Annotated in this window: 42 protein-coding genes and 4 pseudogenes; 29 read left to right on the top strand and 17 right to left on the bottom strand. The window is 56.1% G+C overall.

All coding sequences use genetic code 11. The features are described 5' to 3' along the window. Positions 1-1,296: exodeoxyribonuclease VII large subunit (gene xseA, locus ACW4DH_RS18495; RefSeq protein WP_459637876.1), on the bottom strand; the 1,296-nt coding region annotated here is incomplete at its 3' end. Positions 1,297-1,529: 233 nt separating this feature from the next. Here xseA and ACW4DH_RS18490 point away from each other — a divergent pair. The 7 genes from ACW4DH_RS18490 to ACW4DH_RS18460 all read left to right on the top strand — a co-directional run bounded on the left by ACW4DH_RS18490 (position 1,530) and on the right by ACW4DH_RS18460 (position 13,155). Further along, on the top strand, positions 1,530-3,032 hold the full coding sequence (locus tag ACW4DH_RS18490) for a flavin-containing monooxygenase (protein ID WP_459637875.1): 1,503 nt from the start codon (positions 1,530-1,532) through the stop codon (positions 3,030-3,032). Next, positions 3,029-3,913 (top strand): alpha/beta fold hydrolase, encoded by an 885-nt coding sequence (locus tag ACW4DH_RS18485; protein ID WP_459637874.1) that lies wholly within the window; start codon positions 3,029-3,031, stop codon positions 3,911-3,913. Before ACW4DH_RS18490 ends, ACW4DH_RS18485 begins: the two co-directional genes overlap by 4 nt. Before the next feature lie 207 nt (positions 3,914-4,120). Next, positions 4,121-5,284 (top strand): PucR family transcriptional regulator, encoded by a 1,164-nt coding sequence (locus ACW4DH_RS18480; protein ID WP_459637873.1) that lies wholly within the window; start codon positions 4,121-4,123, stop codon positions 5,282-5,284. A 368-nt stretch (positions 5,285-5,652) separates the two neighbouring features. Next, the gene (locus ACW4DH_RS18475; RefSeq protein WP_459637877.1) at positions 5,653-7,791 is read left to right on the top strand and encodes a TonB-dependent siderophore receptor; all 2,139 of its coding nucleotides are present in this window, start codon (positions 5,653-5,655) and stop codon (positions 7,789-7,791) included. 253 nt (positions 7,792-8,044) lie between these two features. Next, positions 8,045-9,514: an IMP dehydrogenase gene (gene guaB, locus ACW4DH_RS18470; RefSeq protein WP_459637872.1), complete on the top strand. Its 1,470-nt coding sequence runs from the start codon at positions 8,045-8,047 to the stop codon at positions 9,512-9,514. A gap of 189 nt (positions 9,515-9,703) precedes the next feature. After that, complete coding sequence (gene guaA, locus ACW4DH_RS18465; protein ID WP_459637871.1) at positions 9,704-11,278, top strand: glutamine-hydrolyzing GMP synthase; 1,575 nt, start codon at positions 9,704-9,706, stop codon at positions 11,276-11,278. 419 nt (positions 11,279-11,697) lie between these two features. Beyond that, on the top strand, positions 11,698-13,155 hold the full coding sequence (locus ACW4DH_RS18460; RefSeq protein WP_459637870.1) for an ATP-dependent nuclease: 1,458 nt from the start codon (positions 11,698-11,700) through the stop codon (positions 13,153-13,155). A gap of 445 nt (positions 13,156-13,600) precedes the next feature. Here the strand turns inward: ACW4DH_RS18460 and ACW4DH_RS18455 are convergent, their stop codons facing one another. Both ACW4DH_RS18455 and ACW4DH_RS18450 read right to left on the bottom strand, forming a co-directional pair. Then, on the bottom strand, positions 13,601-14,698 hold the full coding sequence (locus ACW4DH_RS18455; protein WP_459637869.1) for a type I restriction endonuclease: 1,098 nt from the start codon (positions 14,696-14,698) through the stop codon (positions 13,601-13,603). Between the two features lie 301 nt (positions 14,699-14,999). After that, positions 15,000-15,800 (bottom strand): AraC family transcriptional regulator, encoded by an 801-nt coding sequence (locus ACW4DH_RS18450; protein WP_459637868.1) that lies wholly within the window; start codon positions 15,798-15,800, stop codon positions 15,000-15,002. Between the two features lie 109 nt (positions 15,801-15,909). Between ACW4DH_RS18450 and ACW4DH_RS18445 the strand changes: the two genes are divergently transcribed. Continuing rightward, positions 15,910-16,719, top strand: coding sequence for a sulfite exporter TauE/SafE family protein (locus ACW4DH_RS18445; RefSeq protein WP_459637867.1), 810 nt, complete (start codon positions 15,910-15,912; stop codon positions 16,717-16,719). A 174-nt stretch (positions 16,720-16,893) separates the two neighbouring features. Further along, positions 16,894-17,913: a RhuM family protein gene (rhuM, locus tag ACW4DH_RS18440; protein ID WP_459637866.1), complete on the top strand. Its 1,020-nt coding sequence runs from the start codon at positions 16,894-16,896 to the stop codon at positions 17,911-17,913. 39 nt (positions 17,914-17,952) lie between these two features. On the opposite strand, the gene map is transcribed toward rhuM, so the two are convergent. Further along, positions 17,953-18,702 carry a type I methionyl aminopeptidase gene (gene map / locus ACW4DH_RS18435; RefSeq protein ID WP_459637865.1) on the bottom strand — a complete coding sequence of 250 codons (750 nt, stop codon included), beginning with the start codon at positions 18,700-18,702 and terminating at the stop codon, positions 17,953-17,955. A 460-nt stretch (positions 18,703-19,162) separates the two neighbouring features. On the opposite strand from map, the gene ACW4DH_RS18430 reads away from it, so the two are divergent. Next, positions 19,163-20,026 carry an isocitrate lyase/PEP mutase family protein gene (locus tag ACW4DH_RS18430; protein ID WP_459637864.1) on the top strand — a complete coding sequence of 288 codons (864 nt, stop codon included), beginning with the start codon at positions 19,163-19,165 and terminating at the stop codon, positions 20,024-20,026. 47 nt (positions 20,027-20,073) lie between these two features. Here the strand turns inward: ACW4DH_RS18430 and ACW4DH_RS18425 are convergent, their stop codons facing one another. The 3 genes from ACW4DH_RS18425 to ACW4DH_RS18415 all read right to left on the bottom strand — a co-directional run bounded on the left by ACW4DH_RS18425 (position 20,074) and on the right by ACW4DH_RS18415 (position 22,585). After that, positions 20,074-20,760, bottom strand: a complete 687-nt coding sequence (locus ACW4DH_RS18425) for a glutathione S-transferase family protein (RefSeq protein WP_459637863.1) — start codon at positions 20,758-20,760, stop codon at positions 20,074-20,076. Positions 20,761-20,780: 20 nt separating this feature from the next. Next, on the bottom strand, positions 20,781-20,957 hold the full coding sequence (locus ACW4DH_RS18420; protein ID WP_459637862.1) for a DUF1289 domain-containing protein: 177 nt from the start codon (positions 20,955-20,957) through the stop codon (positions 20,781-20,783). 689 nt (positions 20,958-21,646) lie between these two features. After that, positions 21,647-22,585: a LysR substrate-binding domain-containing protein gene (locus tag ACW4DH_RS18415; protein WP_459637861.1), complete on the bottom strand. Its 939-nt coding sequence runs from the start codon at positions 22,583-22,585 to the stop codon at positions 21,647-21,649. Positions 22,586-22,706: 121 nt separating this feature from the next. Here ACW4DH_RS18415 and ACW4DH_RS18410 point away from each other — a divergent pair. From ACW4DH_RS18410 to ACW4DH_RS18390, 5 genes and pseudogenes are all read left to right on the top strand, one after another. Then, positions 22,707-23,467: pseudogene (locus ACW4DH_RS18410) on the top strand (YqcI/YcgG family protein). 22 nt (positions 23,468-23,489) lie between these two features. Continuing rightward, on the top strand, positions 23,490-24,128 hold the full coding sequence (locus tag ACW4DH_RS18405) for a LysE family translocator (RefSeq protein ID WP_459637860.1): 639 nt from the start codon (positions 23,490-23,492) through the stop codon (positions 24,126-24,128). Between the two features lie 137 nt (positions 24,129-24,265). Continuing rightward, complete coding sequence (locus ACW4DH_RS18400) at positions 24,266-25,171, top strand: diiron oxygenase (RefSeq protein ID WP_459637859.1); 906 nt, start codon at positions 24,266-24,268, stop codon at positions 25,169-25,171. A gap of 1 nt (position 25,172) precedes the next feature. Further along, positions 25,173-25,961, top strand: coding sequence for a TSUP family transporter (locus ACW4DH_RS18395; RefSeq protein ID WP_459637858.1), 789 nt, complete (start codon positions 25,173-25,175; stop codon positions 25,959-25,961). After that, entirely contained in the window at positions 25,962-26,978 is a 1,017-nt protein-coding gene (locus tag ACW4DH_RS18390; RefSeq protein ID WP_459637857.1) for a flavin reductase family protein, read from the top strand. It begins immediately after the preceding gene. A gap of 424 nt (positions 26,979-27,402) precedes the next feature. Here the strand turns inward: ACW4DH_RS18390 and ACW4DH_RS18385 are convergent, their stop codons facing one another. Continuing rightward, the gene (locus ACW4DH_RS18385; RefSeq protein ID WP_459637856.1) at positions 27,403-29,094 is read right to left on the bottom strand and encodes a hypothetical protein; all 1,692 of its coding nucleotides are present in this window, start codon (positions 29,092-29,094) and stop codon (positions 27,403-27,405) included. A 152-nt stretch (positions 29,095-29,246) separates the two neighbouring features. Between ACW4DH_RS18385 and ACW4DH_RS18380 the strand changes: the two genes are divergently transcribed. Both ACW4DH_RS18380 and ACW4DH_RS18375 read left to right on the top strand, forming a co-directional pair. Then, positions 29,247-29,396, top strand: a complete 150-nt coding sequence (locus tag ACW4DH_RS18380) for a hypothetical protein (protein WP_459637855.1) — start codon at positions 29,247-29,249, stop codon at positions 29,394-29,396. A gap of 568 nt (positions 29,397-29,964) precedes the next feature. Further along, positions 29,965-30,564: a hypothetical protein gene (locus ACW4DH_RS18375; RefSeq protein ID WP_459637854.1), complete on the top strand. Its 600-nt coding sequence runs from the start codon at positions 29,965-29,967 to the stop codon at positions 30,562-30,564. Between the two features lie 298 nt (positions 30,565-30,862). On the opposite strand, the gene ACW4DH_RS18370 is transcribed toward ACW4DH_RS18375, so the two are convergent. Further along, positions 30,863-31,588 carry a cytochrome c biogenesis CcdA family protein gene (locus ACW4DH_RS18370; RefSeq protein WP_459637853.1) on the bottom strand — a complete coding sequence of 242 codons (726 nt, stop codon included), beginning with the start codon at positions 31,586-31,588 and terminating at the stop codon, positions 30,863-30,865. 230 nt (positions 31,589-31,818) lie between these two features. On the opposite strand from ACW4DH_RS18370, the gene ACW4DH_RS18365 reads away from it, so the two are divergent. From ACW4DH_RS18365 to ACW4DH_RS18345, 5 genes are all read left to right on the top strand, one after another. After that, a complete protein-coding gene (locus ACW4DH_RS18365; RefSeq protein ID WP_459637852.1) occupies positions 31,819-32,451 on the top strand; it encodes a peroxiredoxin in 633 nt (210 codons plus the stop codon). Between the two features lie 66 nt (positions 32,452-32,517). After that, positions 32,518-32,922, top strand: coding sequence for a heavy metal-responsive transcriptional regulator (locus ACW4DH_RS18360; protein ID WP_459637851.1), 405 nt, complete (start codon positions 32,518-32,520; stop codon positions 32,920-32,922). A gap of 88 nt (positions 32,923-33,010) precedes the next feature. Beyond that, positions 33,011-35,500 (top strand): heavy metal translocating P-type ATPase, encoded by a 2,490-nt coding sequence (locus tag ACW4DH_RS18355; RefSeq protein WP_459637850.1) that lies wholly within the window; start codon positions 33,011-33,013, stop codon positions 35,498-35,500. A 282-nt stretch (positions 35,501-35,782) separates the two neighbouring features. Then, a complete protein-coding gene (gene lgt, locus ACW4DH_RS18350) occupies positions 35,783-36,595 on the top strand; it encodes a prolipoprotein diacylglyceryl transferase (RefSeq protein ID WP_459637849.1) in 813 nt (270 codons plus the stop codon). Then, entirely contained in the window at positions 36,592-37,128 is a 537-nt protein-coding gene (locus tag ACW4DH_RS18345; RefSeq protein ID WP_459637848.1) for a protein-disulfide reductase DsbD N-terminal domain-containing protein, read from the top strand. Before lgt ends, ACW4DH_RS18345 begins: the two co-directional genes overlap by 4 nt. On the opposite strand, the gene ACW4DH_RS18340 is transcribed toward ACW4DH_RS18345, so the two are convergent. Together ACW4DH_RS18340 and ACW4DH_RS18335 are read right to left on the bottom strand one after the other, a co-directional pair. Beyond that, positions 37,108-37,797, bottom strand: a complete 690-nt coding sequence (locus tag ACW4DH_RS18340) for a class I SAM-dependent methyltransferase (protein ID WP_459637847.1) — start codon at positions 37,795-37,797, stop codon at positions 37,108-37,110. The two genes, ACW4DH_RS18345 and ACW4DH_RS18340, sit on opposite strands and share 21 nt — an antisense overlap. Before the next feature lie 120 nt (positions 37,798-37,917). After that, on the bottom strand, positions 37,918-38,334 hold the full coding sequence (locus ACW4DH_RS18335) for a MerR family transcriptional regulator (protein ID WP_459637846.1): 417 nt from the start codon (positions 38,332-38,334) through the stop codon (positions 37,918-37,920). A 239-nt stretch (positions 38,335-38,573) separates the two neighbouring features. On the opposite strand from ACW4DH_RS18335, the gene ACW4DH_RS18330 reads away from it, so the two are divergent. The 6 genes from ACW4DH_RS18330 (at position 38,574) to ACW4DH_RS18305 (ending at position 42,338) form a co-directional block, all read left to right on the top strand. Beyond that, positions 38,574-38,804 (top strand): hypothetical protein, encoded by a 231-nt coding sequence (locus ACW4DH_RS18330; protein WP_459637845.1) that lies wholly within the window; start codon positions 38,574-38,576, stop codon positions 38,802-38,804. 57 nt (positions 38,805-38,861) lie between these two features. Continuing rightward, on the top strand, positions 38,862-39,332 hold the full coding sequence (locus ACW4DH_RS18325) for a DUF411 domain-containing protein (protein WP_459637844.1): 471 nt from the start codon (positions 38,862-38,864) through the stop codon (positions 39,330-39,332). A gap of 18 nt (positions 39,333-39,350) precedes the next feature. Then, a complete protein-coding gene (locus ACW4DH_RS18320; protein WP_459637843.1) occupies positions 39,351-39,914 on the top strand; it encodes a TlpA family protein disulfide reductase in 564 nt (187 codons plus the stop codon). A 331-nt stretch (positions 39,915-40,245) separates the two neighbouring features. Beyond that, positions 40,246-40,989 (top strand): cytochrome c biogenesis CcdA family protein, encoded by a 744-nt coding sequence (locus ACW4DH_RS18315; protein ID WP_459637842.1) that lies wholly within the window; start codon positions 40,246-40,248, stop codon positions 40,987-40,989. A 19-nt stretch (positions 40,990-41,008) separates the two neighbouring features. After that, complete coding sequence (locus ACW4DH_RS18310; protein WP_459637841.1) at positions 41,009-41,881, top strand: WD40/YVTN/BNR-like repeat-containing protein; 873 nt, start codon at positions 41,009-41,011, stop codon at positions 41,879-41,881. Beyond that, a complete protein-coding gene (locus ACW4DH_RS18305; RefSeq protein ID WP_459637840.1) occupies positions 41,874-42,338 on the top strand; it encodes a c-type cytochrome in 465 nt (154 codons plus the stop codon). Before ACW4DH_RS18310 ends, ACW4DH_RS18305 begins: the two co-directional genes overlap by 8 nt. 218 nt (positions 42,339-42,556) lie before the next feature. Here ACW4DH_RS18305 and ACW4DH_RS18300 read toward each other — a convergent pair. Then, positions 42,557-42,988: pseudogene (locus tag ACW4DH_RS18300) on the bottom strand (SMP-30/gluconolactonase/LRE family protein); the annotation flags it as partial. A 601-nt stretch (positions 42,989-43,589) separates the two neighbouring features. Between ACW4DH_RS18300 and ACW4DH_RS18295 the strand changes: the two are divergent. Next, the gene (locus ACW4DH_RS18295) at positions 43,590-43,793 is read left to right on the top strand and encodes a cold-shock protein (protein ID WP_459637839.1); all 204 of its coding nucleotides are present in this window, start codon (positions 43,590-43,592) and stop codon (positions 43,791-43,793) included. Between the two features lie 164 nt (positions 43,794-43,957). On the opposite strand, the pseudogene ACW4DH_RS18290 reads toward ACW4DH_RS18295, so the two are convergent. The 5 genes and pseudogenes from ACW4DH_RS18290 to ACW4DH_RS18270 form a co-directional block, all read right to left on the bottom strand. Further along, a pseudogene (locus tag ACW4DH_RS18290) lies at positions 43,958-44,122 on the bottom strand (transposase); the annotation flags it as partial. Continuing rightward, positions 44,059-44,418, bottom strand: a complete 360-nt coding sequence (locus tag ACW4DH_RS18285; protein ID WP_459637838.1) for a hypothetical protein — start codon at positions 44,416-44,418, stop codon at positions 44,059-44,061. The gene ACW4DH_RS18285 and the pseudogene ACW4DH_RS18290, both read right to left, overlap by 64 nt. Positions 44,419-45,039: 621 nt before the next feature. Beyond that, positions 45,040-45,303: a transposase gene (locus tag ACW4DH_RS18280; protein ID WP_459637837.1), complete on the bottom strand. Its 264-nt coding sequence runs from the start codon at positions 45,301-45,303 to the stop codon at positions 45,040-45,042. Between the two features lie 30 nt (positions 45,304-45,333). Further along, positions 45,334-45,558, bottom strand: coding sequence for a winged helix-turn-helix domain-containing protein (locus ACW4DH_RS18275; RefSeq protein ID WP_459637836.1), 225 nt, complete (start codon positions 45,556-45,558; stop codon positions 45,334-45,336). A 65-nt stretch (positions 45,559-45,623) separates the two neighbouring features. After that, positions 45,624-45,902 (bottom strand): annotated as a pseudogene (locus tag ACW4DH_RS18270) (aldehyde dehydrogenase family protein); the annotation flags it as partial. Positions 45,903-46,016: the final 114 nt, after the last annotated feature.

Raw genomic sequence — 46,016 nt, 5'->3', positions numbered from 1 at the left:
TCCCTCTCCCAACCGGGCTGTCAGCAACTGGCCCGGTTGCGTCTCGTGTGACCCACGCACGACCTGTCCCTTGTCGTCTTCGAGAATCGCGTAGCCGCGGCCGAGTACCGCCAGCGGGCTCACCGCGTTGAGCTCGCGTGCCAGGGCCTCGAGGCGCTGGCGGTCGTTCGCCAGTCGTCGGGGCAGGGCGTTCGCCAGGGCGTTTTCCAGTTGCGCGAGCCGCTGACGCGAGGCGTCGATCTGCCGGCCCGGATCGCAGGCGCGCAGATGCGCTGCTGTGGCCCTGTGGCGCTGGCGCTCGCTGGCCAGACGCTGACGCATCGCCAGTTGCAGGCGTGCCTGTAGCGTGTCGAGCCGGCGGCGCTGCTCCGCGAGGCGCTCGCCGGGGTGACGCAGCCGGGCACGGGCATGATCGAGGCGCTGCGCCTCGCTATCCAGGCGCGTGCGCAGCGCACGCGCCAGACAAGCATGCTGGGTCTGCAGCCGGTCAAGCAGATCGCGGCGATCCGGCACCAGACGCTCGGCCGCCGCCGACGGCGTGGGGGCGCGCACGTCGGCGGCGAAGTCGGCAAGAGTGAAGTCCACCTCATGACCCACCGCCGACATCACCGGAACCCGCGAATGGAAGATGGCGCGGGCCAAGTGCTCGTCGTTGAACGCCCAGAGATCCTCCAGGCTACCGCCGCCACGGGTGATCAGCAGCGCGTCGAACTGCCCGTGCCGGTTGGCCAGGGCCAGGGCGCGGATCAGCGCCGGTGGCGCCTCGCGACCCTGTACCGGCACTGGCAGGATACTGACCGCAAGCGCCGGCCAGCGGTGACGTAGCACCGCCAATACGTCGCGGATCGCTGCGCCGCTCGGCGAGGTGATGATCCCCAGGTGCCGGGGCGGGCAGGGCAGCGGTCGGGCATTGGCGAACATGCCCTCGGCCTCGAGCTGGCGTTTCAGACGTTCGAATGCCGCAAGCAGCTCGCCAACGCCGGTGGGCTGCACGGCATCGACAATCATCTGATAGTCGCCGCGCGGCTCGAACACCGACACCCGCCCGCGCAGGCGGACCCGATCGCCCTCCTTGAGGGGCGTGCGCGACAGGCCGGCACGATTGCGGAAGAAGGCGCAGCGCAGTTGGGCGCGCGCGTCCTTCAGGGTGAAGTAGATATGCCCCGAGGCCGGACGTGCCAGCCCTGAAATCTCGCCCTCCACCCAGCAGTCACCGAAGCCGCGCTCCAGCATCAGCCGGGCCTGGCGATTGAGCTCGCTGACCGTGAGCGCCTGGGGGGCGGAAGTGTCGAACATGGTGGAATCCGTCTCGAGTCGGAAAGAAAAGCGCAGTGTAGCATTCGGGGCGGCGTCCACAGCAGGACGAACGGCAGGTCGGCAAGGGCCGCACAGGATAGACAGGTGGCTGCAGCGCCGGGGTCTTGGATTAGGCAATATGCCTCTATAATTCTGGATTTCAGGGCATTGTGCCCCTGACATTCTCTCCTCGAGGTCCGGCATCATGATCTGGTTGACGGGGAGGGGACCCAATGCCGTTTGACCTTTCACAAGATGACGTTGTCTTCGACGTACTGATTCTGGGGGCGGGGCTTTCCGGAATCGGCTGCGCCGCCTACCTGCGACGGGAACTGCCGGAAAAGCGCTTTCGTCTGCTCGAGATGCGCGACGACCTGGGGGGCACCTGGGACCTGTTCCGCTATCCGGGCATCCGCTCGGACTCGGATCTCTACACCTTCGCCTACGAGTTCAAGCCGTGGGAAAGCCGCAACGCCATCGCGCAGGCCGCCGAGATAAAATCCTACATTGCCGAGACTGCGGACGACTACGGCATCCGCGAGCGGATCAGTTTCGGGCGCAAGGTGCTGACCTGCGACTGGTCGTCGGCCGAGGCATTGTGGACCGTGACCACCGAGCGGACCGGAAGCGGCGAACGCGAGACCTGGCGGGCGCGCTGGATCTTCTCGGCGACCGGCTATTACGACTATGAGCAGGGCTACCGGCCCGACTTCCCGGAGGAAGGTGCCTTCGGCGGACGTATCGTCCATCCGCAGGCCTGGCCCGAGGATCTCGACCATGCCGGCAAGCGGATCGCCGTGATCGGATCGGGGGCGACCGCCGTCACCCTGCTGCCCGCGTTGGCCGAGAGCGCCGCGCATGTCACCCAGATCCAGCGCACGCCGACCTATGTCATGCCGCTGCCGCAGGAGGATCCGCTGCTGAAGCATCTCCGGCCATTCTTTTCGAAAGGCCGCACCCACCGCATTCTGCGGCGCAAGAACATCTGGCGGCAGGCCATCTTCTATACGCTTTGCCAGCGCTTCCCCGGCACCATGCGCAAGCTCATCCGCAAGGCGAACGTCAAGAGTCTGCCCGAGGGCTTTGCGGTCGACACCCATTTCAACCCGCCCTACGCGCCGTGGGATCAGCGCCTGTGCGCCGTGCCCGGGGGCGATCTGTTTCGCTGCCTCCGCGAGGGCACATGTTCGATCGTGACGGGACACATGGCGCGCTTCACCGAGACCGGCATCGAGATGCAGGACGGCACGCACGTGGCGGCCGATATCATCGTCGCCGCCACGGGACTGAACCTCAAGCTCGCGGGCGGGGCACGCTACAGTCTCGACGGCGAGGCGGTGGCGTGGTCCGATCACATCATCTTCAAGGGCATGATGCTGGACGGCATTCCCAATTTCGCCATGTCGATCGGCTACACCAACTCCTCCTGGACGCTGAAGGTGGGCCTGCTCTGCCGGCATTTCTGCCGTCTGTTGAACGAAATGGACGAACGCGGCATGGCGGTCTGCGTGCCGGAACGCCCCGAGCGCGACATGGCGCTGCGTCCGCTGCTGGACTTCAAGGCCGGCTACGTGCAGCGTTCGGTCGACACGCTGCCGCGGCAGGGGGATACCTTCCCGTGGCAGATGACGTTCAGCTACCGCGAGGACGAGAAGATGATGACGCGCGGCCGGGTCGTCGAGCCCGAACTGCATCTGTCTCCCGCGCCCGTACGACACGCCGAGGCCGTGAAATGAGCGAAGACAGGTTCATGGAGTTGCCCAGTGGAATCCGGCTCTGCTATCGCGACGAGGGCGAGGGCGATCCGATCGTTCTGATTATCGGGCTGGGCTATCAGCTGATCCACTGGCCCGAGGCCCTGATCGCGGCGCTGCGCGAGAGCGGCCGCCGCGTGATCCGCTTCGACAACCGCGATTCCGGCCGGTCGTCGCGGATCGGCGGGCCCGAGCCGTCGTTCTGGCAGAAGCTGCGTGGCAAGGCCCCCGAGGGCGGCTACGACCTGGGCGACATGGCGACCGACACGGCGGGGCTTATGGACCATCTCGGTATCGACCGGGCGCATGTCGCCGGCATGTCGATGGGCGGGATGATCGGCCAGGTGCTGGCGGCGCGGCATCCGAAAAGGATCAAGAGCCTGACCTCGATCTTTTCCACCACCGGCGCGCGCAATGTCGGCCAGCCGAGCCTGCGGGTGATGCTGCAGTTCGCCAAGTCGGCGCCGAAGACCCGCGAAGAATATATCGAACGCAACCTGCAGATGCTTGGCCTCATCGGCGGGCCCGGTTTTCCTTCGGACCCGGCGGTTAACCGTGAGATTTTCGGGATGGCCTGGGATCGCGGTGCGCCCGATCTGCATCACGCCACGTCGCGGCAGATCGGCGCCATCTACGGCAGCGGGGATCGCACGGCCGAGGTGAAGACGATCTCGGCGCCCACGCTGGTGATCCACGGCGACAGCGATCCCTTGGTGAAGCCCTCGGGCGGCGAAGCCACCGCACAGGCCATCCCCGGCGCACGTCACGTGGTCGTTCCAGGCATGGGCCACGAGATCTCGCCCGCGCTGTCGCCGCACCTCGCCGAGCTCATCCTCGAACACACGCAAGGCCACCCGGCATGAGCTATATCTTCCAGGATCGTGCGGCCGCCGCACCGGGGCGGCCCGGAGGGAGATGAGGGACGATCGCCCTGGAAAACCGGCGTCAGGAAAATACGCGAGCTGTTCGATTGAGCGCTTGCCAGCGCGTCCGTGAAGCCGCATGTTGCACCCAGTCTGTTCCGAAAAGCACGCACCATGCCCATATCTCCCGGCCGGCTGAGCCAACTGATGCGCGAGGCCGCGACGCGCGCCACACAGGCGGATGACGTCTTCCAAGACATCGACAAGGCGGTTTTGAGCGCCATCGGCCTCGCGGATGATCCGGTGCTCGCAGCGCGGGTCCGGCGCGGCAACCGCCTGAACCTCGAGCAGTGGCTCACCTGCACCATTCTCGAGCCGGGCCGCATGCCGGCCTACGAGCCGTCCCCCGAAATTCTGCATGCCTTCCGCGAGAATGCCCGCACCGGCTGGGGCGAGGTCGCGCTGGAGGCGTTTCGGGCAGGCGAGACTGCCGCCTGGGCGAGCTGGATGCGGATCGTCTTCGACCTGACCGGCGATGCCGAGGAGATCCGGGCCGTTCTCGAGTATTCGCACCGCTCGATCTCGATCTTCGTCGAGGCTGCGGCGCGCACCATCCGTGAGGAAAATGCCCGCGGGCTGGCCGACTTTGCCGAAGGGTCGCCGGCGAAGCGCCGGGCGCTCGTCGAACACCTCCTGAAAGGCGAGGCGGTCAACCCGATGCAGGTCGGTCGCAGGCTGGGCTATCGCCTGGACCGACAGCACCAGGCGCTGATCCTGTGGGGCGCATCGCAGGATGTGGAGCCGGCCGAGATGGACGTGTGGGTCGAGCGCATCGCCGAACGCTCCGGGAGCGCTGCGGCGATGCTTGCCATCGTCGAGGATCGGCTCCGGCGCTGGGTCTGGTTACAGCACCCCATCTCCGCTGCCGAGGCCGAGGCGGTATGTCCCGAACACGCCAGGCTGGCATCGGGGCCCGTATTGCGCGGGCTCGACGGTTTCCGGCGCAGCCACGAGGGCGCGCAGATCGCGCAGCGGATGCTCGCCAGGGCCCCGGAAAGCCGACGTGTCGCGTATTACGAGGACATCCGCCTTGCCGCCATCCTCGGCCAGGACCCGGCATGGGCACGCGCTTTCGTCTCCGAGGTTCTGGGCGATCTGAGCAGCGCGCCAGCGACGCTGCGCGACACGCTGCGGCACTATCTCGCGCAGGGCGGCAACGTCAGTCGCACGGCGCAGGCGCTGTCGATGCACCGCAATACCGTCATGCGCCACCTCGCACTGGCCGAGGACCTGCTGCCCCGGCCCCTGGCGGACGCGCGTATCGAGGTGGCGGCGGCTCTCGAAGCCCTGATGTGGTGGCCCAACGAGTGACAGCGCTTGGACGCCAGGTGCAAAGGCCGCATCGGCGAAAGCGCGGCTGACCCCTTCCACACCCAGCTTACCCGTCGCAACGCCGCTCACCCCATTTCACAACTATTGGCCCCAGCCAGGGGCCGACCCTGCCCGACGACAAGTCCGTGCACCGTCGGCCGACCCGCGCGCGGGTCGACAACCGTCCTCGTCAGGGCTGACGGCAGGGCCGTTGACAACATGGATAGGTAAAAAAGAAATCAAATGATAAATATTATCAGTAACATTCGCATTGACTCTTTAAAGTTACCCTTACAGAATATGACGTGCTCTTAACTAAAAACATAAGGCGATCCATGAAGATTGCCGAACCATCAAGGGGTTCGAGCATGGCTGACAGCAAGAAAGAACCGAATGCGGTAGGGATAGGGTGGCAGGGGAGCACTATCGCTCTGCTCTGCTGCGCGCCACTGATTGCTTTTCCCGTAAGCGGGAACGCACAAGAGGCAAGCGGCATCCAGGAGGACAAGCAGGAGGCGTACCGCCTCGCGCCGGTTATCGTCAACGCGCAGGCAGTTGCCGATGACAACGCGAATACGGTCGTGGCCCGGGAGCTCTGGATGGGCGGCAAGGTCGCGACCAGCATCCAAGACACCCCCGCCTCCGTCTCGGTGATTACCGAAAAGGAAATCGAGCAGCGCGACGCCAACACCACCGAGGAAGTCCTGCAATACACGCCAGGGATCGTCACCGACTACTACGGCACCGATGACCGTAACGACTACTTCAAGATCCGTGGGTTTCAGGCCACCACCTACCGCGACGGGCTGACGCTGGGTTCGATGCGCGGGGTTCGCGAGGAGCCCTACGCCTACGAGCGCGTCGAGGTCCTGCGGGGCGCCAACTCCACCCTGTTCGGCCCGGCGGACCCGGGTGGGTCGGTCAATTTCGTGAGCAAACGGCCCCGATTCGAGTCGTTTGGCGAAGGCTACGTGGGCTATGGTTCATTCGACCATAAAGAGGTCGGGCTCGATGTGGGCGACACACTGAACGCCAGCGAGACTCTGGCCTATCGTCTTACCGGCAAGGTCAAGGATAGCGATCGCGAATACGATCATTCCAAGGATGACGACGAATTCATCATGGGCGGCCTGACCTGGGAGCCGACGGATTACACCTCGGCGACGGTGATCTTCGATTATCTGAACCATGACAACACCCCCAACAGTGGCGGCTATCCATTCGACCGGGAATACGACCGCGACGAATTCTTCGGTGAGCCTGACTTCAACTATCAGGATGTCGAGCGAACCAGTATTACCGGGCTACTCACCCATGACTTCGATAACGGGCTGACCTTGCGGGGGAACCTGCGCTACAGCGACCTGACCGACGACTACGGTTACGTTTACATCACCGACTCCGCGGCACGAACCGGCACGGAGGTCGGCCGTAGCTATATCGGCGGAGACAATGAAGCCCAGGAGCTGATCGGCAACGCTATCCTGCAATACGATGCCAGCTTCGACTCTATCGACAGCAGTACGCTGGCGGGCGTCGAATATCGCGATGCATCGAGCGAAGGTACATCAGTCTACGCACCTGCGGAGTCGATCGATGTCTCAAACCCCGTTTACAGCGGCCCCCCAAGCAGCCTGGTTGCCTACGACGATACTGAACAGGACTACAAGACCCGGTCGCTCTTCCTGACGCAGAACCTGTCGTTCTACGACCGCTTTATCGTCACGGCGGGTGTGCGCAACGACGACCTGGACCTCTCCGAGAAAGACCTCCTCGCAAACACCGATACTTCCGACGACTTCTCGGAAACCTCGGTCCGCGGCGCGCTGACCTATAAGGTCACCGACGAGGTTTCGACCTATGTCAGCTATGTGGAATCGATCGCACCGCCATCGATCGGCACTGAGCCCGAGCGCGGCGAGCAGTACGAACTTGGTGTGAAATATGCGCCTTTCGGTATGAACGCGCTGTTCTCGGCGGCGGTCTATGACCTGACCAAGGACAATGTGTCCATCGCGGTCGCGCGGGACGATGGTACGGGTATCGATCGGGAAACCATCGGCGAATCCCGCGTGCGTGGCCTGGACCTGGAGGTCAAGGCCGAGCTGACCGACAACCTGAGCCTGGTTGGTGGCTATTCCTATATGGATTCGGATGTGGAGCGCGGCACGCTTCGGGATGGAACCTCAATCGAAGGCAACGAATTCACCGAAACTCCGAAACATACGGCGTCGCTCTGGACTTACTATACCCTGCCAGACATGGATATGAGCGTCGGTCTTGGCGCCCGCTATACCGGTTCCTATTACTTCGATGCCGAGAACTCGGCCAAGAGCGATGCGACAACGCTTTATGATGCGGCCTTCAGCTACCAGTTCATCCAGGACACCGATCTGACCGTCAACGTCAGCAACCTGCTCGACGAGCAGCACGTGGTCGGCTCCGGCACGGCAAACTACTACAACCAGGGCCGCGAAGTCGTGGCAAAAGTGAGCTATCGCTGGTAGGGCACCGTGCCAGCACTATTACCGGTTTCCACCACCACACGTACGTCAGCATGACGGGAGCAAAAATCGCTTGTTACCTTGGGCAGGATGGACTTGGTGAGAGGCCCGACCGGTTCCGGTTGCGTCACACGTCTCCATCAGCCCTGGTGCCGCATGCAGGACGGATTGAGTCGAGCTCGGGTGAGGGCTATAATGGTGGATTAATTTTCCCTCGCCCCGCTCCCTCACCATCGGCTCATTGGGTGTTTTCGTTATGCTACGTATGGCGCAAGAAGCTCTTACGTTCGACGACGTATTACTCGTCCCCGGTTATTCCGATGTCCTGCCCAAGGACGTCACCCTCAAGTCCCGCCTGACCCGCAACCTCACGCTCAACATTCCGCTGCTCTCCTCGGCGATGGATACCGTGACCGAAGCTCGCCTGGCGATTGCCATGGCCCAGGAAGGCGGTATCGGCATCATCCACAAGAACATGACCGTCACCCAGCAGGCCACCGAGGTGCGCAAGGTCAAGAAGCACGAGAGCGTGATCGTCAAGGACCCGGTGACGGTCAGCCCCCAGGCCAAGCTGGAAGACTTGTTGGCGATGGCCGACGAATACGGTTACTCCGGCTTCCCGGTGGTCGAAGGCGAAACGCTGGTGGGTATCGTCACCGGCCGCGACATGCGCTTCCAGCCGGACATCGGCGACAGCGTCGCAGCGATCATGACGCCCCGCGACAAGCTGGTCACCGTGCCCGAGGGCACCAAGCTCGATGCGATCAAGGCCAAGCTGCAGGAAAACCGCATCGAGAAGATTCTCATCGTCGATGACGCCTTCCGCCTGCGCGGGCTGGTCACGGTGCGCGACATCGAGAAGGCGCGCACCTATCCGTTCGCCGCCAAGGACGCCGATGGCCGCCTGCTGGTCGGCGCCGCGGTAGGCACCGGCGCCGAAACGCCGGAGCGCATCGCCGCCCTCGCCGAGGCCGGCGTCGACGTGATCGTGGTGGACACCGCCCACGGCCACTCCAAGGGCGTCATCGACCGGGTGCGCTGGGTGAAGGAGAACTTCCCCGAGGTGCAGGTCATCGGCGGCAACATCGCGACCGCCGAGGCCGCCAAGGCGCTGGCCGAGGCCGGCGCGGACGCGGTCAAGGTCGGCATTGGCCCCGGCTCGATCTGCACCACGCGCATCGTCGCCGGTGTCGGCGTGCCGCAGATCACCGCCGTGTCCAACGTCGCCGAAGCCCTCAAGCCGTATGACATTCCGCTGATCGCCGATGGCGGCATCCGCTTCTCGGGCGATCTGGCCAAGGCCATCGCCGCCGGCGCCAACTGCGTGATGATTGGCGGCCTGCTGGCGGGCACCGAGGAAGCGCCGGGCGAGGTCGAACTCTATCAGGGCCGCACCTACAAGGCTTACCGTGGCATGGGCTCGATGGGCGCCATGTCGCAGAGCCAGGGCTCCGCGGATCGCTACTTCCAGGACAAGGCCGAGGGCGCCGAGAAACTGGTGCCGGAAGGTATCGAAGGCCGCGTGCCCTACAAGGGCATGATGAGCGCCATCGTGCATCAGCTGATGGGCGGCCTGCGCGCCTCGATGGGGTACACCGGTTGCCGCAGCGTCGAGGAGATGCGCACCAAGCCGCAGTTCGTGCAGATCACCGGCGCCGGCTTCGCGGAGTCCCACGTGCACGATGTGCAGATCACCAAGGAAGCCCCCAACTACCGGGTAGGCTAAGAATCATCTGCGCTCGCTCAGGCTGTGTTGAACCGCGGCTCAACATGCTCGTTTACCGACATGCCAACGCCGCTGTCTCGCCTTGCCTGAGCATCGCTCGAAAGATTCCAGACCGGGTTCGGCCCGTTTGAAGGACACCGTTCGTCAGCGGCGCTAAAAGGCGCCGTTACTTATTTTAGAGAGCTCTCGATGACCGACATTCACGCCCACAAGATTCTGATCCTCGACTTCGGCTCCCAGTACACCCAACTGATCGCGCGCCGCGTGCGCGAGATCGGCGTCTACTCCGAAGTGCGCGCCTTCGATATCACCGAAGAGGAGATCCGCGAGTACAACCCCAACGGCATCATCCTCTCCGGCGGGCCGGAATCGACCGTCGCCGCAGGCTCGCCGCGCGCCCCGCAGTGCGTGTTCGAGCTGGGGCTGCCGGTGCTGGGCATCTGTTACGGCATGCAGACCATGGCCGAGCAGTTGGGCGGTCGCGTCGAGGGCTCCAACAAGCAGGAGTTCGGCTACGCCCAGGTTCGCATCGACAGCAGCGACAACCTGTTCAAGGACATCAAGGATCACGTCGACCATGATGGCCGCGCGCTGCTCGACGTGTGGATGAGCCACGGCGACAAGGTCGCGGTGGTGCCCGATACGTTTAGCATCACCGCCTCCACGCCGAGCTGCCCGATCGCCGCCATGTCGTGGGAGGAGAAGCAATTCTACGGCGTGCAGTTCCACCCCGAGGTGACCCACACCCTGCAGGGCCAGCGCATCCTCGAGCACTTCGTGCTGGGTGTCTGCCAGGCCGAACGCCTGTGGACCCCGGCGCAGATCATCGAGGACCAGATCGCCCGCGTGCGCGAGCAGGTCGGCAACCGCCACGTGCTGCTCGGCCTCTCCGGCGGCGTCGACTCCTCGGTGGTCGCCGCGCTGCTGCACAAGGCCATCGGCGACCAGCTGACCTGCGTGTTCGTCGACAACGGCCTGCTGCGCAAGAATGAAGGCGATCAGGTGATGGAGACCTTCGCCAACCACATGGGCGTCAAGGTGATCCGCGTCGATGCCGAGGCGCAGTTCCTGTCGCGCCTCGAAGGCGTCAACGACCCTGAAGCCAAGCGCAAGGTCATCGGCAACACCTTCATCGACATCTTCGATGACGAGTCCAGCAAGATCGACGACGTCGACTTCCTCGCCCAAGGCACCATCTACCCCGACGTGATCGAATCCGCCGCCAGCAAGACCGGCAAGGCTCATGTCATCAAGTCGCACCACAACGTCGGCGGCCTGCCCGAGACCATGAAGCTCAAGCTGGTCGAACCGCTGCGTGAGCTGTTCAAGGACGAGGTGCGCAAGCTCGGCCTGGAACTCGGCCTGCCCTACGACATGGTCTACCGCCACCCCTTCCCGGGGCCGGGCCTGGGCGTGCGTATCCTCGGCGAAGTGAAGAAGGAGTACGCCGACATCCTGCGCGAAGCCGACGCCATCTTCATCGAGGAACTGCGCAATGCCGACTGGTACCACAAGACCAGCCAGGCCTTCGCCGTGTTCCTGCCGGTGAAGTCCGTCGGCGTGGTCGGCGACGGCCGTCGCTACGAATGGGTGATCGCACTGCGCGCCGTGGAAACCATCGACTTCATGACCGCCCGCTGGGCGCACCTGCCGTATGAGCTGCTGGAAAAGGTCTCCAACCGCATCATCAACGAGATCAGCGGCGTATCGCGTGTGACGTACGATGTGAGCAGCAAGCCGCCCGCGACGATTGAGTGGGAATAAATGTCAGAGCTGGGCTGACAAACGCCTAGCCCGGCCGCCACACCGCCCGTCTCATACGAAGGCCTGCCTTTACCGGCAGGCTTTTTTGTTGCAAAACGTTATTAAGCTAAAGCTAGCTTGGGTTAAGATGCTGGGATAATGGCTGATAGGTAAACCAGGTTGGGGCAGTGTCTAAGCAGTCGTAGGGAAGTGACACCTTCCCAAATGGTAGCTTTTTTGTATGTAAACCTACCTAGCCTATATTCGCCCCGTCAGGTTTTCATGAATCACCATACTACATATCGCATTATAATATTGGATTAGCTGCTGGGGGAATAATGAAGTATCGAGAGAGTAATTTAGATAGGAATTTGCGCAAATGGTTTGTTAATGATAACTCTAAAGCCTTGCTAAGGTCTATTCGCCTAGTTGAAGGAAGAATGAGAGGTTTGACTGGTTTTAAAATCTCTCTTAATTACCCAATTACAGCTATAGCGGGAAAGAATGGGTCAGGAAAATCAACCTTATTAGCTCTTGCGTGTTGCGCCTACCATAATTCAAGAACGGGATATAAACTGCCAAGCAGGAGGCAGAATTATTATACATTTGCAGATTTTTTTATCCAGCATAACGAAGATATTCCCCCTGAAGGTATAATGATTTCCTATGGAATTGCATATGATAAATGGAGGAAAACAGAGAACATTCCTGATGGAGTCGGTATTGCCTTCCAGACTAGGAGAAAAAACAAGGGTGGAAAGTGGAATGACTACTCCAAGAGGGTGAGAAGGGAAGTTGTATTTCTAGGGATTGAGAGAATTGTACCTCATAATGAAAAAAGTCAATCGAAAAGCTATTCCCGGTATTTTTCTGCTAAAGGGGGAGAGGGGTGGGAGCATCAGGTAAAAGAACAAGTTGGGAAGATACTGGGGAAGAGGTATGATGATTTTAGATTTGTAACACACTCAAAGTACAGACTTCCTATAGTCTCTTGTAAAGGCGCTATTTATTCTGGGTTCAATATGGGGGCTGGTGAAAATGCTTTGTTCGAAGTGTTGTCAATAATGCATTCTGTTTCTGAGGGCTCTCTTGTTGTTATTGATGAGATTGAACTTGGATTGCACGCTGAAGCGCAAAGAAAATTCATCCTTTGCTTGAAAGACTTGTGTAAAGTTAGAAAGCTGCAAGTTATTTGTACCACTCATTCAAGACATATATTTGATGAGCTGCCTGACGATGCACGTTTTTTTGTTGATAACGTTAATGGGAAGACAATAATTACTGATTCAATTTCACCCGACTATGCTTTTTCAAAATTAATCTCGAAGAGTTCTAACGAGCTTACCGCTTTGGTTGAAGATAAGGTCGCTAAGGCTATGCTCATGGCTGCTTTACCAGGCAATCTTAGGTCAAGAGTGGCAGTTGAAATTATTGGTTCTGCACCAGCTCTATCTAGACAGCTGGCTGCTAACTATATGAGAGAGAAGCGAGACCATATCACTGTGGTTTACGACGGTGACCAAAGATTTTTGGAGAGAAAAAATATAGAGCATGCCCTTTCTATGGCCGAGCCGAAAGACAAGGAGGATTTCGAAGAATGGATGAGAGAGAAAATCCTCTACCTTCCGGGTGATACTTGGCCTGAATCATGGGTGGTTCAAAAGTGTTTGGAGGATATAAACGAAGTATCCACTCTTTTTGGTATTGAAGAAGATGAGATGTCGGATATTTTGGAGCGTGGCTTAGAAGCTGGTAAACACAAAGAGATAAATGATATTGGTGGATTGGTTGGCTTGGATGAGAAAGAAGTTCTTAGTCGCCTCTGCCTCTGTGTTGTGAAGAGCCATGAAGAGCAGTTTGAAAACTTGATCGATGAGTTTTCAGCCAGGGTTGGATGAAGTCTTATTAACAGTAAGGTAATGTTTGCTAATGGATGTAGTATTTTTAATTAATGCATGAGAAGTAGATATGGAGTAGCATTGCTAGGCTATTATTGACTAAATAATTAATCAAGGTAAACGCAGGTGCCGCGCGTGATTGGCGGCCTTGATGGTGAAATGCCGGACATCCCCGCCAATAGTGCGCCGGTAGTATCTGCCTCCTATTCTTAAGCGATTTTAATCCCTCCTGAACCGGGACAATGGCCGCCGCAGACAGTCCCTTTTGAGGGAGTCGACGGTGTGAACACCAAGCATTCGTTGGCCAGGCTCTGGGTTAGTCGCGATTGTCAACGTGTAGGGCGGCTTCGGTCCGTGTTTAGTCGATGATCTCACGCTGGGCATGTCTGCTGCCTACGGAGTGAGCGGCTAGCCTCGTACAGCTGAGGCTAGCTTCTATTGTTGATTACTTAGTAGCAAATTCCTCGGCGCTCTGCCCCAAGTACTCTTGGGCTGTTTCTACTAGCTTCAGTCGATGCTGGAAAAGATCGCTTACCGATTCAATATCTACGAGTTCTTGCTGTTTATCCTTGAAGAAGCCGACACGCTTGACGCTCTTTGTGTTGAAGTGAAGCCGACAGATAGGCTTGCGGTTATTGTCATTAAGGAGAATAGCGCAGTATGACTTTGCATCACGCATGGCAATGCGTGATACATCGACTACTTCTGCCAGAATCGAGCGAACGATATTGTATGCATCGATCTCCTCTTGAGTGGTCACGATATCATCTTGCTCGGGCTCTATCTGAGCCTGCACAGGGTCGGGCTGAGGAATGGTGTCATCCACATAATTGCGAGCTAAAGCACCTTTGAGGCGCTGGGCTACCTGCTCCTTGACATATAGGCTGCCTGCCTCCTTCACGATAGGCGTGAACTCGTCGATTACCTGCCTAGTCTGTCGTCCCTCGTAGAACTGAGAAACGATAAGCTTGACAAATTCTTCAGGCGTTTCTTTGATTGTTTCCTCAAGTGCTCGCTTGGCAAGGTTTGTATATTTTAGGCGGTTCGCTGTACTAAGAATTGCCTCTACATCAAAGTTAGGCTTTGTGAATTTCCGAAGCTCTTCTACATCGCCGTCGTTAAAATCCTCAAGGTCGAAAATAAAGAACGGGCGAGAGTCCAGCTTGTTTTGCGCATCCAAGTCGGAGTAGAAGCGATATTTTAAGCCATTGGTGAGAATGGCGAACTTGGCTTCAGTGCAGCCAAAGTAGCGGAATAACTGGGAGTACTGAGTGCTGGCGAGGTCGGTCCCTAAGGGCTTGCATTCGATCAGTATCGATAGCTCCTCGTCCTTCCGAATTGCGTAGTCGACTTTCTCGCCTTTCTTCGTTCCGACATCTGCAGTGAATTCAGGTACTACCTCCCGTGGATCGAATGGGTCGTAACCGAGCGCTGCAAGTAACGGCATGACGAGCGCTGTCTTCGTAGCTTCCTCGGTCTTGATATGATCCAGCTGATCGCGTCCGCGTTGTGCAATGTTGCTGAGCTTATCACCTAGTTCCATGTGTCCCTCGCGTACAAAATAGTTAGTATTGTTACGTTCTCTAACAGGTTAGTCCTAGGTCTAGATGAGGGCAAAGCTACTTTAGCGGGATATCAAAGTTTCATGCAGATCGTAAAACACCGAGCACTCCCAGCCGCTAGGACGCTGGGGAGTGTTCGCCTCTGCTTTTCATGCGATCTTCAGTTCCTCCTGCGCCGGGCCCCGGCTTCCGTTTCCGAATTGTCACCGAAGGCCTGATGGCGTTCATGACTGGTTCGATGTCGTAACCGGTCCAGTCGGATTCGCAGGGCTGATCCTTGCTCTAGCAACGGTCGGGCAGCTCCTCCCCTTGGTGAGTAGCCGCGCGGACAAAGGCGGTCGGGGCTTGGCCAAGCACTTTGCGAAACATGCTGGAGAAGGCGCCTGGGCTGTCGTAGCCGAGTTCCAGCGCGGTTCGGGTAACGGAGCTCCCGGATAGCAGTCTGGGAAGGGCGGCCATCAGGCAGGCCTGCTGGCGCCATACGGCGAAGGACATGCCGGTCTGCTGACGGAACAGGCGATTGAAGGTTCGTTGGCTGCGATGCAGTTGCCGGGCCCAGTCCTCGGGCAGGCTACGGATATGCGGCTGGCTGAGAAAATCTTTGCACAGGCTGGCCAATTGGGGATCCCGGGGCAGAGGCGCAAACAGCGGCAGCGACGGCGCCAGTTGCAGCTCGTACAGCAATAGCTGAGCGAGGGCACCATCGCGACCCCTCTCGTCATAGCGCGCGGGCATGTTGGCGGAGGCCAGCAGCAGATGATGCAGGAGTGGCGTCACGACCAGCACCTCGCAACTGCGGGAGGAGCGTGGAGCCGCGAGAGGCTCGATATACAGGCTGCGGGTACTGACGCCGTTCATCCGCACCCGGTGACGCTTGCCCGCTGGCAACCAGACACCGCTGTAGGGCGGTACCATCCAGGTGCCGTCATCGGTGTCGACTTCCATCAAGCCCGTCATGCCGTAGAGAAACTGGGCACGGCGATGGGTATGAAAGTCGAGTAAGGTGCCAGGGCTGTAGTCGGTGCCGATGGCCACGATGGGCCGGGCCACATGATCCACGTCCGCCAGAGGGATATTGAGCATTTGTTCTCAGCGTGGCCGAAATACAACGATTATTGGCCAACTGGCGAATGTCGGCCACCCCCTTATCGGAATATCGTTCCTGTCGTTGAGTTCCACCAGGAGAGTTCCGGTGTATAGCGTATTGCTTCTCTGCGGCGGGTTGGCCGGCGTCACCACCGTATTGTTCGGTTTCGGCGGTGGTTTCGTCGTCGTTCCCTTGATGTATACCTTGCTGATTGCTGTCCATGGGCCGGACAGCGCGGCTGGTCTGGCGGCCATGCATATCGCGGTGGCCACCTCTACCGCACTGATGATCTTCGCGGCCTCCCTGTCGACCTGGCGTCACCACCGGCGACGGACCGTGCAATGGCATCTGGTGCGTCCGCTGGTCGGTTATATCGCCGTCGGTGCCGTGCTCGGCGCGGCCGCGGCAGTGTCGTTGAGCGGTGACTGGGTGCGCTGGGTGTTCATCGGCTACCTGGGGATCACGATTGCGGACGCCATCCTGCGGCCCGGTTTCCTGCATCGGGCGAGTGGCGATGTGCGTCCCATGGGCCGCCTGGTGACGGCGATGACCGGTACCTTCATCGGCACGGTCGCCGCCTTTCTGGGGGTTGGCGGGAGCGTGATGACCGTGCCGCTCATGCGCCGCAGAGGGGCCAGCATGACGGCGGCCACGGCGATGGCCAATCCGTTGTCGCTGCCGATGGCGGTGAGTGGCACCGCGACTTATGTGTTGCTGTCGGCCAGCGATACCGCTCTGGGCGCCTGGTATGCGGGGTATGTGGACCTGCGTGCCTTGCTGGCGCTGACGGTGGGGTCATGGCTCGGTATCCGCCTAGCGTCGCGATGGATTGGGCGCATTCCCGACCGCATTCATGCCGGGGTGTACCTGTTATTGCTGACGGTGGTACTGGTGGTGATGGTCGTCATGCACTGAGTCGGTCCGGGCCTTCCCGGATGGTGGTAAATTCCACCATGTTCTCGGTAAACAGCGCTGATGGCCTGATGGTGTTCATGACTGGCGTTTCGATGTCGTAACCGATCCTGCCGGATTCGTCGGAGAGGGCGTGCTATGGTCGGTTGACGGTGAACTCACTCGAACAAGACCGACATGAGCGAACAGCTTCCAATCCTTATCTATCAAGATGCCGAGAAGGCGGTCGACGTGCGTCTGGACGAAGGCCAAGAGACCGTATGGCTGACGCAACGGCAGATGGCCGAGCTCTTTGATAAAGACGTTCGTACGGTTAATGAGCACGTGCTGAACGTTTACGACGAGGGCGAGCTGGAGAGAGAACCAACTATCCGGAAATTCCGGATAGTTCGCCAGGAGGGCTCGCGTCAGGTTGCGCGAACAATCGAGCACTACAATTTGGATGTGATCATTTCGGTTGGCTATCGCGTCAAGTCACAAGCAGGAACGCGCTTTCGCCAATGGGCAACTCGCGTCCTCCGGGATCATCTGACTCAGGGCTGGACGCTGCACCAGCAGCGCTTCGAAGCCAACGCGCGGGAGTTGGAAGCGGCGATGGCGTTGGTGCGCAAGGCGGCAAACATCCCTGCGCTGGATCTGCCGGGCGGCCGGGGGCTGGTGGATATCGTCGCGCGTTATGCGCAGACGTTTCTGTTGCTGCAACGTTATGACGAGGGCCTACTGAGCGAGCCGCAGGCGCAGCCGGGTGGTTGGTTGCCGTCGCTGGAAGAAGCCCGGGCTGCGTTGGAAAGCTTGAAGGCGGAGCTGATAGGGCGGGGCGAGGCGACCGAGCTATTTGCCCGTGATCGCCACGATGGCTTGGCTGCGTTGCTGGGGAATCTGGATCAGTCGGTGTTCGGCGAGCCGGCCTATCCCAGCATCGAGTCTAAAGCCGCGCATCTGCTCTATTTCGTTATCAAGAATCATCCGTTCGCCGACGGTAACAAGCGCAGCGCGGCATTTCTATTCGTCGACTTCCTGCATCGTAACGGGCGCTTGCTGGACACAGCGGGCGAGCCAGTGATCAACGATATCGGCTTGGCAGCGCTCACACTGCTGGTGGCGGAATCCGATCCGTCCAACAAGGAAACGATGATTCGGCTGATCATGAACATGCTGTCCGTCGAAAAACCCGAAACCGTACATCGGCAACGGTGAGCTAGTTCACAGGAAGAGCAGTCCTCCGCAAAGCCTTGGTCAACCCGGCAACGTAACGACGATAGCCCCGCGATCCGTGGCCACGACCGTATGCTCGTACTGCACGACAGGGGCGCGGGGCTCGCTGTAGAGCGTCCATCCGTCGTCTCCCTCGGTGGCCCAGTGTCCGCCCTTGGACAGGAAGGGCTCGATAGTCAGCACGAGTCCTTTATTGATACGCCGTTTGTCGCCGCGTGTGGGCCAAGTAGCGATTTCCTCGGGATATTCGTGCAGCGATCGGCCGACGCCATGGCTGGCGAGATTGCGGATCAGCGTATAACCCCGATCCGAAGCAAAACGCCCAATGGCCTTGCCGATGCCTGCCAGCGGCTTCTGGTTGCCTACCTTGGAAATGCCGATCTGCATGGCGCGCTTTCCGTCATGACAGAGGCGATCCAGTGCGGGGGCGATAGGGTCAAGATGAAAGGTTGCCCCGGTATCTGCAAAGTAGCCGTTCTTCGATGCCGACACGTCGATGTTGACCAGATCCCCTGGCATGATTACTCGCTCGCCCGGGATTCCGTGGGCGATTTCCTCATTGACACTGATGCAGGTGATCCCCGGGAAGTCGTAACTGGATTGCGGCGCAGACACCGCACCTTCACGCTCCAGCAGCGCTTTACCGATCTCATCCAGCTCCCGCGTCGTCATGCCGGGCTCCATCGACCTCGCCATGGCGTGCATTGTATTGGCGACAATGCGGCCGATCTCTCTCAGCCCGTCCAGTTCATCCTGTTTGGTAATCGTCATTCTTTGTCTCGTTCAAAATATGCGTTAACGCCAGGCTGACGCTCTGCGTTCAGGCTTGACGTAAATCGACCAGGACGCGGCGCCCGCGCAGGCAGTCCTGCTCGTCATCGCGCCAGGTTGCCTGCATGCCTTGGCCCACCGAAGCGGACAATACCATCCGCCCACAGCGCCATCAGTCGAGTCAGACACTTTGTCCCGCTTGGCAATCATCTAGCCTCCAAAACGTGCTGTTTGCCACAGGATGGCGTCCTGAGAGTCTTTATCGGTGTGACAGCCCTAGCTCGGTGCGCAACGGTAACTGACACAACGTGGCGGGCGACGGTTCGTATTCGTGACCCCGCCGACCCCGAGCCAGCCGTATACGAGATATTGGTGCCGCCCACGACGAAAGTATAAAGTAGCGTCATCATTTTAATTCAGCGGGGCCCGCAGGATGCGGCCCGGGCGATTCGGAGTTGTCATGGCTACCCCCTCACAGCACGATCTGCGTCTTCAGTTTCGCGAGCTGCTCGAACGCGGCGAGTGCTTTTTCACCGCGTCTACCTTCGATCCCATGTCGGCGCGCATTGCCGCCGATCTGGGCTTCGAGGTCGGCATCCTGGGCGGCTCGGTGGCCTCGCTGCAGGTGCTGGCCGCCCCCGATTTTGCCCTGATTACGCTGAGTGAGTTCGTCGAACAGGCCACCCGCATCGGTCGTGTGGCGCGACTGCCGATCATTGCCGACGCCGACCACGGCTATGGCAATGCGCTCAATGTGATGCGCACCATCGTCGAGCTGGAGCGCGCCGGTGTGGCGGCGCTGACCATCGAGGACACCCTGCTGCCCGCCAAATACGGGCGCAAGTCCACCGACCTGGTACCGCTGGAAGAGGGTATCGGCAAGATCGAGGCGGCGCTGGAGGCGCGTATCGACCCCGCCATGGCCATCTTTGCCCGCACCAATGCGGGCGTGTTGAGTACGGAGGATGCCATTACGCGTGCCAAGTCCTATGAACGGGCCGGCGCCGACGGCATCTGCATGGTGGGCATTCGTGATTTCGAGCATCTGGAAAGTATTGCCGAGCACTTGAACGTGCCGTTGATGCTGGTCACCTACGACAATCCCGAGCTGCGTGACCGTAAACGGCTGGCCCGAGCGGGGGTACGCGTAGTGGTCAACGGCCACGCTGCCTACTTTGCCGCCATCAAGGCGACCTACGACTGCTTGCGCGAACAGCGCGGTATCGCCGAAGGCAATCTCAACGCCTCGGAGCTTTCCACCCGCTACTCGACGCTGGACGAAAATCGCGAGTGGGCGCGGCGCTATATGGATGTCAACGAATAAAGAGGCACCCCTGTACCCGCCAGTCCCGATTGATGGGGCTGTGCGTTTCAGGCCTGACGTAAATCGGCCAGGACGCGACGCCCGCGCAGGCAATCCTGCTCATGCGCGTCATCGCGCCAGGTTTCCTGTATGCCTTGTTCCACCCATGCGCCAACCGCCGGATGGGCGAGCAAGCGCTCCGCATAGGCCTCGGCCTGTGCCGATAGGGTCAGCCCATAGGTGCGGTAGCGAACTGCCACGGGTGCGTAGAACGCATCGACCGCGCCAAATGCCTCGCCTGCCAGCCAGGGCCCGCCGAAGCGCTCTAGGCCATCCGCCCATAGCGCCATCAGTCGAGTCAGATCCTTCTCCAGCGCCGGGCTTGGTGTCCCGAGCTCGATCCGCAGGCCACAGTTCATCGAGCACTCGTCGCGCAGGGCCATGAAGCCCGAGTGCATTTCCGCGCATGCCGAGCGTGCCCAGGCACGAGCTGTTCTATCCGCTGGCCACACGTCCGGGTGGGCTTCTGCCAGATACTCGACGATGGCCAGGGAATCCCAGACCAGCACATCGGCGTCCTTGAGGCAGGGCACCTTGCCGGTGGGCGAGAATTCCTTGAAGGCATGCTGGACGGCGGTGCCAGCGAAGGGCGTCATTATCTCCTCGAAGGGGATGTTACACGCTTTCATCAACACCCAAGGGCGCATGGACCAGGAGGAGTAATTCTTGTTGGCGATATAGAGTTGATAATCCATGGGATGCTCCTGGACTGACGTTAAAGGGATGTTAATTTCTTCAAGCGTTCATCGGCACGCTTCACCGCTTTCATCTTTTCGGGTCGCTTCATGGTTTTCCAGGTGCGTATTTCGTCCATGGTACGACCGCAGCCGACGCATAGGTCTCCCTTGAGTTGGCAGATCGATACACACGGGCTTTCGACCTTCTTGGCCATTCAATGCCTCACTGGCTTGGCACGCAGCCGGGATTGCAATTGCCACTCCATCCTGCCGCGTTTCCGCTTGGCAAACATCTGAACTCTAAAAGCGAACAGTTTGCCACGAGGCTCCATCTTGTGAACCCCTTTTCAATACCCAGGCCAACCCTGGCATTTCTTCACCGCATGCATAATGGACCCGCTTTGCGCGGGTACTGATGTCGCGCTGGGCATGGCTGTTGCCGAAAGCGTTGGCATTTCTTACAACTTCCGTTCTCATTCGGATAGGCACCTGCGGATGCTAGGCTTTGGCGCGCCAGTGGTAGAGTTGGTTGGCCTGAAGGCCGGCTTCTAGAGCGACGGCATTGACGTCGACATAGTTCGCGAATGCTATGGCCTTATCATCGAAGGCTTGGATATAGTGGGAGCGGGAATTTTATTTAAAAAGCTGCCTTGCCATGGGGTGCCTTCTGAGAGAAGGCGGAGCTCAATCATCTCGAAACCGAAGAGGGCGGGCTGAGCACGGCTTGGCGCATGGCCGAGGATGGTTCGATCGCCGTCGATCTCGACATGACTATCCATGGCCGCGTTTTTGCGGGTGGATGAGGTATCCGGACACGTTCCCGGATTCACCACCCTACATCTGTCCACGGGACAAGTCCGAGCGGTGGGATAGTGACATCCCACACAATTCCTTATAAAGTCATTCATGTTTTTTTACGCAAAAAAGATACACTTGGAATATCTATATCAGGTGCGTTCGTCTTGAGGAAATCGCCTAATTTACGAATGTAAGGCTCTTTAGGACTCCCTTTGGGCCAGACTAGATAATAACTGTCACCTGTATGTACAGCCTTCTTGAAAGGCAACTCAAGGACACCACTTTGCACTTCAGCTGCGACCATGCTTAGATCGCCAATTGATATTCCGTGTCCTTGCATAGCTGCTAATACTCCTTGATCCAATGTGTCAAAAACCAAACCTCCTTTCGCTTCAATCATTCTAGGTAGATTCAGTCTTGCTAACCATCTTTTCCAATCACGTCGATCAGGAGAGGGATGAATTATAGTGGAATTTAGAAAAACCTCTTCTACATCACATAGAGAATTAATTTCATTAATTACATTTGGTGAACAAATAGGAATGAGCCACTCATCAAGAAGCTTAATTGAGGTAATATTATCACTAAAATGACCATTATCAAGTAGAATGGCACAGTCGAAAGGCTCTGAATAGAAATCAACTACATCGACGTCCATCCAAACACTGTTTAATTGAACATCCTCGTCCGGATACGTTTTCTTATAATTTCTTAGGCTATCAAGAAGCCATCTTGCGGTTAAAGAAGTGGGAGCCTTCAGGCGTACTCCGGTACGAGAATCTTTAAATAGATAACATGCGTTTTCTATGATTCTGAACCCTTCGCTTAGCTCACGAGCAAGCACCTTTCCCTGCTCCGTGAGGCTGATTTTAGGTCCTTTTCTTTCAAACAAATGACATCCAAAAATCGCTTCAAGGTTTTTTATATGCCGACTTATAGCACCTTGCGTCAAAGATAATTCTTCAGCTGCTAGCGTAAACGAACTTGACCTAGCAGCCACTTCGAAGGCCCGTAGGGCATAGAGAGGCGGTATGCGGCCTGACATATCCAGCTCCTTTCATGAGTTTGACTCATAGTATCCCTCCTATTTATCCGTTTTTCAAACATTAGCTTTTCCAGGATCATTCATCTCGGGCTGAGTTATACACTAACCCTCCGAGGCGACTATGCTGCTAGAAGCAGGTAAAACATTATTATATGAAAATGTTGACTTATGCCGAGAAGCAGGGCCCATTGGCTCCAATGATTGGAAGCTTGGGGCCGTTGAAGGGCTGGAAAGTCGACTGATGAACAAGGAGTTTCCATGCTTGTTTACAAGAAAGGCTTACAAAAATAGGTCGATTAGGCTCCTTTTCGTAAGGTCGCATTTAGTCGAGCAGGATCTAATGAGCGGCTTTAATCAATATATCGATTATATAAATGAAACGCCACTGGAAGATAGGCTCTACTCTCCACTTGCGATATTTTTCGAAGATAGTTCTAAAGATGATTTGAAATCTGAACATGTTTATTCTTGGAATGTGCTTCAGACCTTGCACGACAATGATCCAGTAGCATGGCCCAGTAATATACCAACTTCACCGGACTCTTGCGGTTTTACATACTGTTATAAGGGAGTGCAGCTTTTTATTAATATAAGTTGTCCGAGCCACAAAAAATGAGAAGTAGAAATTTAGGCTCTTGTATCACTTTTATTGTTAATCCTCGGGAAAACTTCGACTTCGTTGCAAGTTCTAAAAGCTTAAGTGGAACCAAAATTCGTGAGAGGATTCGCTCAAGGATTAGTCAATACAACGGTGGCTATACCCCAACCACGCTGGGCTTTTTTGGAGATGAAGATAGTCTAGAGTGGCGCCAGTACCAATTAGAAGAGCCTAGAGGGCTGTCTCCAATTATATGTCCGCTAAATATTAAGTCTGAAAAATAGTAAAACAAAGAGGCTAAGTAATATGGAGTCTTCCATTCTTGCTGCGTATATTATATCAGTTTTTCTTCTAGTTGCTACGCCTGGCCCTGTTGTTGCTCTAGTTATTAACACTAGCTTAAATAGAGGAGTGAAACAGGCGTTTCTGACAGTCCTTGGAACCAACGGAGCTTCACTTATACTTATAGCCACTGCTGTTTGTGTTATAACTGGCGTTATGACAATCAACCAAGATCTGATTTCCTGGCTGAGCCTGCTAGGCTGTCTTTTTATTGCTTATATTGCTACTGACTCGCTAAGGGACGTTGCCCAATCCTCAAAAGAGAAGGTTGATCAAGGCAGGACTAGAGAGGTAAGCGAAAGAAATTTTAGTGCTCGATGTTTTACAAAAGGATTTGCTGTAGGTATATCTAATCCTAAAGATATTATTTTCTTTGTAGCTTTTTTTCCTCAATTTATATCCATTACAAACTCTTTCAGCAGTAGCGTAACAGTGTTAACCATATTGTGGGTGACAATTGATCTTTCCATATTAAGTTTATATATATTTTTTATGCAGCACCGTCTTGTAAGGAATTATCAGCAAGCGATTGCTTTCTTGTCGAGCATAGCTCTATTGGCTATTGCTGCCATTGGATTTATATACACCATATCTGAGTGGTGAGGCAGGTTGCCACTTAGTAATAGAGCTCTGTGTGGGCCTAGCCCGGGAGCTTAGTTCGTTAATTTATCAAATCTTCACTTGGCATTCTCTTGAAGTAGCTACGAGAAAATGTTTCGACGAAGGCACTAGGAGGCGTCATGATATTAAATCATCCTGAAAGTGATAACGTGCGTAAAATGCTCACCAAGCTCTCTGAGCTTTGGGACACTAGATCTGCAGTAAATAAGTATGGCGGCGTCGATAAATATAGCGATCTGGAGTTTGATCCAGACCTGAACGACTATAGTGAAACTTTATTACCGTTTAAGGATCATGACGCTTGGCGTGAGGCCCCGTTGGGCTCCAAGTCAAAGGCTATGTCATACGCATGGGCGCTTTATAACCTTAAGACAATATATATTGAATGCGATATTGTGACTTCTTCATGCGAGGATCTTTTGAAGATTCCGCTTCCTAATTCGGCTAATGGCGAGCTCATTCAAGATGTCATTTCTGAGGCGTTACTTGACGAGGCCTTGCATACGCGCATGTCGGTGATGGCAAGCAATTATATCTGTAACAAAAGGTCTTTAGAACCCCTGGCGTTCACAGATTTCAACTTAGTAAGTTGGAATCGTGAGCTCATAAAAAATTGCCAGTCTGATGGCGAAAGAAGATTGGCAAGGTTCAGTGTTGCCTGTGCAAGCGAAACTCTAATCACAGATTACCTACAGGTAATGTCTGAAGATAGCTCAATCCAAAAAATATGCCACGAAGTTACACGCGCCCATGCTATGGACGAGTGGAGTCACTCCAGCGTGTTTAGTTACGTGGCAACGGATATAGTGAATAATCTTTCTGGAAGTGAAAAAAGATTTATGCGCAAAACCATACCAAAAACGGTAGAGATGTTCGCAGACAATGAAATGGGCGCTTGGGAGTATGTCTTTAGAAAGATTAACTTTCCTTACTGGAAAGACATCGTCGCTGATAGCAAGAGCATGAGCCCAATTGATGTATACATGGAGTCAGTGGATAAACTCATTGACCGCATAGGACTTTAATATGATTGTCTTCTCGTTCGGGCCGGATTTATTTGGATTAAGTTTAGGTGTGATCCTGTTCTTGGTCATTGGAGCTATGGTTGCGGGATTTATTGACTCTATCTGTGGCGGAGGGGGGTTGATTTCGATTCCAGTTTTAATGCTTGGCGGACTCAATCCTGCTCAAGCCATAGCTGCGAATAAGTTACAGGGTGCATTTGGCGCATTAGCTTCTACACATTATTTTTATAATAAGAAGATCCTAGATTGGCACACAATGAAAAGCATGTTCCTCGGGGCTATGGCTGGCGGCGCCTTGGGCACGTTGACACTCAATTTCCTCGGGAATGCTTTGTTGGAAAAAATACTACCATTTCTGCTGATAGCGATGGCCATTTACTTCATGATATCTCGCGATGTTAATGATATTTCGCAAAAGGCAAAAATTAGCCTTCCCATGCTCGGATGCTTCGTGGTTCCATTCGTTGGTTTCTATGACGGTTTTTTCGGACCGGGAGCCGGTTCGTTTTATATGATGGCTCTGATTGCACTTGCAGGCATGTCTGTGACAAAGGCTTTGGCATACTCACGCGCGCTCAACCTGACTAGCAATATGGTTTCACTCATCATTTTTATAGCTCTAGGCAAAATGGTTTGGGTCGCAGGTGTTGCAATGTCGATAGGTGAGGTTGTTGGAGTTTATATGGGTTCAAGTCTGGTGCACAGAAAGGGGGTGCGACTAGTAAAGCCACTGTTAGTAACAGCATGCGTGTGCATGGCATTTACTACCTACTTACAAGGAGTTAAGTAAGTGTTAGCACAATGCGTATCTGTCCAAGAAATTGCAAACGAAGTGAAGCTTTTCGTAATAAAGTTTCTCGATAAAAATCCTCTTGAAGACGTGCCTGAGCCAGGCCAATACGTGACAGTTGCCTACCCCGATCTCAATGGCATAGTTAAGCGTCGTAACTACTCAATATTATCATATGATAGTTGCGCACAGACTATCTCGATAGCTGTAAAAAAGCTTTCAGTTTACGGTGTATCGGCTTCACTACACGAGTCGCTGTTCAGCAAAGGGGTGGTGAATATTGATGGTGTAGGCGGAGATGTAACCTACAATCGGATCAAAGGGAAACAATCTGTATTATTGCTATCAGCAGGCATTGGGGCAACCTTGCCAATGGCGATTATAAGAAGTTTAAGTGAGGAGTATTCACTGCTTTCGCCGAATGAAGTACGATATATCACCTGTGTCAGAAAGTTCGAAGACATAGTTTTTCTACACGAGCTTTTGCGCTTGAATGTATTACATGAATGGCTTCACTTGGAGATATATTTAACTAACGAGGATATCCTGATCGACCATCCAATATTCAAAGGAGGGCGGCCGATTATCGCTACCTACGGTCAAGAGACACATCCAGATGTGTCCATCCTCTGCGGCTCAAATCAATTTTTGCAGGATATGGAAGCGATGCTCAGGGCAGCCTACCCGAGCAGCGAGATTCTATCCGAGTCATTCGGTAGTGACTCTGCTCCCGCGCCGACAATACAGAGCACGCGCATAAGCGTGATCAATGGCCCCACTTTTGAAAGTAAGACTGGTTCTTCCTTACTGGACATCCTAGAGGAGAACAATGTCCATATAGCAAGCAAGTGCCGCATGGGTATTTGTGGCACATGCAAAGTCAGGGTCTGCTCTGGCACCGTACGTACCGACGATCAACCTGGGTTATCTGATGGGGAGGGTGAAAATGGCTATGTTTTAGCGTGTTGCAGCTACTTATCAGAAAGTCCCCTAGAGTTGGAGCTGTTTAGCCGGTAAGCTTTCACTTCAGAACTTGGATAATTATCAGATGCGAGTAATGGAAATACATTTCGTGTATTGCTAGTGTTTTAAGCTTGCCAGAGGATGAGCTTGCTAAGCATATTTTTCAATATGCGACTGTAGCTGTGCCTAATGCTAAAAAAATCGAAACTAGCCATAGTCGATCGCTAAATCTTCGCCTCGTCAAATAAGAAAGCATGGAGTTCGGAGCAGTTTTTCCTATAGCCTACCATTTCTAAAATGGTGGGTTTTGTTTACATTATGATTATTTTTTAAAATTAACTGCTCATGCCTGTGGCATGCCCGATGACGGGGTACGGCCCGGAAGCCGCCTTCAGCAAGGCGTTCAAGTGCGCATCTAGATGCCGTCACGCGTCGGCCCGCATTGCCACTGTGGTACTGCGTAAGCAGTAATTCGAAGCTACATACCTAGCTCCGGCCCATCGTGAGTATGCTGTTTTCTGTTCCTGGTCTTCTGGTGCTTCTTTTCCGGCATGCTGCGATAGTGCTCGCGTAGCCTTTTCTTCAATTCAAGCACGTAGGGCTCATCCTCGATGGCCACTACATGGATATATTGAGGAAGCTGCCCCAGTGAGCCACTACCGAGAATGCCTAATGCATCCTCGATAGTATCGAACTTCTCGCCTATGTCGGACTGGGTGTTACATAAGCCAAAGCTGACGAAGCTGGCCCAATCCCAGCCACTCGTCCTCACATCGAGTGGCAGGTAGCGGGCCTCGGGGTCCTTTTGCATATCGAGTAGACGTTGCTGCAGAAGCTCCGCCGAGCTGACGGTCGGCACTGGGGGAAACGGAGTGGACGGTGACTCATGATAGAACAGGTAGTAGCCCGCGCGGGGCAGTCTGGAAAGCTTAGGGAGCTGGCCCTTGGTGCTGCCCACATCAGCTATACCCCGTTTCGCTCGCTTGGCCTGCAAGAGCACTGCCTTTCGGCATCTCAACCCACCCACGTTCAGTGCAATGATCACACCAAGGTCGGCGCCGGTACGGGCTTCTTCGGGCGTGTTCGCGAGCTGCAGGGTACCCAGGTAAGAGGAGGAGGACGGATAACCGAAAGCCGGAATCCGCCTGGCGGCCCATCCTGTCAGCCAGTTTTCAAAACAGGCACTGAATCGTCCGTTCAGTATGTCCTCATGCGCTGTAGTATCCGCAAGGAACTCTGCCATCTGCTGTTCACACTGCAGCATGGCCCAGTAGATAGTCCAGAGCACATCGACGGTGAAGTGCTGAGGCGATGCCGCCAGAAAGGGAAGCAATTGCCACTGATCGGCCGGGTGGGAGCAGGACGCCATTTTCCTGGCGGGGGCGTCACGCATGCTGGCAACGGCAAGTTCGGACGACGCCTGAGCAATGTCGGTTAAGGCGCCGGTGACGGGGACGCCGATGGAACCACGATATATGTCAGCAAGTATATCTTTCGCCTCCTGCTGCCAGCCTGCATAGGCTGCCGCGGAGGGGCGAGCCTGGAAGACAAGCCTTGGTAGAAGCTTGGAGGCTTCCGAGACACGGCCATCTTGTACCAATGCCGCGATGTTCGCGAAATGCCCAGCGAAGTCGTCGGCCAGCCAGCCTTCGTCTCGTGCGGCGGCCATCGGTGCTGCGGCGGCTTTCTGAAATTTGATGAGGGCCGCATGTCGGGAACGGCAGGCCTCCAACGTCGCTTTCAGTTTGGGTTGTCTGCGGCGTTGCGCCTCCACCGCTTGGCTATGTGCATCAATCTCGGTGGCCCGCTGCGCTTGGGCTGCAGAAGCGTCGAAGTTGCTTGCGGCCTGCGCATGCTGCTCTTGAGCCTGCTGCCAAACGCGCCATGTGCGTAAAGTCTGCCTAGGGGTGAGGAACCAACCTAACCCATTTTTGCGTTTGGCGTGAAGGAAGCGCCTTCTGCATGCTTTTACTTGAGAATACGTCGGCTCGAGAGCCTTTTCGCGCTCTTGAGCCTCACTGCGTAAATCCAGCTTATTGATAGTGTGAATGTCTCGCTCGGTCGCCCGTATCCTTTTCTCGAAGGTCTGGATGGCATCGGTAAGGAACGATTCGAGTCTAAGGCTGATAGTCGCAAGTCCGTGTCGATCAGGGGCTTTGTTCGATGGCATGTTCTGCTTCTTGTCCGATGGTTTAACTCGCGGGACAGGTAACAAAGGTTAGCGGCAGCATTCGCCTTTCAAGCCAAAGTACCTGTCGCACAGGATACAGAAAGTCTCCTCGTTGATGGGGCGCTTAAGGCACACGTGAGGTTAGGCCGGCCATGGCCTACGAGGTGGAGCAGTACTTTACTTTGACGATCTCTGGCCAACCAGACGATGAACTGACCTGCCGAGTGGCCTCGGAGCTTACCCAACTGACCGCATTGCTACTCAACAAGCCACTCGATGCCACCATGCTCACGGTTGACTAGTCCCCCGGAAAAGCTGGTTCATCTCTGGGGATCTCTGCGGGACCGAGTATTTGTGCTGGTATACCCGGACGGGGGGAAGTGGCCGTCGCTACGGCTCGGTCCCCGCCCTGCGCGACGAGCGGCTAGAAATGAACGGGTTGATGAGGCCGCCTAGATTTGCTGACTTCCCGAAGCCTGCCGCTATTGGCCGCTATCATTGCAAAACGTTGCCGGGCTAGGGCTAAGTAGGGTTAAAGCCTCTGAGGTGGCGGTCGATAGGAAGTACAAAGAGAGAACTATGCGTAGCGATTCGCAGGGAAATGATGCCATTCCCGGACGGTGATGTGTCTGGGTATGTAATCGCAGCAGGTGCCCGCGGGAGCTGTTGCGTTGAGGTATCCATGAGGCCTGACGTGCATGCCAGATGGTAAATAATCAATGGTATTTGAAGCTTGGCAGGTAAGGGTAAAAGTCCGCTTTCGACCCGAAGCGGACGTGCCAAAAAAAGGCAGCATGCGCATTAAAGTGGAATATCGAGCACGCAGTCTAATACCTGTAAGGCGCCAATATAAAATTAGAGGGGGGTGCCGTGTCTTTACTAGCCCAAATCATCGCGTACGTCGTCAGCCCGCTCGCAACTCTTCTCGCTGTGTGGGTAGCCTATTTGGCTGTTCTAAGGAGCTCTCAGCCTCAGCTGCTAGCCTACTACCAGCCAAATCCCGATGTGCCTTCGATCATTGACCTCGTCGTTGAAAACATCGGTGGTGGCAGTGCTTTCGATGTGACATTCTCAGAACCACTGCCTATCAACTGCTTTGGTATCGAGAAGCCGGATGGAGATGGAGCACTCGTTACAAAATCAGGGTTACCATCGGTATCTGCCGGGCAGCGCTACGTTTTCAATGGCGGCCAGTATGCCGGCCTTGAAAGTAAGATAGGAGTTGGGCTGCCCGTAAAGGTTTCATACAAGTTCCGAAGCCCTGTTGGCTTTCTCAGAAAGAACAGCGAATCATTTGTGCTCGGGATAAAACATCTCAAGGGTATGCCTACGCGCATAAGTGCTGATCAAGCGATCATCGATGCGCTTAAGGGCCCGAATACTACAACCGCTCAAGAGATACGCAACGAGCTTCGAGCCATTAATAGGCAGCTTCAATTAATGGTCAAGCAGCGAGAGAAGCAGGATTAAGATATTGGCGCCTAACAAGCGCATGTTGCCGGACTGGTTTCGCAGCGCCCCAAATCAGCTGCAAATACTGGCATTATTAGAATATACTGAAGATCCGCTTCTGGCCGGAATCTGACGTCCGCGAAGGGCAGTCACGGCCAAAAGCGGGCTTTTTTGAAACCGAGAATACTCTTAGGCAATGCTTAGCCTTATTATCTATGCTCATCTAATTTACAGTTGTTTTTTAATTTCGTGGGCAACTTCGCTGCGATAAAGTTGTTATCGAATAGACTCTTGGCCTGTATACATCGAAATTTACCTACCCCAGCGTCGCTAAATAGGGAAACAGGTCGACCATGAAGCTGGAGAGACGCGTCATGGTACCCGAGACGATGGCTATCCCCATGAGAATCAGGATTGTACCCGCAATCGGCCGGGTATAGGCGCTCCATCTACCGAGCTTCTTGCTATGGCGACTGAGGCTATTGATGCAGAGCGTACTCGCCAGAAAGGGCAACGCCATCCCGGCGGAGTACATGCCTAGATAGATCATCCCATGCTGCGCATTGGCGGCATTGGAGGTGGCCATCAGTATCGCACCTAGGATGGGGCCGATACAGGGCGTCCAACCGATGGCGAATGATACGCCAAACGCTGTGGCCGATAGGGGGGGGGATCCGCCCTTAAATCGGAGGTCGAACTGCAGTGTGCGCTGGAAGAGAGGCATGTTGAGTAGGCCGGTCATGAAGATCCCCAGCAAGATGACTACCGAGCCCGTGATCCAGTTGAGTTCCTGACGGTAGCCACGCAGGAGCTGACTAAGCGAACTGGCACCTAGCCCCAGAATAATAAATACCAGCGTGAAGCCAGTGACAAAGAAGGTACTGAGTATCAGTGCTTCGATCTTCCTGTCCCGCTTGTTGACGCTGCCGCCCGTGACGACGGAAAGATAGCCCGGCAGGAGCGGTAACGTGCAAGGGGAGAAAAAGGAAATCAACCCACCGACAAAGGCACCAATCAAACCGATAGACGAGAGCGAATCCAAGCTAGGACTTCCTGAGACAGTAAAGAGACGCGCATCGGCTGATCGAGGTGAATGATGGCTGGATGCGACACGCTAGCATAAAACCTGGGCCCTGCCCGGAGGTCAAGCACATCGGACAACTGCTCGCCTGGTTCGATACCGAGCCTTTCATCAGAGGGTTGACCTTAAAGTTCACTTTAAAGATATCGTACGTAGTGCATCATCCCTATAACCTGCTTGAGGAAAGAATGATGACATTACAACTTGGTGATACTGCGCCCGATTTCACGGTCGAATCCACCGAAGGAGAGATCAGCTTCCACGAGTGGCTGGGCGACGGCTGGGCGGTGTTGTTTTCGCATCCAGCGGACTATACCCCCGTCTGTACTACCGAGCTCGGTGCCTTCGCCAAGCGTAAGGCGGAGTTCGACAATCGAAGCGTAAAACTGGTCGGAGTATCAGTCGATCCGCTCGATTCCCATAACGGTTGGGCTAAGGATATCGAGACGACCCAAGGCACCGCGCTCAACTACCCGCTGCTGGCCGATCCCGATCAGACGGTGGCCAACCTTTACGGGATGATCCATCCCAAGGCGGATCCCAAGGTTACTGTGCGCACCGTGTTCATTATTGACCCGGACAAGAAGATTCGTCTGACCCTGACCTACCCGCCCAGCACTGGGCGCAATGTCGATGAAATTCTGCGGGTCATTGATTCGCTGCAACTGACCGGCAAGCACAGGGTGGCTACCCCCGTCGACTGGCAGAACGGCGAAGACGTCATCATTGTCCCCTCGGTGTCGGATGAGGAAGCCAGAGAGCGTTTTCCTGATGGCTGGGACGAAAAAACGCCGTATCTGCGTGTCGTACGCCAGCCCAAGTAATTAACAGAATTCCATCAGGCGGTTCGGCTGCGCCGGGCTGCCTGAAGTGTCGCTGAGGATGTGCTGATGACAACTTATAGTATCGGGCAACTGGCCGAGCGTTGCGGCATTGCCCCCCAGGCGATTCGCTACTACGAGCAAGAGCAGCTCATGCCGAAGCCCCAGCGAACGGAGTCGAACTATCGCCGCTACCCCGAAGAGCATGTGGCCAGGCTGCAGTTCATTCTTGAGGCCAAGCAATGGGGCTTTACCCTTGACGAGATTCGCGAGTTGCTGATCCTGCAGGATGCCAACGGCGATCGGGCACAAGCCAAGCGGATTGCCGAAGAGAAGTTGATAAAAATTAGAGAACAGATCAAGCATCTCTCAAGAATCGAGTCGGTGCTTTCGAAAACGCTCTCCGAATGCTCAGGCGAGGGGCCTATGCAAGAAGGGTGCCCCATTGTCGAAGCGATCACCGACGGCAAGTAAGGCCCCTCTGTCCCGTCTTCTGGTCTGGCGAAACAATCGCCAGCCATCCGAACCTTATTAACGTGAGCGATGCTGTCAGGAGTTCTACATGGCCGAGCGAGTCGATATTAGTATCCGGGGAATGTCCTGTGCCTCCTGCGTCGGTCGCGTAGAACGCGCCCTCAAGAAGCAGCCCGGTGTCACGGAGGCCCAGGTGAACCTTGCGACCGAAAAGGCCACGGTTGCCTTCGAAGAGCGTGCCAATCCCAGCCAGGTAGCCGATGCCGTTGAAGAGGCCGGCTACCAACCCGTGATTGAAACTGCTGAGATTCCCGTCATCGGGATGACCTGCGGTTCCTGTGTCTCGCGTGTTGAACGTACCATCGAGAAGCTACCAGGCATTGTCCAGGCCAATGTGAACCTTGCTACACAAAAGGCCTTTGTGCGCTTCTTGCCTGATGCGGTGACGCTGCCGCGCATCCAACATGCCATTCGTGATGCCGGCTATGAGCCGCAGGATCAGGGAGAGAACACGCAGACCGAGCGCGAGGATCGGGAGGGCATTCAGCTTCGCAACAAAGTGCTGCTTGCGGCAGCGTTCACGATTCCGGTCGTGTTTATTGCCATGGGCAAGATGATTCCTGCGCTGGAAGCGATATTCACCAGCATCATGCCGCACCGGGGTTGGATGGGCATCGAGTGGTTGCTGACCACCCCGGTCCAATTCTACGCGGGGGCACGCTTCTACCGGGCGGGCTTCGCTGAATTGCGCCACGTGAATCCGGGGATGAATAGCCTGGTCATGATTGGCTCAAGCGCCGCCTATTTTTATTCTGTGGCTGCGCTCCTGATTCCCGGCTTCTTTCCGGCGGGGACTGCCGAAAGCTATTTCGAGGCGGCCGCGGTCATCGTTACCCTCATCCTGCTGGGGCGTTATTTCGAACATGTCGCCAAGGGCCGCACCTCCGAGGCGATCAAAAAGCTTCTTCAGCTACAGGCAAAGACGGCCCGTGTTATTCGCGACGATGATACGGTCGAAGTACCGATCGAGGCCGTCGTGCCGGGAGACCGCATCCTGACTCGCCCAGGGGAGCGTATCCCCGTCGATGGCATTGTCGAGGAAGGCTACTCCTACGTCGACGAGTCGATGATCAGTGGCGAGCCGGTGCCGGTCGGCAAGCAGAAAGAGAGTGAGGTCGTTGGCGGTACGATCAACAAGAACGGGGCGTTGACGTTCCGTGCCACCCGGGTCGGTGCCGATACGATACTGTCGCAGATCGTCAAGATGGTGGAATCGGCCCAGGCGGAAAAACCGCCGATCCAGAAGCTGGCCGACAAGATTGCCGGAATCTTCGTACCGGTCGTGCTCGTGATAGCAGCAATCACGTTTGCCGTGTGGCTCGGTTTCGGTCCAACGCCGGCGCTGGCTTTCGCTTTTGTCACCACCGTCAGTGTGCTGTTGATTGCCTGTCCCTGTGCCATGGGTCTGGCGACACCAACCGCGATCATGGTGGGGACCGGTAAAGGGGCCGAGATGGGCGTGCTGTTCCGTAAGGGGGCGGCACTGGAGACGCTGGCCAAGGTGGACACGATCGTACTGGACAAGACCGGTACGTTGACCATGGGGCGCCCCGAATTGACGGACTTCGTTGTACTCGAAGGGCAGGAAAACGAAGTGCTCCGATGGGTCGCCGCGGTCGAAGCGCAAAGTGAGCATCCCATTGCCGAAGCGATCGTACGTGGTGCGAAAGACCGGGGCCTAGACCTGCCATCCATCAGCCATTTCCAGGCCGAACCTGGCTTTGGGATCGAGGCTGAGGTCGACGGACATAAGCTCAATGTGGGAGCTGACCGCTATATGAGCCTGCTCGGCATCGAACTAGGCAAGGCGGAAGGGCGTGCCACGGTGCTCGCCAGAGAGGCCAAGAGCCCGCTGTATGCAGCAGTCGATGGCAAGCTTGCGGCGATAATCGCTGTTGCCGACCCGCTCAAGGAGGGCTCGGTCGAGGCTATCGAGTCACTCAAGGCACAGAGCCTGAATGTGGCCATGCTGACCGGCGATAACCGCGCCACGGCCGAGGCCATCGCCAGGCAGGTGGGGATTCAACAGGTACTCGCCGAAGTGTTGCCGGATCAGAAGGCAAATGAGATCAAGCGGTTGCAGGCCGAGGGCCACAATACTGCATTCGTTGGCGATGGTATCAACGATGCGCCGGCATTGGCGCAAGCCAACGTGGGCATTGCTATTGGCACGGGTACCGATATTGCGATCGAGGCCGGCGACGTCGTGCTCATGCGTGGCGATCTGAGAGGCATTGTCAATGCCACGGCACTGTCCAAGCGCACCCGCAAGACGATTCTTTCCAATTTTGCCTGGGCTTATGGCTATAACGTGGCGTTGATTCCGGTAGCGGCAGGTGCGTTGTATCCGTTCACCGGCTTCCTGCTCAATCCGATATTGGCAGCTGCGGCCATGAGTCTGTCCAGTATCTTCGTCCTGGCAAATTCGCTACGCCTGCGTCGCTTCCAGCCACACAGCCATGTACTCCCAATAGAGCCTGTTCCTAAATCTCGGGCAAGGCAAGCGCGTCCTGTCTGAACAGCAATAGTGGATGGGGATGGAGTGTCTACGAAGGGCGCCGAGGACGCTTATCTCTAAAGTAAGAATATTTATTAACTCGCGAGGCTATATGTGAAACGCCGGCTGCTGTTGCTTTCACCTTTACTTATCTTCCTGGGGCTGAGTTTCTTCTTCTACCGTGGTTTGGCGATGGACCCCAGTGCTCGTGATTCGGCACTTCTGGCTCAGGAGTTTCCCCCGCACCCCTCCCAAGCATAAGCCCGACGATCAGTGGGCAAGCTAACCTAAAAGGTAGGATTCATGCTTCAGTATCCTTTGATTGATCCTGTAGCCATCGCTATCGGGCCGGTCCAGATCCATTGGTACGGACTCACGTATGTGATCGGGTTGATAGCCGCCTGGTGGCTCGGGCGCCGTCGTGCCTCGCGTATCGGGCTGAGTCATGATGATATGGGCGACCTGATTTTCTACGGTGCGCTCGGCATCATGGTAGGAGGCCGTATTGGCTACGTCCTGGTTTATGGATTCGAGCAGTGGCTTGCCAACCCCTTGTGGCTGTTCAAGGTTTGGGAAGGGGGGATGAGTTTCCATGGAGGGCTCGTTGGTGTGTTGGTTGCAGCCTGGTTATTTGCTCGCAAGCATCGGCTGGCCTTCTTCCAACTGACTGACTTCATTGCACCATTGGTACCGATCGGCTTGGGCGCCGGGCGTATCGGGAATTTTATTAATCACGAATTGCCTGGCCGTGTTAGCGATGTGCCTTGGGCGATGGTATGGCCTCCCATGATGGGGTTGGGAGCAGAGCCACGCCACCCTTCTGCGCTGTATGAGTTCGCTCTGGAGGGCATCGTCATGTTCATTATCTTGTGGTGGTTTTCTAGCCGACCACGTCAGCGTGGCATGACATCTGGCCTGTTCTTGTTGCTCTATGGTGTTTTCCGCTTTGCCGTGGAGTTTGTGCGCCAACCGGACCCTCAGTTGGGGTTCATTGCTTTTGATTGGCTGACCATGGGGCAATTGCTGAGTTTACCCATGATTGCCGTCGGCTTGATTTTGATGGCCTGGGCTAGAAACCAGCCGGTAGATGATGCAAGCAAGGTAGTTACCTCATGAGAAGGCATCTAAGAAAGTATCTTCTTTCCTTCATTATTGTGCTGGCTGCATTTACCCAGACATATGCTAGCGAGAGTCTGCCGCTGGGCAGTGGCAAGGCCCAGAGCTCCGAGCCCCTTTTCCTGGGCAAGTTTCTCCCGGTTAAAGAAGCCTTCCAGGCCATTGCATGGCGAAGCGATGGAAGGCTATTCGTTGGGTTTGAGAATGCCCCCGGCTACTATCTGCATCGACACCAGTTTGCATTAGAAAGCCGCGACCCTTCAGTCAGCTTTGGCGAGTTGGAAGTTCCCCCGGGGGAGCCTGTCGATCACCCACAACTGGGTGAGATATACGTCTTCTATGACAAGGTCGTGCTCAGTGCTCCTATCGCCTCGGAAAGCGAGGATATTGGTCCGTTGGCGATTACGGTGACGTTCCAGGGCTGTTCGGACGATGGACTTTGCTATCCGCCAGCTCAGACTGAACTGGAGGCGTTCGCCGGTTCGGCTCCTGTCACGTTTACCTCGGGCCAGCTATCCGCTGGGGCTTCGTGAGTCAGTCTGTAAGGGTACGCTACTGGTGTTCTCTCTTGGCTTCGCTGCTCCGTTTGGTAGTTGTGCTCGTCCCTCGTACATATATGTCATGACCTTTAGTGGTCCGAGGTAATCCTTGGCAACGCTGATGACGTCAAACCCTGCGCCCTGCAGCAAAACATCTGCTTCACGGTTCAGGTGGCAGCCTCCCGCACAGCGCTTCCAGAGCGGTGTCATGCGGTGCTGCCAACGTGCCACCCGAGATTCCGATGAGAGGCCGTGTTCCGTGAACAGGAACTGGCCTCCAGGCTTAAGGACTCGACGCGTTTCGACGAGCGCCTGTTCGATGTTAGGAATCGTGCAGAGTGTCCAGGTACAAAGGACGGTATCGACGCTCTGATCGGGAAGCGGAATCCGCTCAGCGCCGGCCTGTAGGACCTCTACCGGAAATGGCGCTTTGACAATACGTGCCCGAGCCAATTCGAGCATGCCTTCCTCGGGCTCTAATGCATAGAGCCGCTGGACCTTTTCAAGGTCGTAGAAGGATAAGTTGAGCCCTGATCCAAAGCCAAGTTCTAGCACGATGCCCTGAGCCTGTGATGCCAGGCGCTGACGGTGTGCTTCGAGCAAGTGCGTGCGCATTGCCAGATGCATGAGACGCGGCAATACATGACGGTTATAAAGCCCCATGGCATTCCCTATTGTTTGCAGAGTTCAGCATTCAGGCCAGTGTTGCCTCGAAACAGTGCTTTATCGATCACTGCTGGCTGGTGCCGGTTACGAGCGGACCGCCTCGGCACGTAGGTAGCGCTAAACGATAATAGGCTGCGACAAGTCGTCTAACAGCCGGCTGACGAGATGGCCAGTAGGCACGCCACCGGAAGTATCTCGCCAAGACTCCATAGCCTGATCCATTCGCTCGGACAAAGCTTGAAGTTCCTTAATGTGTGCGCGAACTTGGGGTAGCTGATTGGCCAGAATATCCTGTGGCCTAGAGCAGGAGGCGTCTTCCTGCATGGCCTCGCTTAGCAGGCCTTTAATCTCCCCAAGACTGAAGCCCAGCACGCGGAAGCACTGAATAAAGCATATTCGGCTAAGGGATTCATTGTTATAAAGCTGATAGCCATTCTGTGGGTCGCGCTGCGGATGTAACAAACCCTTGCGGGTATAATGGCGTACGGTTTCCGCTGTTACCCCGCCTGCCTGAGCGAGTTCGTTGACTTTCATGGGGCCTCTCCTGCAATGACGACCCGAGAAGTTTAGAACGCTAGGGCGACCCCGAGGTCAAGAAGGAATTTAAAGCAGGATACGCAGAAAGAAAGCACTTGACCTTAAAGTCCCCTTTAAAGATATGGTCATGTACAGCTGAAGAGCATGGCGGCCGGTCTGCCAAGCGATAGCAATATTGACAATGCAGTTTCTGAACCAACATGAGGGATAAGATTATGCGGAAGATACACAACGTAATGTTAACTGTTGCCACCATTTCTGTGAGCGCTTTCGGTACCAATTCTCTTCTTGCTCAGGAGAGTATCCAAGAAGGAGCGCAGTCCAATGGCATGCAAGGCAACATGATGGGTGAGGGTCATATGCAGGGAAATATGATGGGGCAGATGCATTCCATGATGGAAAAGTGCAATGCCATGATGGAAACGATGCAGCAGAAGCAGTCTGAAGGCGATGAGGCCAGCGTTTAACTGGAAAGAGGCTGTTCCATTGCGGTCTGGAACAGCCTCTTTCCATGCTGACCATCCATGTGGGTGCATAATATTAGAGAGCGATTCATGAGATATCTCAAGAACCTAGCCTTTACTGCCTTGCTCACTTTCCCGCTTTCAGGCTTCGCCGCCGAGACGTCGGCGACGCTTTACAAGAACCCTAACTGTGGTTGCTGTACCGGGCACGCCGAATACCTGGAAAACAACGGTTTCGACGTGGAAGTCATCAACACCAATGACCTGGCACAGCTGAAGGCAGAGCATAACATTCCTGAGAGGCTTTATGGCTGTCACTCTACGCTGATCGGCAACTATGTCTTCGAAGGCCACGTCTATGCTGAAAGCATCAAGCAGGTAATAGAAGACAAGCCTTTTATCAAAGGCTTGAGCGTACCAGGCATGCCACTAGGGTCGCCGGGCATGGGAGGCGAAAAGCAAGGGCCGATCGAAGTCTATACCTTAGCCTTCCAGCCAGCCGAATCGCCTGAAGTGTACGCTACCTATTAACGCTGGTAATGGAAGGCTATGAGACTGGTTACTCTCAAGCAGACCGTGGCAATCATGTGCCTGATGGTTATGGCATCAACCGCTGTGGCCAGTCTACCCGAAGGCGTCGGCCCACAAGGGTTCATAGTTTGGGAAAGTCCGCGCGAATTGCCTGAGTTGGCTTTCGAAAATAGCGAGGGTAAACCCCTAACTCTTGCCGACTTCCAGGGCCAGTCAGTGCTGCTGAACATCTGGGCGACATGGTGCGGTCCCTGCCGCGAGGAAATGCCCACCTTGGATGCGCTACAGGCAACGTTGGGCGGGGAAGCGTTCGAGGTCGTCGCCCTGTCGATCGATCGCAAGGGGATCGAGGTCGTGCAAGATTTTTATACTGACGTGGGTATCGAGCATCTCCGCCAGTATATCGATACCACCGGCATGGCCGGAACCAAGCTTGGAACTGTTGGGATCCCGACGACGTTATTGATTGACCCCCACGGTGACGAGATCGGACGGCTGGTGGGCGTAACAGAGTGGGACAGCCCGGAAATGACCGAGTTTCTTGAAGAAACCATTGGACTTTCGAAAGAGGTTTCATTATGAGCTGCTGTAGTGGCAATAAATCTAATCAAAGTCAGGAACAGTCAGGACTCAAAAGCTTGGTGTCAGGCCCGCGCCGCTTATGGATCTTAGGAGCCGTAGTTGTGGCTGGTGGCCTCGTCATGGGCTGGGATCAACTGGTCGTTCTCGGCATTGCACCGGTTCTAGTAAGTCTCCTGCCATGTCTGCTCATGTGTGGAGTGATGTGCCTGATGCACTGCAAGAAGGACAAGAAAGGCGAGTCTGCCAACCAAAGTGAAACGGCGACACAGCAGGCCCACTCTGAAGTGCCTCCTATAGCCTCCAAGGAAACGGCTTAATGCGTAGCTGAGGTATGTTTGAAGTCGCCAACATCGGCCTGCTCACGGCGTTTCTAGCAGGCCTGATTTCGTTCGTTTCTCCCTGCGTTCTACCACTGGTGCCCGGCTATCTCTCCTTCGTGGCAGGGCGCTCGCTGGGTCAGATGCAGGAAGCGAGTCGGCGTGAACGGCTCAGGGTGATGACTCAGTCGATGTGGTTCGTGCTCGGGTTCTCCACGATATTTCTGATTCTGGGAGCCAGCGCCACGGCTATCGGGCGATTACTCCTGACCTACCGTCAGGAAGCGAACCTAATAGGCGGCGGCATCATCATCCTGTTCGGGGGATTTATGACTGGCATGCTCCCACTGCATTGGATGCAGCGGGAGTGGCGCTTTCTGGGAAAGCTCACGAATAACGGTGGTGGGCTCGGCGCAGCTTATCTGCTAGGCGTCTCGTTCGCTTTCGGTTGGACACCCTGTATCGGTCCGATCCTGGGCGCGATTCTTACCGTTAGCGCTTCGACAGCCAATGTCCCTAGCGGCTTGGCATTACTTGCTGTTTACTCGCTGGGCCTTGGTATTCCTTTTCTTCTCACGGCCATCTCGCTCGACAGATTCCTTCAGCATCAGAAGCTCTTGCGTCGCTGGGGGCGGCCCATGCACATCATGGCTGGCCTCATCATGGTAGGCATGGGTGTGCTGATGATTAGCGGCCAGCTGACGGCGTTGTCTTACTGGCTGCTGGCAACGTTCCCTGCCTTAGGCTCCATTGGGTAACAGTCTTCAAGGATATTTCATGCGTAAAACAGTAAACCATTTCTTACGTGCCGCATCGTTGGCAGGCATTGCTGTGGCCAGCCTGGGCGCAGCGAATGAGACAATGGCTGCCGAGGAGGTACTGCCTGCACTGAGCTACGACCAGGCAGGCAATCGACTGCTCAAGGTCGACGATAATGCGCTTTCACAGAGCGAGAATGGTGGCAGGACTTGGCAGGACATCGCCCTGCCGCCTGCTGTAGAGAAAGGAACATTGGTGACGGCGGTTGTGCCGGCAGAAAGCGGCGATGTTCTATATATTGCCGGCCCCGTTATCGGGGTGCAGCGTAGCGAAGATAATGGCGAATCCTGGCAAGCCCTTAACGACGGCCTACCCAGCCAGAACGTCATCGCCTTTACGGTCCACCGTAACCAGCCGAAGACGCTGTATGCCGTGATAGCCGACGATGGGCTCTATCAGAGCGAGGACGCTGGCAAGACGTGGAAGGAGATGGATAGCGGACCGACGCAAACCATACGCCGGCTCGTCCACTCCGATATGGAAGGCAGCATGCAGACCGGCTGGCTCTATGCGGTTTCCGATGATGCCGTGCGCCTCTCCATGGATTGTTTCTGTGGCTGGCGTCTGAGTGGCGATCTGAATACCGGCAAGGTCTATGACGTGACCTATAACGTCAATGAACCCAAGCAGGTCTTCGTGAGTACCGAGCAGGGATTGTTCCGAAGCGATAACGGCGGGCAGCAATGGGAGCCGATAGCTAGCGAGGGCAAAGAGGAGGAGAAAATAGCTCTGGCGTTGGCATCGGAAGGCACTCTCTACGCATTGGAAGCTGACGGCGATCTCGTGATCAGCGACGACCAAGGTAAAACTTGGGAGGATCCCGATGCGTAGCGTCCAGCGGCTCATGGCCGTACTGATCGCGTCCTCTTTCACCGGCCCTGCCTTGGCCGGTGGAGAGCCAACCAGAGATGGGGCTGAGCCGCTGGAAGCGGGCAAAAGAATATATCGGCAATACTGTGCCAGCTGCCACGGCGTCCAGGGGGAAGGCCAGCCGAACTGGGAGCGTCAGAACGCGCTGGGTGAGTTACCGGCCCCTCCGCATAATCCGCAGGGGCATACCTGGAAACACTCCGATGCCATGCTCTACCGGATCATTGCAGAGGGATGGCGTGACCCTTGGAACAAGACCGAGCGCCTGACCATGCCAGCCTTTGGCGATGTGCTGTCTTCACAGCAGATTCAGCTTGTAGTGAACTACCTGAAGACGCTATGGACGCCCGCGCAACGGCGGCATCAGGAGAAGGAAAGCCAAGGCAGCCCATTTCCGCAAGAGGAAGTCAGTTCCTAACGGAGGGTGTTCCAATGGTGCTGGGCAGTGGGCTTGGCTGGGTTTCATTTTTAGCTGAATGTCAGCTATTGGCCGATGCTTGTCAGCATGGTTTGGCGAAATAGCTAGCTGGCTCGCAGGAAACGAGCCATGCATAGCCCTATAGTGATATCGATGTGCAGTACTGTGGAGGGGTTAATAACTAAGTCTCTTTCCAGGATTGTCTACCTCGATTCGGATTATTGACCAGTGGCCGATTCCGTCATGTAAAGCATTCGCCGGTTATCACCGCCAAAGGCGAGGTTGGTCAGGGTTCGGCCTTGGGTCGGCGAGCGCAGTCGCCAGAGCGGCTCGCCATGGGGGTCGAAAACCCACACACACCCATTGCCGGCATCGCAGACGTAAAGATTTCCCGCTTCATCGAGCGCCAGGCCATCCGCGCCGGAAACATCGCCCGCCAATTGCACGAACAGGCCGACCTTTCCGGCAGACCCTTGGTCTTTCAAGGGAATGCGCCAGACCCCGTTGCCCCGCGTCATCGCAACGAACAACGCCTTCTCCGCTAAATCGCACACTAGCCCATTGGGGCTGATGCCGTTATTGATCAGGCAATCGAGTCGACGCGTGTCGAGATCGAAGCGATAGACCCGGCCACTGGGATCCTGAAGCCCGGTTTGGCCCTGATCCGTAAAGTAGAGGCGGCCTCGCTGATCGAAGAAGAGATCGTTGACGCCTTAATAGATAGTTTTCGTTTCGGAGCCGGGCATGCTGAATCCAATCGGTTAATATGTCCGTGCCTCATACTAGCAATCTCCCTGATAAAACATGGAGCGTTCAGCCACTGAAGAATGAGCACATGAATGGCTCAAGCCCAAGGATGCGCAAGCAGGATGCTTGTGAAGACCGCAAGGAAATGCAGCGCCAAAGAAAAAGTCGGGCCAAGCCATGGTCGGGCTTTTTCTTGACCGAAGGCACAACCATTGTCACAAACGCTTCGAAGAAGCCTTATATGACATTTCACAATCGCCCTTACCCCGGGGTTGGCCAAAGGTATAAAAATCGCCATATCGTCTCGTTTGGCTTTATATCGATAATCTCATTGACTATCCTTAATCAAGATGACATGATGTGTTCAGTTGGTTAGCAAGTCGCATATGTCAGTTGTACCTAGATCATTCGGTAGTCTGGTTATATCCCTTGTTTTGCCCACTTCATCTGGGGTAGCACCCGGCAACCGTAGTAAAAAGCGCTTTGCGCTTAAGGAATTCGATCATGGCAACTGGCACAGTTAAGTGGTTCAACGACGCTAAAGGTTTTGGCTTCATTTCTCCCGCCGATGGTGGTGATGATTTGTTCGCCCACTTTTCCGAAATTAAAGCTGAAGGCTTCAAGTCCCTCCAAGATGGTCAACAGGTCTCTTTTGACGTGACTCAGGGCAAGAAAGGCCTTCAGGCTGCAAACATCCAGGCTGCCTAACCTCCGGTTAGTCTGTCCTGTCGAGCCGTAAGGCTTCGAGCACCAAGGCCCGCTTATGCGGGCCTTGGTGTTTTTATGTGTCTGGCTTTCGGCCGAAACATAAACGTTGGGTAATGTCAATCCTGTCAAAAATCTACTTAACAATGGTTCATCGCTTCCGCCTAGCGGTGGCTCCGGGGCGCCAGCTCTTGTATCCGCTGCTGTTCCGGCGTTAGCGCCTTGGACTTGGGGGTAACTCCAGCACGCACGCTCCCGGCAAGCTGCTTTACCCAGTGTTGCAGCACGCTTTCCATAACGCCGAGCGAACGGCTGGCCTCAGTGATGGCATGGGCGTGAGGCTACCCCCGCCCTGAGGGCTCTCAAGGCGGCGGGCATAATGCCGGCCGACGGCGCGGAATGCGCGGGAATGAATGGTCGAGCACTGAATCCAACTGGGAAATTTGCCTTGCGCCTCCTTTGCGATGCCGCAGTTGAAGGCGAGGTAGGCGCCTTGTTTGCCGGGCATGGCTTTGGCCAGCATCGCCTGCGTGGACGTCTTGCCGGTACCGGCCAGCGCCTCGATGCGCATGCTTTCGCCCCGCATCCCGGCATCGGCGATGGCCTGTTGTTGCTCGGTCGGTTGCATGACGGCTCCTTGCAGGCTGGGGGCGAATTGATGAAGCGGAGGAATATCCGGATCGTAGACCGGGGGTACGGGGTACGGGGTACGGGGTACGGGGTACGGGGTACGGGGTACGGGGTACGGGGTACGGGGTACGGGGTACGGGGCAGCGGATCGGTCCGGTTCCGCGGTCTGAGTCACTAGGTAAGTGGAATCAAGCGGAGCAGCAGGCTTGTGCGGAGAGTCGATGCGCAGTCCCATCTCATCGATGGCGGGTGTCTCCTCGATGAAGCGGCGATAATGGCTGATGGCTTCATGCGAGCCCCCTGTCCTCGAAGAGATGGGCAAAGTGGTCCCCAGTGGCGTGGGTGCCAAATAACCGGCTCATGTCCGCCAGCGCCATCAGACCCACACGAATGCTCTCGCGTTCCTCACTAAAGAAAAACGGAGCGTCGGCGATACACTCACCCTGGGGTCGTTCAGGGCGACCGCCACTTGGCGCAGATCGGATGGGCTCAATAGGGCACGGGAATCCTGTTGCACCTGGAAGACGTGCGGATAGTCCTCGATATAGGAGGCCAACAGTTCCAGGCCGGCGACTATATGGGCGCGGTCGGTCGGGGAAGGCAGAAAAGGGCGGGCATGTCAGCGATGAACCGGGACATTGTCCCAGATGACTCGCAGCTTGCCGCGCCAGTACCGGAGCAGTGTTTTCAGGAAGGTAACGATGGCAGCCCCGGTGACAGTTCCCGGCGCCCAACTGCAATAGGATCGTCCCTGAAGTGATACAGCACCAATGACCATGTGGTGAGGCGACTGCCCTCGCTTCCCTTTGAAGGCCGAGGTTTTGCCCACGGGAGCAAAGGCCTTCCAGTGATGCGAGCAGAGGTGAAAGCTCGACTCATCCACGAAGGTCAGGGTTTCTTCCTGTTTCTGGGCCTATTTTTTTAATTCCGGCCAGATCACGTCTCGCCAGTGTTCGATATCGGCTTCGTCGCGGCGGATATCCTGTCGCCTGGGCTTCTGCCAGGACCATCCCCGCTGCTTCAGGAGCCGTCCCATATGTGCCTGATTATAACGAACGCCTGTCAGCCAAGCGACCGAGTCGGCAATACGCTGTATTACCCAGCGCTGATCCTCATAGCCAAAGCCATCAGGCTCCAACGCTTCCGTGTATTATGTAGGCACCGAACACCGCCACCGGGCCCAGCGCAATGTGACGCTGGCGCAGGCCGGCCGGTCTCGGCCACGGCACGCTCGATCAGGTCATCGCCGATGGCCTCGATCTCGCTGGCCACGGTTTCGAGGAACATTGCGCGATCCTCGAGCGAGGTCTCGCGGTAGGTATCGAAGGCGTCCCAGGCGAGCTGCGTGGCCTTGTCCACCTCGGCGGCGCTGGCATAGGCTGGTTCGAGCGGTTCGCCGGTGGCCGGATTGGCGGCGTGAATGGCGACGCCAGTGCCGGTGATGGTCTGCTGGCCGATGAGCAGCCTGCCTGCCAAGGTCATTGTTGTGTTCCTTCCTGGTCTGGGTGGATTTTCCGATCAGGTCGGGACCCGGCGTGCCAAGTGCGCGTAAAGGGCACGGATACCGAAGGTCCACGGTGGCAGCTTATCGCTACG

Source organism: Halomonas sp. WWR20 (assembly GCF_054602495.1).
The sequence above is the reverse complement of the archived record's forward strand: the minus strand, read 5'-3'. Positions and strand labels throughout refer to the sequence as shown.

Coding starts and splice junctions, on each gene's coding strand:
- ACW4DH_RS18490 (WP_459637875.1), top strand. CDS start 1,530: ATGCCGTTTGACCTTTCACAAGATGACGTTGTCTTCGACGTACTGATT.
- ACW4DH_RS18485 (WP_459637874.1), top strand. CDS start 3,029: ATGAGCGAAGACAGGTTCATGGAGTTGCCCAGTGGAATCCGGCTCTGC.
- ACW4DH_RS18480 (WP_459637873.1), top strand. CDS start 4,121: ATGCGCGAGGCCGCGACGCGCGCCACACAGGCGGATGACGTCTTCCAA.
- ACW4DH_RS18475 (WP_459637877.1), top strand. CDS start 5,653: ATGGCTGACAGCAAGAAAGAACCGAATGCGGTAGGGATAGGGTGGCAG.
- guaB (WP_459637872.1), top strand. CDS start 8,045: ATGCTACGTATGGCGCAAGAAGCTCTTACGTTCGACGACGTATTACTC.
- guaA (WP_459637871.1), top strand. CDS start 9,704: ATGACCGACATTCACGCCCACAAGATTCTGATCCTCGACTTCGGCTCC.
- ACW4DH_RS18460 (WP_459637870.1), top strand. CDS start 11,698: ATGAGAGGTTTGACTGGTTTTAAAATCTCTCTTAATTACCCAATTACA.
- ACW4DH_RS18455 (WP_459637869.1), bottom strand. CDS start 14,698: ATGGAACTAGGTGATAAGCTCAGCAACATTGCACAACGCGGACGCGAT.
- ACW4DH_RS18450 (WP_459637868.1), bottom strand. CDS start 15,800: ATGCTCAATATCCCTCTGGCGGACGTGGATCATGTGGCCCGGCCCATC.
- rhuM (WP_459637866.1), top strand. CDS start 16,894: ATGAGCGAACAGCTTCCAATCCTTATCTATCAAGATGCCGAGAAGGCG.
- map (WP_459637865.1), bottom strand. CDS start 18,702: ATGACGATTACCAAACAGGATGAACTGGACGGGCTGAGAGAGATCGGC.
- ACW4DH_RS18430 (WP_459637864.1), top strand. CDS start 19,163: ATGGCTACCCCCTCACAGCACGATCTGCGTCTTCAGTTTCGCGAGCTG.
- ACW4DH_RS18425 (WP_459637863.1), bottom strand. CDS start 20,760: ATGGATTATCAACTCTATATCGCCAACAAGAATTACTCCTCCTGGTCC.
- ACW4DH_RS18420 (WP_459637862.1), bottom strand. CDS start 20,957: ATGGCCAAGAAGGTCGAAAGCCCGTGTGTATCGATCTGCCAACTCAAG.
- ACW4DH_RS18415 (WP_459637861.1), bottom strand. CDS start 22,585: ATGTCAGGCCGCATACCGCCTCTCTATGCCCTACGGGCCTTCGAAGTG.
- ACW4DH_RS18405 (WP_459637860.1), top strand. CDS start 23,490: ATGGAGTCTTCCATTCTTGCTGCGTATATTATATCAGTTTTTCTTCTA.
- ACW4DH_RS18400 (WP_459637859.1), top strand. CDS start 24,266: ATGATATTAAATCATCCTGAAAGTGATAACGTGCGTAAAATGCTCACC.
- ACW4DH_RS18395 (WP_459637858.1), top strand. CDS start 25,173: ATGATTGTCTTCTCGTTCGGGCCGGATTTATTTGGATTAAGTTTAGGT.
- ACW4DH_RS18385 (WP_459637856.1), bottom strand. CDS start 29,094: ATGCCATCGAACAAAGCCCCTGATCGACACGGACTTGCGACTATCAGC.
- ACW4DH_RS18380 (WP_459637855.1), top strand. CDS start 29,247: ATGGCCTACGAGGTGGAGCAGTACTTTACTTTGACGATCTCTGGCCAA.
- ACW4DH_RS18365 (WP_459637852.1), top strand. CDS start 31,819: ATGACATTACAACTTGGTGATACTGCGCCCGATTTCACGGTCGAATCC.
- ACW4DH_RS18360 (WP_459637851.1), top strand. CDS start 32,518: ATGACAACTTATAGTATCGGGCAACTGGCCGAGCGTTGCGGCATTGCC.
- ACW4DH_RS18355 (WP_459637850.1), top strand. CDS start 33,011: ATGGCCGAGCGAGTCGATATTAGTATCCGGGGAATGTCCTGTGCCTCC.
- lgt (WP_459637849.1), top strand. CDS start 35,783: ATGCTTCAGTATCCTTTGATTGATCCTGTAGCCATCGCTATCGGGCCG.
- ACW4DH_RS18345 (WP_459637848.1), top strand. CDS start 36,592: ATGAGAAGGCATCTAAGAAAGTATCTTCTTTCCTTCATTATTGTGCTG.
- ACW4DH_RS18340 (WP_459637847.1), bottom strand. CDS start 37,797: ATGGGGCTTTATAACCGTCATGTATTGCCGCGTCTCATGCATCTGGCA.
- ACW4DH_RS18335 (WP_459637846.1), bottom strand. CDS start 38,334: ATGAAAGTCAACGAACTCGCTCAGGCAGGCGGGGTAACAGCGGAAACC.
- ACW4DH_RS18330 (WP_459637845.1), top strand. CDS start 38,574: ATGTTAACTGTTGCCACCATTTCTGTGAGCGCTTTCGGTACCAATTCT.
- ACW4DH_RS18325 (WP_459637844.1), top strand. CDS start 38,862: ATGTGGGTGCATAATATTAGAGAGCGATTCATGAGATATCTCAAGAAC.
- ACW4DH_RS18320 (WP_459637843.1), top strand. CDS start 39,351: ATGAGACTGGTTACTCTCAAGCAGACCGTGGCAATCATGTGCCTGATG.
- ACW4DH_RS18315 (WP_459637842.1), top strand. CDS start 40,246: ATGTTTGAAGTCGCCAACATCGGCCTGCTCACGGCGTTTCTAGCAGGC.
- ACW4DH_RS18310 (WP_459637841.1), top strand. CDS start 41,009: ATGCGTAAAACAGTAAACCATTTCTTACGTGCCGCATCGTTGGCAGGC.
- ACW4DH_RS18305 (WP_459637840.1), top strand. CDS start 41,874: ATGCGTAGCGTCCAGCGGCTCATGGCCGTACTGATCGCGTCCTCTTTC.
- ACW4DH_RS18295 (WP_459637839.1), top strand. CDS start 43,590: ATGGCAACTGGCACAGTTAAGTGGTTCAACGACGCTAAAGGTTTTGGC.
- ACW4DH_RS18285 (WP_459637838.1), bottom strand. CDS start 44,418: ATGCAACCGACCGAGCAACAACAGGCCATCGCCGATGCCGGGATGCGG.